This window comes from Actinoplanes sp. NPDC051537, assembly GCF_055586105.1.
In genome coordinates, this window is record NZ_JBVJIU010000003.1 from 505,129 (window position 1) to 559,616 (window position 54,488).

General features: G+C 72.9%; 54 protein-coding genes and 1 pseudogene (1 of these 55 running past the window's edge). 32 read left to right on the forward strand and 23 right to left on the reverse strand.

What is annotated here, in order from left to right:
- Positions 1-232: 232 nt before the first annotated feature.
- Together ACZ6TB_RS09210 and ACZ6TB_RS09215 are read left to right on the forward strand one after the other, a co-directional pair.
- Positions 233-1,060 (forward strand): alpha/beta fold hydrolase, encoded by an 828-nt coding sequence (locus ACZ6TB_RS09210; protein WP_465552330.1) that lies wholly within the window; start codon positions 233-235, stop codon positions 1,058-1,060.
- Positions 1,061-1,137: 77 nt separating this feature from the next.
- Positions 1,138-2,067, forward strand: coding sequence for a hypothetical protein (locus tag ACZ6TB_RS09215; RefSeq protein ID WP_465552332.1), 930 nt, complete (start codon positions 1,138-1,140; stop codon positions 2,065-2,067).
- 13 nt (positions 2,068-2,080) lie between these two features.
- On the opposite strand, the gene ACZ6TB_RS09220 is transcribed toward ACZ6TB_RS09215, so the two are convergent.
- The 3 genes from ACZ6TB_RS09220 to ACZ6TB_RS09230 all read right to left on the reverse strand — a co-directional run bounded on the left by ACZ6TB_RS09220 (position 2,081) and on the right by ACZ6TB_RS09230 (position 4,726).
- Positions 2,081-2,503 (reverse strand): hypothetical protein, encoded by a 423-nt coding sequence (locus tag ACZ6TB_RS09220; protein ID WP_465552333.1) that lies wholly within the window; start codon positions 2,501-2,503, stop codon positions 2,081-2,083.
- Between the two features lie 100 nt (positions 2,504-2,603).
- Positions 2,604-4,121, reverse strand: a complete 1,518-nt coding sequence (locus ACZ6TB_RS09225) for a glycosyltransferase family 2 protein (protein ID WP_465552335.1) — start codon at positions 4,119-4,121, stop codon at positions 2,604-2,606.
- On the reverse strand, positions 4,118-4,726 hold the full coding sequence (locus ACZ6TB_RS09230; RefSeq protein WP_465552337.1) for a hypothetical protein: 609 nt from the start codon (positions 4,724-4,726) through the stop codon (positions 4,118-4,120). Before ACZ6TB_RS09230 ends, ACZ6TB_RS09225 begins: the two co-directional genes overlap by 4 nt.
- A 279-nt stretch (positions 4,727-5,005) precedes the next feature.
- Here ACZ6TB_RS09230 and ACZ6TB_RS09235 point away from each other — a divergent pair, with 279 nt between their 5' ends.
- From ACZ6TB_RS09235 to ACZ6TB_RS09255, 5 genes and pseudogenes are all read left to right on the forward strand, one after another.
- Positions 5,006-5,869 carry an alpha/beta hydrolase gene (locus ACZ6TB_RS09235; RefSeq protein ID WP_465552339.1) on the forward strand — a complete coding sequence of 288 codons (864 nt, stop codon included), beginning with the start codon at positions 5,006-5,008 and terminating at the stop codon, positions 5,867-5,869.
- Positions 5,870-6,403: 534 nt separating this feature from the next.
- Positions 6,404-6,908: pseudogene (locus ACZ6TB_RS09240) on the forward strand (transposase); the annotation flags it as partial.
- Between the two features lie 318 nt (positions 6,909-7,226).
- Complete coding sequence (locus ACZ6TB_RS09245) at positions 7,227-8,510, forward strand: L,D-transpeptidase (protein ID WP_465552550.1); 1,284 nt, start codon at positions 7,227-7,229, stop codon at positions 8,508-8,510.
- A 10-nt stretch (positions 8,511-8,520) separates the two neighbouring features.
- Positions 8,521-11,226 carry a helix-turn-helix transcriptional regulator gene (locus ACZ6TB_RS09250; RefSeq protein ID WP_465552341.1) on the forward strand — a complete coding sequence of 902 codons (2,706 nt, stop codon included), beginning with the start codon at positions 8,521-8,523 and terminating at the stop codon, positions 11,224-11,226.
- A gap of 37 nt (positions 11,227-11,263) precedes the next feature.
- Positions 11,264-11,749, forward strand: a complete 486-nt coding sequence (locus tag ACZ6TB_RS09255; RefSeq protein ID WP_465552343.1) for a MarR family winged helix-turn-helix transcriptional regulator — start codon at positions 11,264-11,266, stop codon at positions 11,747-11,749.
- On the opposite strand, the gene ACZ6TB_RS09260 is transcribed toward ACZ6TB_RS09255, so the two are convergent.
- The 3 genes from ACZ6TB_RS09260 to ACZ6TB_RS09270 form a co-directional block, all read right to left on the reverse strand.
- On the reverse strand, positions 11,685-12,254 hold the full coding sequence (locus ACZ6TB_RS09260; protein WP_465552345.1) for a sigma-70 family RNA polymerase sigma factor: 570 nt from the start codon (positions 12,252-12,254) through the stop codon (positions 11,685-11,687). The genes ACZ6TB_RS09255 and ACZ6TB_RS09260 overlap by 65 nt on opposite strands.
- Positions 12,255-12,370: 116 nt before the next feature.
- Positions 12,371-14,116: a sensor histidine kinase gene (locus ACZ6TB_RS09265; RefSeq protein ID WP_465552347.1), complete on the reverse strand. Its 1,746-nt coding sequence runs from the start codon at positions 14,114-14,116 to the stop codon at positions 12,371-12,373.
- The gene (locus tag ACZ6TB_RS09270; protein WP_465552350.1) at positions 14,113-14,817 is read right to left on the reverse strand and encodes a response regulator transcription factor; all 705 of its coding nucleotides are present in this window, start codon (positions 14,815-14,817) and stop codon (positions 14,113-14,115) included. Before ACZ6TB_RS09270 ends, ACZ6TB_RS09265 begins: the two co-directional genes overlap by 4 nt.
- A gap of 141 nt (positions 14,818-14,958) precedes the next feature.
- Between ACZ6TB_RS09270 and asnB the strand changes: the two genes are divergently transcribed.
- The gene (gene asnB, locus ACZ6TB_RS09275) at positions 14,959-16,935 is read left to right on the forward strand and encodes an asparagine synthase (glutamine-hydrolyzing) (RefSeq protein WP_465552352.1); all 1,977 of its coding nucleotides are present in this window, start codon (positions 14,959-14,961) and stop codon (positions 16,933-16,935) included.
- Complete coding sequence (locus ACZ6TB_RS09280) at positions 16,932-17,072, forward strand: hypothetical protein (RefSeq protein ID WP_465552354.1); 141 nt, start codon at positions 16,932-16,934, stop codon at positions 17,070-17,072. The genes asnB and ACZ6TB_RS09280 overlap by 4 nt, the downstream gene beginning before the upstream one ends.
- Here ACZ6TB_RS09280 and ACZ6TB_RS09285 read toward each other — a convergent pair.
- Both ACZ6TB_RS09285 and ACZ6TB_RS09290 read right to left on the reverse strand, forming a co-directional pair.
- On the reverse strand, positions 17,053-17,223 hold the full coding sequence (locus ACZ6TB_RS09285; RefSeq protein ID WP_465552356.1) for a hypothetical protein: 171 nt from the start codon (positions 17,221-17,223) through the stop codon (positions 17,053-17,055). The two genes, ACZ6TB_RS09280 and ACZ6TB_RS09285, sit on opposite strands and share 20 nt — an antisense overlap.
- Before the next feature lie 148 nt (positions 17,224-17,371).
- A complete protein-coding gene (locus ACZ6TB_RS09290) occupies positions 17,372-17,995 on the reverse strand; it encodes a histidine phosphatase family protein (RefSeq protein WP_465552358.1) in 624 nt (207 codons plus the stop codon).
- A 231-nt stretch (positions 17,996-18,226) separates the two neighbouring features.
- On the opposite strand from ACZ6TB_RS09290, the gene ACZ6TB_RS09295 reads away from it, so the two are divergent.
- Genes ACZ6TB_RS09295 through ACZ6TB_RS09315 form a run of 5 tightly spaced genes read left to right on the forward strand, consistent with a single transcriptional unit; the run spans position 18,227 to position 20,859 of the window.
- Positions 18,227-18,706, forward strand: a complete 480-nt coding sequence (locus ACZ6TB_RS09295; RefSeq protein ID WP_465552360.1) for a hypothetical protein — start codon at positions 18,227-18,229, stop codon at positions 18,704-18,706.
- The gene (locus tag ACZ6TB_RS09300) at positions 18,703-19,029 is read left to right on the forward strand and encodes a winged helix-turn-helix domain-containing protein (protein ID WP_465552362.1); all 327 of its coding nucleotides are present in this window, start codon (positions 18,703-18,705) and stop codon (positions 19,027-19,029) included. Before ACZ6TB_RS09295 ends, ACZ6TB_RS09300 begins: the two co-directional genes overlap by 4 nt.
- Positions 19,030-19,053: 24 nt before the next feature.
- A complete protein-coding gene (locus ACZ6TB_RS09305; protein ID WP_465552364.1) occupies positions 19,054-19,521 on the forward strand; it encodes an NAD(P)-binding domain-containing protein in 468 nt (155 codons plus the stop codon).
- A 31-nt stretch (positions 19,522-19,552) separates the two neighbouring features.
- Positions 19,553-20,512: an SAM-dependent methyltransferase gene (locus ACZ6TB_RS09310; RefSeq protein ID WP_465552366.1), complete on the forward strand. Its 960-nt coding sequence runs from the start codon at positions 19,553-19,555 to the stop codon at positions 20,510-20,512.
- The gene (locus ACZ6TB_RS09315) at positions 20,512-20,859 is read left to right on the forward strand and encodes a hypothetical protein (RefSeq protein WP_465552368.1); all 348 of its coding nucleotides are present in this window, start codon (positions 20,512-20,514) and stop codon (positions 20,857-20,859) included. The genes ACZ6TB_RS09310 and ACZ6TB_RS09315 overlap by 1 nt, the downstream gene beginning before the upstream one ends.
- A 618-nt stretch (positions 20,860-21,477) precedes the next feature.
- Here the strand turns inward: ACZ6TB_RS09315 and ACZ6TB_RS09320 are convergent.
- The gene (locus tag ACZ6TB_RS09320; protein ID WP_465552370.1) at positions 21,478-23,289 is read right to left on the reverse strand and encodes a diguanylate cyclase domain-containing protein; all 1,812 of its coding nucleotides are present in this window, start codon (positions 23,287-23,289) and stop codon (positions 21,478-21,480) included.
- 75 nt (positions 23,290-23,364) lie between these two features.
- Here ACZ6TB_RS09320 and ACZ6TB_RS09325 point away from each other — a divergent pair, with 75 nt between their 5' ends.
- Together ACZ6TB_RS09325 and ACZ6TB_RS09330 are read left to right on the forward strand one after the other, a co-directional pair.
- The gene (locus ACZ6TB_RS09325) at positions 23,365-24,291 is read left to right on the forward strand and encodes an MBL fold metallo-hydrolase (RefSeq protein ID WP_465552372.1); all 927 of its coding nucleotides are present in this window, start codon (positions 23,365-23,367) and stop codon (positions 24,289-24,291) included.
- A 169-nt stretch (positions 24,292-24,460) separates the two neighbouring features.
- Positions 24,461-25,783 carry an MFS transporter gene (locus ACZ6TB_RS09330; protein WP_465552374.1) on the forward strand — a complete coding sequence of 441 codons (1,323 nt, stop codon included), beginning with the start codon at positions 24,461-24,463 and terminating at the stop codon, positions 25,781-25,783.
- 9 nt (positions 25,784-25,792) lie between these two features.
- Here ACZ6TB_RS09330 and ACZ6TB_RS09335 read toward each other — a convergent pair whose 3' ends face one another.
- Both ACZ6TB_RS09335 and ACZ6TB_RS09340 read right to left on the reverse strand, forming a co-directional pair.
- The gene (locus tag ACZ6TB_RS09335) at positions 25,793-26,560 is read right to left on the reverse strand and encodes a PIG-L deacetylase family protein (RefSeq protein WP_465552376.1); all 768 of its coding nucleotides are present in this window, start codon (positions 26,558-26,560) and stop codon (positions 25,793-25,795) included.
- Positions 26,561-26,610: 50 nt separating this feature from the next.
- Positions 26,611-27,417, reverse strand: a complete 807-nt coding sequence (locus tag ACZ6TB_RS09340) for a PaaX family transcriptional regulator (RefSeq protein WP_465552378.1) — start codon at positions 27,415-27,417, stop codon at positions 26,611-26,613.
- Positions 27,418-27,533: 116 nt separating this feature from the next.
- Here ACZ6TB_RS09340 and ACZ6TB_RS09345 point away from each other — a divergent pair, with 116 nt between their 5' ends.
- Genes ACZ6TB_RS09345 through ACZ6TB_RS09365 form a run of 5 tightly spaced genes read left to right on the forward strand, consistent with a single transcriptional unit; the run spans position 27,534 to position 32,002 of the window.
- On the forward strand, positions 27,534-28,703 hold the full coding sequence (locus ACZ6TB_RS09345; RefSeq protein WP_465552380.1) for an ABC transporter substrate-binding protein: 1,170 nt from the start codon (positions 27,534-27,536) through the stop codon (positions 28,701-28,703).
- Complete coding sequence (locus tag ACZ6TB_RS09350) at positions 28,700-29,464, forward strand: ABC transporter ATP-binding protein (protein ID WP_465552382.1); 765 nt, start codon at positions 28,700-28,702, stop codon at positions 29,462-29,464. The genes ACZ6TB_RS09345 and ACZ6TB_RS09350 overlap by 4 nt, the downstream gene beginning before the upstream one ends.
- Positions 29,461-30,117 (forward strand): ABC transporter ATP-binding protein, encoded by a 657-nt coding sequence (locus ACZ6TB_RS09355; protein WP_465552384.1) that lies wholly within the window; start codon positions 29,461-29,463, stop codon positions 30,115-30,117. Before ACZ6TB_RS09350 ends, ACZ6TB_RS09355 begins: the two co-directional genes overlap by 4 nt.
- Positions 30,117-30,971, forward strand: coding sequence for a branched-chain amino acid ABC transporter permease (locus ACZ6TB_RS09360; protein ID WP_465552386.1), 855 nt, complete (start codon positions 30,117-30,119; stop codon positions 30,969-30,971). Before ACZ6TB_RS09355 ends, ACZ6TB_RS09360 begins: the two co-directional genes overlap by 1 nt.
- Positions 30,968-32,002: a branched-chain amino acid ABC transporter permease gene (locus ACZ6TB_RS09365; protein WP_465552388.1), complete on the forward strand. Its 1,035-nt coding sequence runs from the start codon at positions 30,968-30,970 to the stop codon at positions 32,000-32,002. Before ACZ6TB_RS09360 ends, ACZ6TB_RS09365 begins: the two co-directional genes overlap by 4 nt.
- A gap of 1,143 nt (positions 32,003-33,145) precedes the next feature.
- Here the strand turns inward: ACZ6TB_RS09365 and ACZ6TB_RS09370 are convergent.
- From ACZ6TB_RS09370 to ACZ6TB_RS09390, 5 genes are all read right to left on the reverse strand, one after another.
- Complete coding sequence (locus ACZ6TB_RS09370; RefSeq protein WP_465552390.1) at positions 33,146-34,387, reverse strand: RNA polymerase sigma factor; 1,242 nt, start codon at positions 34,385-34,387, stop codon at positions 33,146-33,148.
- Positions 34,384-34,707 (reverse strand): YciI family protein, encoded by a 324-nt coding sequence (locus ACZ6TB_RS09375; RefSeq protein ID WP_465552392.1) that lies wholly within the window; start codon positions 34,705-34,707, stop codon positions 34,384-34,386. The genes ACZ6TB_RS09370 and ACZ6TB_RS09375 overlap by 4 nt, the downstream gene beginning before the upstream one ends.
- Positions 34,708-34,842: 135 nt before the next feature.
- The gene (locus tag ACZ6TB_RS09380) at positions 34,843-35,097 is read right to left on the reverse strand and encodes a hypothetical protein (RefSeq protein WP_465552394.1); all 255 of its coding nucleotides are present in this window, start codon (positions 35,095-35,097) and stop codon (positions 34,843-34,845) included.
- A gap of 123 nt (positions 35,098-35,220) precedes the next feature.
- Positions 35,221-36,219, reverse strand: a complete 999-nt coding sequence (locus ACZ6TB_RS09385) for an alpha/beta hydrolase fold domain-containing protein (protein WP_465552396.1) — start codon at positions 36,217-36,219, stop codon at positions 35,221-35,223.
- A gap of 143 nt (positions 36,220-36,362) precedes the next feature.
- A complete protein-coding gene (locus ACZ6TB_RS09390; RefSeq protein ID WP_465552398.1) occupies positions 36,363-38,171 on the reverse strand; it encodes a rhamnogalacturonan lyase in 1,809 nt (602 codons plus the stop codon).
- A gap of 260 nt (positions 38,172-38,431) precedes the next feature.
- Between ACZ6TB_RS09390 and ACZ6TB_RS09395 the strand changes: the two genes are divergently transcribed.
- The 3 genes from ACZ6TB_RS09395 to ACZ6TB_RS09405 all read left to right on the forward strand — a co-directional run bounded on the left by ACZ6TB_RS09395 (position 38,432) and on the right by ACZ6TB_RS09405 (position 41,586).
- Complete coding sequence (locus tag ACZ6TB_RS09395; protein ID WP_465552400.1) at positions 38,432-39,133, forward strand: ThuA domain-containing protein; 702 nt, start codon at positions 38,432-38,434, stop codon at positions 39,131-39,133.
- Positions 39,103-40,197: a Gfo/Idh/MocA family protein gene (locus ACZ6TB_RS09400; protein ID WP_465552402.1), complete on the forward strand. Its 1,095-nt coding sequence runs from the start codon at positions 39,103-39,105 to the stop codon at positions 40,195-40,197. Before ACZ6TB_RS09395 ends, ACZ6TB_RS09400 begins: the two co-directional genes overlap by 31 nt.
- A 468-nt stretch (positions 40,198-40,665) precedes the next feature.
- On the forward strand, positions 40,666-41,586 hold the full coding sequence (locus ACZ6TB_RS09405; protein ID WP_465552404.1) for a GIY-YIG nuclease family protein: 921 nt from the start codon (positions 40,666-40,668) through the stop codon (positions 41,584-41,586).
- 381 nt (positions 41,587-41,967) lie between these two features.
- Here ACZ6TB_RS09405 and ACZ6TB_RS09410 read toward each other — a convergent pair whose 3' ends face one another.
- Entirely contained in the window at positions 41,968-42,555 is a 588-nt protein-coding gene (locus tag ACZ6TB_RS09410) for a dienelactone hydrolase family protein (RefSeq protein ID WP_465552406.1), read from the reverse strand.
- Between the two features lie 63 nt (positions 42,556-42,618).
- On the opposite strand from ACZ6TB_RS09410, the gene ACZ6TB_RS09415 reads away from it, so the two are divergent.
- The 3 genes from ACZ6TB_RS09415 (at position 42,619) to ACZ6TB_RS09425 (ending at position 45,071) form a co-directional block, all read left to right on the forward strand.
- Positions 42,619-43,185: an ArsR/SmtB family transcription factor gene (locus ACZ6TB_RS09415; RefSeq protein WP_465552408.1), complete on the forward strand. Its 567-nt coding sequence runs from the start codon at positions 42,619-42,621 to the stop codon at positions 43,183-43,185.
- Positions 43,186-43,254: 69 nt separating this feature from the next.
- Positions 43,255-43,698 (forward strand): hypothetical protein, encoded by a 444-nt coding sequence (locus tag ACZ6TB_RS09420; RefSeq protein ID WP_465552410.1) that lies wholly within the window; start codon positions 43,255-43,257, stop codon positions 43,696-43,698.
- 44 nt (positions 43,699-43,742) lie between these two features.
- Positions 43,743-45,071: a cytochrome P450 gene (locus ACZ6TB_RS09425; protein ID WP_465552412.1), complete on the forward strand. Its 1,329-nt coding sequence runs from the start codon at positions 43,743-43,745 to the stop codon at positions 45,069-45,071.
- Here the strand turns inward: ACZ6TB_RS09425 and ACZ6TB_RS09430 are convergent.
- The gene (locus tag ACZ6TB_RS09430; RefSeq protein ID WP_465552414.1) at positions 45,068-46,093 is read right to left on the reverse strand and encodes a saccharopine dehydrogenase family protein; all 1,026 of its coding nucleotides are present in this window, start codon (positions 46,091-46,093) and stop codon (positions 45,068-45,070) included. The two genes, ACZ6TB_RS09425 and ACZ6TB_RS09430, sit on opposite strands and share 4 nt — an antisense overlap.
- A gap of 70 nt (positions 46,094-46,163) precedes the next feature.
- On the opposite strand from ACZ6TB_RS09430, the gene ACZ6TB_RS09435 reads away from it, so the two are divergent.
- The 3 genes from ACZ6TB_RS09435 (at position 46,164) to ACZ6TB_RS09445 (ending at position 48,967) form a co-directional block, all read left to right on the forward strand.
- Positions 46,164-47,027 (forward strand): LysR family transcriptional regulator, encoded by an 864-nt coding sequence (locus ACZ6TB_RS09435; RefSeq protein ID WP_465552416.1) that lies wholly within the window; start codon positions 46,164-46,166, stop codon positions 47,025-47,027.
- A gap of 222 nt (positions 47,028-47,249) precedes the next feature.
- A complete protein-coding gene (locus tag ACZ6TB_RS09440) occupies positions 47,250-48,332 on the forward strand; it encodes a ScyD/ScyE family protein (protein ID WP_465552551.1) in 1,083 nt (360 codons plus the stop codon).
- Between the two features lie 62 nt (positions 48,333-48,394).
- Positions 48,395-48,967, forward strand: a complete 573-nt coding sequence (locus ACZ6TB_RS09445; protein ID WP_465552418.1) for a GNAT family N-acetyltransferase — start codon at positions 48,395-48,397, stop codon at positions 48,965-48,967.
- Here the strand turns inward: ACZ6TB_RS09445 and ACZ6TB_RS09450 are convergent.
- Genes ACZ6TB_RS09450 through ACZ6TB_RS09460 form a run of 3 tightly spaced genes read right to left on the reverse strand, consistent with a single transcriptional unit; the run spans position 48,964 to position 52,117 of the window.
- Entirely contained in the window at positions 48,964-49,803 is an 840-nt protein-coding gene (locus tag ACZ6TB_RS09450) for an alpha/beta fold hydrolase (RefSeq protein ID WP_465552420.1), read from the reverse strand. The genes ACZ6TB_RS09445 and ACZ6TB_RS09450 overlap by 4 nt on opposite strands.
- The gene (locus ACZ6TB_RS09455; protein ID WP_465552422.1) at positions 49,800-50,660 is read right to left on the reverse strand and encodes an SDR family NAD(P)-dependent oxidoreductase; all 861 of its coding nucleotides are present in this window, start codon (positions 50,658-50,660) and stop codon (positions 49,800-49,802) included. The genes ACZ6TB_RS09450 and ACZ6TB_RS09455 overlap by 4 nt, the downstream gene beginning before the upstream one ends.
- The gene (locus ACZ6TB_RS09460) at positions 50,657-52,117 is read right to left on the reverse strand and encodes a flavin-containing monooxygenase (protein WP_465552424.1); all 1,461 of its coding nucleotides are present in this window, start codon (positions 52,115-52,117) and stop codon (positions 50,657-50,659) included. The genes ACZ6TB_RS09455 and ACZ6TB_RS09460 overlap by 4 nt, the downstream gene beginning before the upstream one ends.
- A gap of 70 nt (positions 52,118-52,187) precedes the next feature.
- Here ACZ6TB_RS09460 and ACZ6TB_RS09465 point away from each other — a divergent pair, with 70 nt between their 5' ends.
- Complete coding sequence (locus ACZ6TB_RS09465; RefSeq protein ID WP_465552426.1) at positions 52,188-53,195, forward strand: AraC family transcriptional regulator; 1,008 nt, start codon at positions 52,188-52,190, stop codon at positions 53,193-53,195.
- Here ACZ6TB_RS09465 and ACZ6TB_RS09470 read toward each other — a convergent pair.
- Positions 53,189-53,476: a DUF4873 domain-containing protein gene (locus ACZ6TB_RS09470; protein ID WP_465552427.1), complete on the reverse strand. Its 288-nt coding sequence runs from the start codon at positions 53,474-53,476 to the stop codon at positions 53,189-53,191. The genes ACZ6TB_RS09465 and ACZ6TB_RS09470 overlap by 7 nt on opposite strands.
- The gene (locus ACZ6TB_RS09475) at positions 53,466-54,137 is read right to left on the reverse strand and encodes a TetR/AcrR family transcriptional regulator (RefSeq protein WP_465552429.1); all 672 of its coding nucleotides are present in this window, start codon (positions 54,135-54,137) and stop codon (positions 53,466-53,468) included. The genes ACZ6TB_RS09470 and ACZ6TB_RS09475 overlap by 11 nt, the downstream gene beginning before the upstream one ends.
- Before the next feature lie 57 nt (positions 54,138-54,194).
- Between ACZ6TB_RS09475 and ACZ6TB_RS09480 the strand changes: the two genes are divergently transcribed.
- Positions 54,195-54,488: the start of an AurF N-oxygenase family protein gene (locus tag ACZ6TB_RS09480; protein ID WP_465552431.1), read on the forward strand. 600 nt of this gene lie beyond the right edge of the window; 294 of the gene's 894 nt are visible here — the first part of the coding sequence; it begins with the start codon at positions 54,195-54,197; its stop codon lies off the right edge, out of view.

Sequence of the window (54,488 nt, forward strand, 5' to 3'; positions counted from 1 at the left end):
GCGACGCATGCGGCGGTCCAGTGAGTTGCTGTAGTTGGCGTCGTTCGTGAGTTCGGGGCTCTTCCGAGCCCGTCCGGAGAGATGGCAGGCGGGTCCACACGGTCGCCTGGGTCGGCGCCGGTGTGTCCCCGGTCACGTTCTGCGGGTCAGGGCGGTCCCGGTGTCACGTCCGCGGGCGCTGTGTGGTCGAGCCCAGCGAACACGTCACACAGCGAAAAGGAGCTGATTCACCATGTCTCGTTCGTGGAAGCGCCGCCTTGCGGCCGCGGCCGCCGTCGCGCTGGCGGTCACCGCTCTCGGGGTCGTGCGGGCGCCGGCCACCTTTGCCGGCGATCGTCATGGGAGCAAGCCGACCGTGGTGCTCGTGCACGGCGCCTGGGCGGACGCCTCGGGGTGGAACGGGGTCGTCCGGCAACTGCAGGACGACGGCTACCCGGTCGCGGCGGTGCCCAACAACCTGCGGTCGCTGTCGGGGGACGCGGCCAACGTGCGGGCCTACCTCGCGACGCTGCCGGGGCCGGTCATTCTGGTCGGGCACTCGTACGGCGGCGCCGTCATCACCAACGCGGCCACCGGGCTCGGCAACGTGCGGGCGCTCGTCTACATCGACGCGTTCGCGCCCGCCGCGGGGGAAGCCGTGACGCCGCTGGCCGGGCCCGACTCGGCGCTGTCGGTCGCCGACCCGACGACCGTGTTCACGCTGATCCCGCCGACGCTGCCGCCGACGCCGGCCACCGACCTCTACCTGAAGACGCCGACGTTCCTGACCGACTTCGCCAACGGGATCTCGGCCCGCGACGCGCGCATTCTCGCCGCCACCCAGCGGCCGGCCACCATCGGCGCGCTGAGCGAGCCGTCCGGCGCGCCCGCCTGGAAGAGCATCCCGTCCTGGTACCTGATCGGTACCCAGGACCGGATCATCCCGCCGTCCGCGGAGCGGTCGATGGCCGAGCGCGCCGGCTCCGACATCTCCTACTTCAAGGCCGGCCACCTCGGCCTGATCAGCGACCCGAAGTCGGTGACCCGGATCGTCGAGCGAGCGGCGAAGGCGACGGACTAGCGAAACCCAGCACCGCCTCGGCAAACCGGCCCGGCGGCGGGCTCACCGATGTGATCAAGGACGCGTACGCTCGCCCGGTGGCCCCTCTCGATCGATCGGCAGCCATCGGTGCGCTGAGGCGCGGCGACGACATCGAGCAGTTCCTGGGCGGCGTCGTCGTCGGCGGCACACGCGCCGTGCGCTGGGTGGCGATCCGCCCCTGCGAGCGCCGGTTCCGCGTCTCGCTGCACACCGCGCCCGATCGCGACGACGACCGGATCCGCGACCTGACCGCGCTGCCCTCGCTCGATCCGGCGCCCCGGGCCTACGTGGGCGAGGGACGCGAGCTGGGCGTCGTGGACGGCCCGGAGGCGGCCGTCCGGCTGGCCGAGGAGACGGCCGGTGCGTCGGCCGGAAGGTGGGTCGGCGCCGGCTTGGCGGGTGCGGAATACGCAGATTTCGTACGCGTCCGGGATGTCGCCGATCGGGAGCAATTCGCCGACGTGCCCGTCCCCACCCGCCCCGCGGCCGACCCGGACATCGACTGGCTCGCCGTGATGCGGGGCCTGGACGCGCCGGTCGGACGGGGCGAGTGGGTCGGCTGGGAGGTGCCGCACGGCTTCGACCGCGCCCGCGCGCAGGAACGCTTCGATCGGCTGGCCGCCCGGCTGAGTGCCGCCTACCGCCGCTCACTCGCCGCCGGCCGCGGCCCCGAGCAGGACTCCGCCGCCTTCGGGCGGATCGAGATCCCGGCGCGGTTCACCACCACCCGCGCCAAGCGGTCCCGGGAACGGTTCGGGATCGACGTGGTGGTCAGCAACTTCGGCGATCTGGCGACGTACGGCGTGCTCGGAGGTCTTGATGTGCCCCCGGCGCACCCGGACGACGCCGCCCGGATCGAGCACGCGGTCGCCGCCGTTCCCTTCCGGACCGTCCCGCGGGAACTGCTCGATGCGCCCTACGACGGTGCGAACGCCGACCCGGACGTGGAGATGACCTGGTACGACCGCTTCTTCGGCGTGCCCTGAGCGCCGGGCCGGCTCAGCCCGGGAACATGTGGTCGACGGCGATCCGGCCGTCGGCGTCGAGGACGAGGAACTCCACGCCGCCGCCGACCACCTCGCCGCCGGCCACCGACTCCCAGCGGAACATGACGGTGTCGCGCAGGCGGTGGGCCTTGCCGCCGAGGCGGAACGTGAACTTCTGCCCGGCGACGAAATCGTCGTACGCCGTCGTCACCCGCCGCTCGATGGCGTCGTGCCCGACCGCCTCGAACGCGCCGGTGACGCCGAGCCGGTCGGCCTCGGCCCGGGCCACGTCCGGCGGTTCCAGCAGATGCGCGCCGCCGGGCGCCCACAGCTCCTCGATGGTCGTGCGGCGCCGGGCGGCGTCGGGCTCCACCCACATGCCGATGTAGTGCTCGGCCAGGGCATCCGCGTCGCGCAGGATCATGACGTCCCCCATGTGTAGAACGATTGGTCTACCCATTAGATAGAACGTTCGGTCTACGGTCAAGGGCAAAAGGGATGCCCGGCCGCGATCGGCCGGGCATCCCTGGGGTCGGTCAGACCGCGAAGCCGCGGTGCCGGCGGACCAGCTTGCGCAGCATGAAGACGGTCTGCGCGATGGTGGCGAGGTAGAGCACCGGCCAGCCCAGCGACAGGATCGCCGACTGCACCGCGACGCTCTGCTGGCTCCAGGCATAGATCGCGCCGCCGAGGATGGCGAGCAGCACGACCAGCGGCATGATGTAGGCCGAGCCCTTGCCCTTCTCGGCGTTGGCCTGCGCGGCCCAGTTGTCCTTGTCGGTCTGGGCCAGGAACTGCGTCCAGGCGGAGACGAAGTGCCCCATCCGGATCCACATGTAGAGCTCGGCCGGGACGATCATCAACGCGTACACCAGGTCGGACGCGCTCTTGTCCTTCATGGCCAGCGCCAGGCGCAGGTTGAGCAGCGCCGCGATGGCCGGCGGGATGAGCCAGATCGGGTTGAAGACGAACGCGTGGATCGACAGCGCCGCGACCAGCAGCAGGATGAAGCCGATCCGCGAGGACAGGTTGAACAGCATCGAGATGTTCTCGTACCACCGCAGCCGCAGGTTGGGGTGGAGCGGCTGGCCCTTGTTGTCGCCGCGCTGGCCCGGCCAGAACAGGTCGATGGCGCCGAAGTTCCACTTGACCTGCTGGCCGTGCAGCGCCCGCAGGTTCGTCATCGGGCCGACCCAGGCGCGCGCCGAGGCGCTGATCTTCGTGCTGAAGCCGGCGTCCTTGATCTGCAGCGAGAGCTTGCTGTCCTCGACCTCGCTGTCGCGGACCCACGGCGCCTGCTGGTGGTGGCGGATCATGACCATTTCCAGCGCCCGTACGCTGAACAGGCTGCACTGGCCACCGAGCACGGCCATGTTGCGGCCGCGCAACAGGTTGTCCATGTTGAACGCGGCGAACTGCGCCCGCTGGCCGGCCACCAGGAAGCGCGCCATGAGGCCCTTGTAGCGGCTCTTGTCGAAGCTGTAGATGGCGCTGAGGCCGCCGATGCGCGGGTCGTCGGTCATCTCCAGCTCGAGCCGCTCGACGCAGTCGCGGGCCAGGGTGGTGTCGCCGTCCACGCCGAGGATGTAGTCGAAGCCGCGCGACAGGAAGTAGCCGTAGTTGAGCGCGCCGACCTTCTTGTCGGGGTTCGAGCCCATGTCGTGGACCTGGACGACGGTGACGAACTCCTCGCCCTTCACCATCCGGCTGTGCCGGCCCTGGAAGCCGCGGGCGATCTCGGGGGTGTCGTCGTCGGTGTTGTTGATGATGACGTGGATGACGTCCGGCAGCCGGGTCTGCGCGAGGATGCTCTTCAGGACGTCGGCGATCGTGTCCTGCTCGTTGTAGCAGGGGATGATGCAGCTGATCGTGGCGTGGCGGGGGGTGGCGCCGGCCGGGCCGGCCGCGATCTCGCCGGAGACCGCCTCGACCGCCTCGAGCTCGGCCAGCATCGGGGGCGCCGGCGGCAGCGCCAGCGGTCCCGCCTTCGCGCTGCGCGGCAGCAGGATCTGGCGGTCGGTCACCCGGCGCAGGCCGGGACTGTGGTCGGTCATTCGGCGGCACCATTCGTGAGCAGCGGCAACGTCAGAGTGTCGAGGGCGGTGGAGCGGTAGTAGCTGTTCGACGCCGGCGCCGTCTCGACGAGCAGATCGATCCGGACCGTCAGCGTGAGCGTCGTTGCTCCCGTGGTCGCCGCCGGCACCGTGACGACGGTGTTGTAGGGATACGGCGGGGTGATGTCGAACTTGCCGTTGTCGGTGCTGACCACGGCGCGCTTGGTGCCGTCGTCCTGGGTCACCTGGAACGTGCTGATGGTGACCCGGTGGGTGCTGTCGGCGTCCTCGATGTGGGCGGCGACGTTGAGGGTCTTGAGCGACTCGGCCGTGTAGAGCTTGGCGTTGTCGGACGTCCAGTAGGTCAGCTGGACGGTGAAGCTGCCCTGCTTGACGCGGTGGACGACCGAGCCGGTGTCCAGCGGCCCGCTGGGGCGGACGGGCAGCTTGGCCGCGACGGCCTCGGCACTCGGGGATGCCGTCGGCGAGGGCGACGCCGTGGGGCTCGTCGTCGCGGTCTTGCCGATCAGGGGCTTGCTGCTGCTGGTTATCTCCTTGAGGCTGCCGCAGCCGCTGAGACTGCCGCAGAGCACGGCCGCGGCCATGCCGAGTGTGACGCTTGGGGGGAGGCGCACTGGTGACCTTTCGAGTCCTGCGTTTTTTGGACGGGCCAGGGGTCGGTGACCAGGATCGGCGAGGGGCGGCGCCACTTGAGGGTTCGGCCCGTGACCGCGACCACAGGTCAAGGGCTCACGTTCGGCCGCCCCCGGCGAAAGGTGAGCGTTTCCGCCCGCTCGGACCGGGAATCGCGTCCGCCCGGCCGGTTCTCGCTCGACTTCGCGCGATTGACTGAACAAATCCCGCCCGGCAACCGTCGTGATGTCGTGCGCAACTTTCTCCGTCGCCTGGCCTGGTTCGCAGGCGAGCCGGTCGCCCTGCTGCTGGTGGCGATCGCCGCGGTGTACGCGTGGCCGCTGCACAGCGCCCGCCTCGCCCACGGCACCCCCGCGACGCTGACGTTCGCCGCCGCCCGCTCCCGCGCGGTGGGCGCCGCCGACGGCGACGCCCGCAACGAGGACGTGACGCCCGGCTGCCGCACCCGGGCGTTGCTGCACCCGCGGCGCACGGCCAAGGCGGTGCTCATGCTGCACGGCTACGCCGCCTGTCCCGCCGAGCTCGCCGGCCTGGCCCAGACCTACTACGCGGCCGGCTACAACGTGTACGTGCCGCGAGCCCCCGAGCACGGCCTGACATCACCCCGGCGGCACGCCCGGGTGCGCGCCGACGAGCTGGTCTCGTACGCCGAGGAGGCCCTGAACACCACGACCGGCCTGGGCGCCGACGTAGGCGTGGTGGGCGCCGCGGACGGCGCGGTGCTGGCGACCTGGCTCGCCGAGCGCCGCCCCGACGCCGTCGCCCACCTGGTCGCCGTATCCCCGACCTACGCCCCGGCGGCGTTCGGCCGGGCGGTCAAGCCACTGACGGTCCTGTATGGGAACCGCATCCTGCCGGACCACTTCGAGGGCGGGCTGTCGTTCGCGGCGTTGTCGCAGTACGTGCGCGTGGCCCGGAACTTGCCGTCCCACCCGCGCAACCCGAAGCTCCGCTCGGTGACCTTGTCCGGCCCCGCCGACGGCGCGGCCGTCCGCTTGTTGACCAACCTGGCGGCCACGAACCATTTGCGGTTGACCCGCGAGATCACGCCCGGCCACCCCGACCCGGCGATGACGGATCGGCCCGCGCTCTAGGAATCCCTGACGTTCATCCCGCTGCAGGCGCAGACCCGCATCGCGATGATTCTGGGGGTCCTCGAACGCCCGGACGATTTCCGGAGCCCGGCCGTCGATGCCATGGAACGCCGCCCCGCCGGCAGTGGCGGTCACCACGCACCGAGCAGGCTGGCGGTTCGCGCGAACGACGCTCGCCGCCAGGCCGAGGGCGACTCGAACCGACGGCGGGATGGGGGCCTTAAGGCTTCAGGGCCCTGGCGGCCGGACGTCGGTCCCGGCCGGATGAACGTCGTCCCGCGGAAGTCGCCCTCGCGGGCCGCAGCGATGCCGTCCAGGCCACCCGGCCCCAGGGATCGCGCACGCCTGTCGCCGACGCCGGCAGGTGCCCTCTCCGGCCGTCACCACGCACCGAGCAGGATGGCGGCGCGCGCGAAGGCCCCGTCCACCGAGTTGGTGTGCGATGGCCGCCGAACCGAGTTTGAACGTTGCCGGGCTGCTGCGCGAGCGTCTGGAATCGGCGAGCCCTGTGCGGTGCCACCAGCTATCTGCGCGGCGCTGGTCATCAAGGTCCGCGAACACGGCCGCACGATCAACGTGCACGCCCAGGTCGCGGTCGGCGTCATTGCTGACGGCAGCCGGCAAGTATGGGGTCTGGGGATCTCCAGCGATGAGGACAGCGCGGGCTGCTCGCCTTCCTCAGGTCCTTGACGGCCCGGGGTCTGTCCGGGGTCCGCCTCCTGATTTCCGATGCCCACCGCGGCCTGGTCCGCGCGATCTTCGACCAGCCCGGCACCGACGCCGTCAAAGCCCCTTTCATCCGCGTGCCCGGCATCGGCGAACGATTCCCCGATGCCGCCGAACACCTCGACGACGCCCGTGACGACATCCCCGCGTTCACCGCGTTCCCGACCGAGCTCTGGAGACAGATCCGCTCGAACAACCCACAGGAACGGCTGAACAAAGAGATCCGCCGCCGCACCGACGTCGTCGGGATCTTCCCAACCGCCCCGCGATCATCCGCCTCGTCGGCGCGGTGCTGGCCGAGCAGACCAACGAATGCCTCTTGCCCCGCGCCAGCTGGCGTGACCCTGCGAACGACGCTCGCCGCCAGGCCGAGGGCGACTCGAACCGACGGCGGGACAGGACCTCACGGCTTCAGGGCCCCGGCGCGAACCGCGTGTGTGGGTGGTGGGGCAGCGGGCTCGACCGCAGGTGGGGTGAACGTCGCATCCTGGGTGGCTCTGTCGTTTCGCTGGAGCAGCCTCGGAGATTCCGAACGGGCCCGATCGTCGCGAGGTCGTCGGTGTGGTTGTTCGGCGCCAGAAAGATCGGAACCGCTGACAACCTTTGCCTCGGGGCGGGGGTCTTGCAGGGTATGGCGACCTTTCGGCCCGGGCTCCGGGCCTCCCGACGCACGCTTCTTCTCGGCACGCTGGGGGCGGCCGCCGGGCTCGCCGCCGCCGGCTGCTCGTCGGCCGGGAAAGCGGGCGGCGGCGCCGGGACCGAGATCAACACCGTGGCCGGGACCTGGCACGCGCCCTCGGACGGGCCCTCGGAGGGGCCGGCCGCGGCGGTCCAGGTGACCGTCACGCCGGCGGCGGGGGCCAAGGACGTGTCGCCGGGGGAGCCGGTCGTCGTGGCCGTCGCGGGGGGCACGCTCAAGGCCGTCTCGGTGGTCGCGGGCGGCAAGAAGCTGGGCGGCGCGGTGCAGGCCGACGGGGTGACCTGGCGCTCGACCGGGAACCTGTCCTACGGCAAGACCTACAAGGTCACCGCCGAAGTGGTCGACGGCGGCGGGGCGAGCGTCGAGAAGACCGCCACCTTCAGTACGGTCGAACCCGCCTCGGTCGCCGGCATCACGTTCCAGGCCAACGGGCTTTCGGTTCTCGACACCGGCGGCACCTACGGGGTGGGGCAGCCGGTCATCGTCGCTTTCGGTGCGGCGGTCTCGGACCGGGCCGCGGCCGAGAAGGCGATCACGGTCGTGACGACGCCGGCCGTGGACGGCAAGTTCTTCTGGGTCAGCAAGTCGATCGTGCACTGGCGGCCGAAGAAGTACTGGGCCAAGGGCACGAAGATCCGGGTCAGCGTCGACGCCCTCGGGGTGGATCTGGGCAAGGGCGTGTACGGCGGGGCGAACGCCTCGACGCATTTCACCATCGGGCGGGCGCTGGTCGCCGTCAGCGACAACGCCACGCACCGGACCAAGGTCTACGTCGACGGCACGATGGTGCGGGACATGGCGTGCAGCAACGGGCGGGGCGGCTACACGACGATCGCGAACGGCGAGAAGATCCATTTCTGGACGCAGGGCGGCGCGCACGTGGTGCTGTCCAAGGAGCGGACGCACAGCATGAGCTCGGCCAGCTACGGCATCACCGACCCGCACAACCCGTTCTACTACGAGCCGGACGACGTCGAGTTCTGCACCCGCATCTCGTACTCGGGGGAGTTCCTGCACTCGGCGCCCTGGAACCACCAGCTGGGCCAGGCGAACGCGTCGCACGGCTGCATCAACCTGAGCCCGGCCGACGCCCAGTGGGTCTACCGGAACTTCATGGTCGGCGACGTGGTCGAGGTGACGCACAGTCCCAAGAGCCTGCCGGTGTGGGACGGCCTGGGGGACTGGACCGTCGCGTACGACAAGTACGGCGCGTGATGAGGACCGGGTGAGAGCGGATCTGCTGGACCGCCACGCGGAGCGGGCCACCCTCGACCGCGTCCCGGGCGAGCTGCGGGCCGGCCGCAGCGTGGCGCTGGTCGTGCGCGGCGACGCGGGGACCGGCAAGACCACGCTGCTCGACTGGCTCGCGGAACGGTCCGAGCGGGCACACGTCGTGCGGGCGGCCGGCGCCGAGCCGGAGTCGGGGATGGCGTACGCGGGCCTGCATCAGCTCTGTGCCCCGCTGCTCGGGCACCTGCACTGCCTGCCGGGGCCGCAGCGGGACGCGCTGGCCGCCGCGTTCGGGCTGAGCGCGGGCGACCCGCCGGAGACGATGCTGGTCGGCCTGGCCGTGCTCGGGCTGTTCGCCGAGGCCGCCGCGGAACGGCCGCTCGTCTGCCTGATCGACGACGCCCAGTGGCTCGACCCGGTGTCCGGGACCGTCCTGTGCTTCGTCGCCCGCCGCCTCCAGGCCCCGTCGGTCGCCCTGATCCTGGCGGCCCGCTCGCCGGACGCCGACGGCGTGTTCGGCGACGTGCCCGAGGTGCGGCTGGGCGGCCTGCCCGACGCCGACGCGCGGGCGCTGCTCGACTCGGTGCTGCCGGGCCCGGTCGACCCGCGGGTGCGCGACCGGATCGTCGCCGAGACGCGGGGCAATCCGCTCGCGCTCGTCGAGCTGCCGCGCGCCCTGTCGCCGGCCGAGCTCGCCTTCGGCCTCGCCCACCGCGACGCGGCGCCGCCTCCCTCGCGCGCCGAGGACGACTTCCGGCGCCGCATCGCCGCGCTTCCGGCCGCCACCCGTACGTTCCTGCTCGCCGCCGCCGTCGAGCCGGTCGGCGACATCGCGCTGCTGTGGCGGGTCATGGAGCTGCTGGAGGTCGAGCCCACCGCCGCCCTGGCCGCCGAGATCCCGGGACTGGTCGAGGTGGCGCTGCGAGTGCGGTTCCGCCACCCCCTGGCCCGCTGGGCCGCCTGGCGCGCCGGCTCGGTGGCCGAGCTGCGATCCGTGCACCGGGCGTTCGCCGCCGCCCTCGACCCCCGGAGCGACCCGGACCGGCGGGCCTGGCACCTGGCGGCCGCGGCCGTCGGCGTGGACGAGGAGGTGTCGGCCGAGCTCGAACGCACCGCGGGCCGGGCCCAGGAGCGCGGCGGCCGGGCGGCGGCCGCGGCGTTCCTCGAACGGGCGGCCGAGCTGACCGGGGACACGCGTCGCCGGTCCCGGCTGCTGCCGGCGGCCGCCCGGGCGCAGCTCGACGCCGGCGCCCCCGCCCGGGCCGCCGCCCTGGCCGCGGCGGCCGAGCTGGAGACGGCGGATCCCGTGCGCCGGGCCGAGATCTCGGCGCTGCGCGGCGCGATCGCCGTGGCCGTCAACCCCGGCGGCGCCGCGATCCCGCTCTTGCTCGAGGCCGCCGCCGAGCTGGAACCCCTCGATGCGGCGGCCGCCCGGGACGCCTGCCTCCACGCGATCGGCGCGGCCCTGCGGGCGGGCCGGCTCGGCGGCGACGCGTTGCGCCGGGCGGCGTCGGCGGCCCGCCGACTGCCGCCGGCAGACGACGCCCGGGGCCTTCTGCTCACCGGGATGACCACCTACATTCTCGACGGGTACGCGGCGGCGGCCGCACCGCTGCGGCGGGCGCTGGACGCGATGACCGCCGACGAGGACCTGCTGTGGCCGGCGGCGGCGTTCGCGCTGGACCTGTTCGACGACCGCACCGCCCGGCGCCTCGCCGATCGGGCCGCCGGCGCCGCCCGCGACCTCGGGGCGCGCGCCTGGCTGCCGGCCGCGCTGAACCTGCGGGCGGCCGACCGGTTGTACGCGGGACGGCTCGCCGACGTGGCCGGGCCGCTGGACGAGGGCCGGGCCGTCGCGGCGGCCACCGGGCTCGCGTACGACCCGTCGATCGCCTTGCTGCTGGCCGCGTTCCGGGGCGACGAGGAGGCCGCGCTCGGGCCGATCGAGGACGCGGCCCGGGACGCCCGGGCGCGCGGCGACGGCCGGCTGCTCGGGATCGCCGGCTATGCCGAGGCCGTGCTCCACAACGGACTCGGCAACTATCCGGCCGCGCTCGCCGCCGCCGCGTCCGCGGCCGAGCACCCCGATCCCGGCTACCACTCGTGGACGCTGCTCGAGCTCGTCGAGGCCGCCGCGCGATCGGGCGAGCCGGCCGTCGCCGTCCAGGCGCGCGACCGGCTGGCGGCGCGGGCCGGTCCGGCCGGCACCGACTGGGCGCTCGGGGCGCTGGCGCTGGCCGACGCCTTGGTCGCGCCGCCCGACGAGGCGGAGGCGCGGTACGAGGAGGCGGTGCGGCGGCTCACGGCGAGCGGGATCGGGCAGCTGATCGCGCGCGCCCGGCTGCTCTACGGGGAGTGGCTGCGGCGGGAGAACCGGCGCTCGGAGGCCCGCGTCCAGCTGCGGGCGGCCTTCACGGCGTACGGGCAGATGGGCTGTTGTGCCTTTGCCGGCCGCGCCGAACGGGAGCTCGCGGCGGCCGGCGAGCTGGTCAACCGGCCGGTTCCGGGTCCCCGGTCCGAGCTCACCGCGCAGGAGTCGCAGATCGCCCGGCTCGGGGTGGCCGGGCAGTCGAACGCCGAGATCGCGGCGGCGATGTTCCTGAGCCCGCGAACCGTCGAGTGGCACCTCCGGAAGATCTTCACGAAGCTCGGCATCTCGTCCCGGCGCGAGCTGGCATCGGTCATCGCCGGGCCGGCCTGACGCCGAACTTTGCCGCTCCCGGTACGTCTTGGGGAGTGTGGACACGACCGAGCCGCTCTCCGCCGCCGAGCACGACGTCGCCGACGCGTTCCTGCGCGCCGCCGTGGTGGTGCAGCGCGGGATCGAGGCCGACCTGATGGGCGGGCACCGCCAGACGCTCACCGAGTACATCGTCCTGACCCGGCTGGCCGGGGCGCCCGGCACGCGGCTGCGGATGAGCGACCTGGCGAGCTCCTGCAACCTGTCGGTGAGCGGCGCGAGCCGGCTGGTGGAGAAGCTGGAGGCGCAGGGGTTCGTGCGCCGCGAGCCGGCCCTGACCGACGGCCGCGGCTGGCACGCGATGCTGACCGCCGACGGGCGGGCGGCGCTGCGGGCCCGGGCGGAGACCTACGCCGGCAGCGTCCGGCGGCACCTGCTCCAGCACCTGGCGACGCCCGACCTGCCGGGCGTGGAGGGGCTCATGCGGCGGGTCGCGGGGCTGCCTTCGACCGGCGGGCGGCCGCCGGCTCGGGACGGCCGGTGACGGCCAGGCGCAGCGAGCGCAGGGCGTAGTGGATGCGGGACTTGACCGTCCCGATCGGGAGGCCGAGCTGGGTGGCGGCCTCGTCCAGGGTGCGGCCGCGCAGGTAGATCTCGGACAGGATCAGCCGGTGCTGGGCGCTCAGCGCGCCGATGGCGGACCGCATCGCGTCGACCGCCAGCACGGTCTCCGGGGTGCTGTCGGCGTCGCGGTCGGGCACCGCGTCGGTGTCCGGCAGGTCGACCTCGGCCGGCCGCGAGCGCTTGCGGCGGATCGCGTCGATGGCCACGTTGCGGGCGACCGCGAACAGCCAGCGGCGGGTTCCGTCAGGCTCGGCCGGCATGTTCTCGAGGTGCCGCCACGCCCGGATCATCGTCTCCTGGAGCAGGTCCTCGGCGCCGTGCCGGCTGCCGCCGGTGAAGCCGGAGAGGTAGCCCAGCAGCGGCATCGCGTACGTCGCGTGCAGATCGCTCAGCCGGTCGTGGACGTCGAGGGTGGTGGCGTTCATCCGTGCCACGTTGCGGCACCACCGGGCCGGCGCGAGCCGGTGTCCGACCCTGGAGAACGGGTCCGGTGCCCCCGCCCGGATTCGCGGACAACCTTTCCGGCGGATCGGTAGTCGTGCTACGCGACGGGCGGGCGCATCAGCGGCAGGAAGACGGTGAAGACGGTGCCCATGTGGCGCAGGCTGGCGACCTCGATCCGGCCGCCGTGGTCGGCGATGATCCGGTACGCGATGGTCAGCCCCAGGCCGGTGCCGCCGGTCGCCCGCTGCCGGGCCGGATCGGCGCGCCAGAACCGGTCGAAGACGTGCGGCAGGTCGCCGGCCGCGATGCCGACCCCGGTGTCCCGTACGGTCAGCACCGCCTCGCCGTTCTCGGCCGCCACCGTGACCAGCACCCGCCCGTCCCGGTCGGTGTAGCGGATCGCGTTGGTCAGCAGGTTGCCCAGCACCTGGCGGATGCGGTCCTGGTCGGCCTCGACCCAGACCGGGGCGGGCGTCTCGACGACGAGGTCGATGCCGGCCTCGGCGGCCACCGCGCGATGAGCGGTCGCGGTGTTCGCGGCCAGGTCGGCCAGGTCGGTCGGGGTCCGGCGGTAGGTCAGGTCGCCGGCCTCGGCCATCGCCAGCACCTGCAGGTCGTCGAGGATGCGGCGCTGGAGCATGGTCTCCTCGTGCAGGGACGCGAACAGCTCCCGGCTCGGCTCGATCACCCCCTCGGACAGGCCCTCCAGATAACCGCGGAGATTCGACAACGGCGTACGCATCTCGTGCGCCACGTCCGCGACCAGCTGCCGCTGGCGTTCCTCGCTGCGCTGCACCGCCTCGGCCATCGCGTTGAACGACGCCGCCAGCCGGTTCAGCTCCCGGCCCCCGCCGGCCGGCACCCGCACGTCCAGGTGGCCCTCGGCGACCTGCTGCGACGCGTCGGTCAGCCGGCCCACCGGGCGGCTCACCTGCCGCGCGATGAAGAACGTGCCGGCCAGCGCGACGACCAGCAGCCCGACCGCGCCGGCGATGGCCGGCTGCCCGAAGTCGCTGATCTCGACGGTGTTGCGGCTGCCCAGGTAGAGCCGCAGCGGGTCGGGCGCGCCGCCGGCCCGCACCACGTCGGTGAACGCGCCGGTGAGGCAGGTGCTGCTGGTCAGCCCGAGCCCGTCGCCGCGCGCCTCGGCGCACTTGGCGTAGTACGACCAGTAGCGGTCGAACCAGGCCTGGTCGCCGAGGACGGAGTCGGTCGCCCGGCTCGTGCACTCGGGCGAGGCGGCCAGCTGGGCCGCGGTCGCGTACGGCGCCCGGTCGCTCGGCAGCACGGGCGCGTCGCCGCGGGTCTCCTCGAGGCAGCGCACCAGGATCGTGGCCGCCCGGTACTGCGCGGCCTGCCGCAGCACGAGCGCCGGCGGGCTGCCGTCGAGCACGTCGGTCGGGTCCGGTCCGAACAGGGTCTTGGGCACCAGGTGCAGCTTCGGGAAGACCGCCGGCGGCAGCAGCGCCTCGGCGTTGACCGGCCGGATCTGCGGGGTCGGGACGGGCATGATGTCGTACGCCACGGCCTGCACCGGGCCCGACGTCCGGGTGGCCTCGGTGTCCGAGTCGGCCAGCACCGTGCCCTTCTCGGTCTGCAGCTGGATGTGCAGGTGGGTGCGGTCGGACAGGCCGGCGATCAGGCGGTTCACGCCGGGCCAGGCGCCGTGCAGAATCCCGTACCGCTGAATCTCCGCAATGATCTCGGCGCGGTGCCGGCTCTGCGCGGTGAGCGCCCGCGCCACCTCGCGCGAGGTCAGGTTGAGGGTGAGCCACGCGGTCGCCCCGATCGCCGTCGCCGCGACCAGCATGACCAGCAGGAAGATCCGCAAGCGGAAACTCACTGCTCGGCCATCCGGTAACCGCGGCCGTAGACGGTCTGCACGTAGCGGGGCTCGGCCGGGTTCTCCTCGATCTTGCGGCGCAGGTTCACCACGTGGGCGTCGACCGTGCGCTCGGAGATGTCCTGCTCGAAGCCGAACGCCTTGTCGATGATCTGGGTACGGGTGAAGACCCGTCCCGGCTCGCGCGAGAGCAGCTCGAGGATCGCGAACTCCTTGGCCGTCAGCACGACCGGGACGCCGCGCACGCGTACCTCGAACCGGTCCGGATCCACCTCGACGTCGCCCACCCGTACCAGCGAATCGGGCTCGCCCACCGCCCCCACCCGGCGCAGCAGCGCCCGGATCCGGGCGGTCAGCTCGCGCGGGCTCACCGGCTTGGCCATGTAGTCGTCGGCGCCCAGGTCGAGCCCGAGCAGCATGTCGTTCTCCGACGAGCGGGCCGTGACCATGAGGATCGCGATGTCCGACTCGGCGCGCAGGATGCGGCAGACGTCGAGGCCGTCGACCAGGGGCATCATCACGTCGAGCACGACGAGGTCGGGCTTGCGGGCGCGCGCGACGTCGAGGGCCGCCCGGCCGTCACTGACGGTGATGACCTGATGGCCTTCACGTTCCAGATACAGGCGGATGAGCTGGGCGTGTTTGGCGTCGTCGTCGGCCACGAGGATGCGTGCGGTCACGCGGCGATTGTTTCCGAGCATCGCTAGCACGACCAAGGAATGTGCGATTCCGATGAAGTTCGGATCGGATTCCCGCGGCCGTACGGATCTCGGCGTCTTCCGCACAAGTTCTTCACAGGTGGCTCCTTAACTTTCCGGCGACCTACTTTTCAGGGGGATGCCATGTGTGGGCTGACCGTGTTCGTCAGCAGCCGCCCGGTCGCCGGTGCGCCGGACCCGGCGACCAGCGCCGCCTTCGCCGCCGCGCTGGAGACGCTGCACCACCGCGGGCCGGACGACACCCGGGTGGAGTTCGTCGATGGCGCGGCGTTCGGCTTCAAGCGCCTGGCGATCGTCGACCGTGAGCACGCGGCCCAACCCATGACCTATAACGACCGCTGGACGCTGGTGTTCAACGGCGAGATCTACAACTACCGGGAGCTCCGCGAGGAGCTGGTCCGCGACCACGGCGCGACGTTCGCGACCGAGGGCGACAGCGAGGTCCTGGCGGCGGCGTTCCACTACTGGGGGCCGGGCGCGCTGCCGCGGCTGCGGGGCATGTTCGCCTTCGTCGCGTACGACCGCTGGACCGGCACCGTGCACGCCGCGCGGGACCCGTTCGGGATCAAGCCGCTCTACATCCTGGAGACCGTCGACGGGCTGTTCCTGGCCAGCGAGCGCAAGGCCCTGCTGCCGTACAGCGGCTCCTCCCGCGCCACGCTCGACCACGACGCCCTCGCGCACTACCTGACGTTCCAGTACGTGCCCGACCCGATGACCCTGCACCGCGAGGTCCGGCGGCTCCCGCCCGGGCACCGGCTGACCTGGACGCCCGGCGGCGGCCTGCGCCTCGAGCGGTACTTCCGCCCGCAGCTGCGCCCGCTGAGCATGCGGCCGGAGCACGCGCACGCCGCGATCCGGGACGCCCTGCGCGACAGCGTGCGCAAGCACATGCACGCCGACGTCCCGGTGGGCGCGTTCCTGTCCAGCGGCGTCGACTCGTCGTCGATCGTCGCGCTGGCCCGCGAGGTCAAGCCCGACCTGCACGTCTTCACCGCCGGCTTCGCGCAGGACGGCTACTCCGAGGTCGAGATCGCGCAGAACACGGCCGAGCAACTGGGCGTACGCTGCACGCCCACCGTGGTCACCGAGGACGACGTGATCCGCGAGCTGCCCCGGATCGTCCAGCTGCTCGACGACCCGCTGGCCGACCCGTCGCTCATCCCGCTGTACTTCCTGGCCCAGACGGCCTCCCGGTACGTGACCGTGGCGCTGTCGGGCGAGGGCTCGGACGAGCTGTTCGGCGGCTACACGATCTACCGCGAGCCGATGTCGCTGGCCCGCATCGACCGGCTCACCCCCGGGCTCAAGCGCGGCCTGCGCGGCGTGGCGCACGCGATGCCCGAGGGGATGCGCGGGCGCAGCTTCCTCGAGCGCGGCACCACCCCGATCGAGGAGCGCTACTACGGCAACGCGCGCATCTTCTCGCCGGCCGAGAAGGCGGAGCTGATGCGCTTCACCGCCGACCCGCACACCGCGATCACCTCGCACCTGTACGCGGAGACGGCCGATGTCGATGACGTCGCCTCGATGCAGTACGTCGACCTGCACACGTGGTTGCCCGGGGACATCTTGGTCAAATCGGACCGGATGTCGATGGCGCACTCGCTGGAGCTGCGCACGCCGTTCCTCGACCCGGTGGTCTACGCGGCGGCGGCCGGCCTGCCGACCGAGCTCAAGCTGCCGTCGCACAGCCGGGCGACCAAGCACGCGCTGCGCGAGGCGATGCGGGGCATCGTGCCCGAGTCCGTGCGGTCGAACCGCAAGCTGGGCTTCCCGACGCCGACCCGGCTCTGGCTCAAGGGCGGGATCGGCGACTGGGTGGCCGGCCTGATGGCGGGCTCGGGGGCGCGGGGTCTGCTCGACCTCGACTACGCCCAGCGCCTGCTGGCCGAGCACCGCGCCGGGGGCGCCGACAACTCGCGCAAGGTGTGGACCGTGGCGATGTTCTGCCTCTGGTACGCGATCTTCGTCGACGGCACGATCCGACCGGCGACCCACCCGCTGGCGCCGTCCCCCGAGGTCGGCGCGCTGCCGGCACGCGTTCCGCTCGTGCCCCGTCAGCCGGCGTACCCGTCCGGCGTACCGTTGCTCGGGTGAACGATGTTGAGGGCGTGCTGCTCTTCGCCGGTATTCCGCTCGCCGTGGTGGCCGTGGTGTTCGTGCTGGTCTTCCTGAAGACCGACAAGCCCAGCAAGGAGCCCATCACCAAGCCGGTCATGGACGACCGGCGGTAGCCTCCGGCCCCCACTCCCGCCGGACGATGTCGTCGAAGCGGGCGCGCACGGTCTCCTCCGGGGTCGGCGGCCAGAGGTCGAAGCTGGCCGCGCCGATCGCGGTGAGGGCTCGCCAGGCGGATCGGTTCAGGTTGCGGAGGGCACGTCTCATGCCCGCTACTACGGCGCGGGTTGCGCCGTGTTCGGCGGAGGGACGCTCGTCTCAGCGGTCGTGTCGCTTCTCACCGGCCGTGTCGCCTCTCATCGGCCGTGTCGCCTCTCATCGGGCCGTGTCGCCTCTCATCGGGTCGTGTCGCCTCTCATCGGGTCGTGTCGCTGAATCGGTGCAGGGTCCAGCGGGCCGGGGGCATCGCGGTCGGGTCGTCGGCGGTAGTCCATTCGGTGACCGAGGCCGGCGCCACCACCAGATCGAAGGCGCGGTAGAGGGGCTGCCCGCCGAGCGCGTGGAACGAGGCATCGACGGTCTCGCTGTGCCCGACCAGCACGACGGTGGAGCCCCGATGCCGATGCGCGATGTCCATGATCGAGCGCCCACTGCGGGCGACGAGCTCGGCCCAGGTCTCGTTCCCGTCCTGGAACGGCCGGAAGACACCGCCGCCCTCGACCGCGTGCCGGTCCAGGAACTCGTTCTTGGGCATGCCATCGGCGTAGGCCGGCGTGTGCCACGTGCAGAGACCACAGTCCTCGACCGTCTCGACCCCGAAGGCCGCCGCGATCGGCCGGGCCGTCTCGACCGCCCGGCGCCTCGTCGAGGAGTAGACGGCCGCGGGGTTCTCGAGTTCGTCGGCGAGACGGCCGGCCAGGCGGCGTGCCTGGTCGTGGCCGCGCTCGGTCAGGCCGCGGCAGCCTTCCGCACCCCCGACGAGGTCTTCGACGCCGTGCACCGATTCGCCGTGCCGAACAAAGATCAGACGCGTCCGCATCGAGCCATGATGCGTCAGCGGCGTGTTGTGGACAGCCCCGTTCCTGGGCGGCCCGGCTGTGGATAGCCGGCCGAAAATGTCGTAGGGCGGGCCTATGTTGTCCCCCACCCAGTAACGGGGTGGGGACTGAGTAGGGACTGAGTAGGGACTGATTGGCGACGGGGCTTGCCTGGGCTTTCCTGATGGGCCTACACTTTCCAACTAGGAAAGTACATGCCTGAGGGGGAAGTCATGAGCGACCCGCTGATTCCGCTCGTCGACGCCGAACTTGCGCTGGCCGAGGTTCGTGCGCGGCGCGAGCAGGTTGTCGACACCAACCTTGTGCCGGGCTGGTTCTGGGGCTCGATCGGCGCGCTCATGCTGCTGTTCGTGGCGTCGATCGAGAGCCGGCGCGCCGTCCTGGTCGGGGCGGGCTCCGCGGCGTACGCGATCGGGCTGTCGAGCTTGATCTTGCTCCTGGTTCGTCATGTCCGGGTGCAGGTGCGCCCGCAGCTGCTCGGGTTGCACGGCGCCCTGAGCATCGTGGTGTTCACGACCGTGCTGGTGGGCATCGGGGTCGGGCTCGGTCTGGCGCTCGACGCCGCGGGCACGCCCTGGCCCGCCACCATCGCCTGTGCGCCGGTGGCGGCCGGCATGGCGTTCGGCGGGCCGGTGCTGATGTCCTACCTGCGCCGGGTCATGCTGTCGCGCCCGCTCGGCGGTGACCGATGACCGGGCCGCGCTTCGACGAGCTCATCCACGCGCCGACCCGGCTGTCGATCGTGAGCCTGCTGGCGGCCACCGAGTGGGCCGACTTCAAGTACCTGCGCGACACCGTGGGCCTCTCCGACTCGGCGCTGTCCAAACAGCTCACCACCCTCGAAGAGGCCGGCTACGTGGAGATCCGCAAGAGCTTCATCGGCAAGCGGGCGCGCACCACCGCGCGGCTCAGCGAGGGCGGGCGGCGGGCCTTCGCCGACCACATCGCCGCGCTTCAGGAGATCGTCGCGCGCTCCGGTCTAAGCGTCGTTCCCGATCCGACCAACATCATGTAGCGTGCGCAAAAACGCGAGGTGCGCATGCGGTTCCTGATCGTCGGTTGCGGGAAAGTCGGTACCGAACTGGCGCGACGCTGGTCGGCGGCCGGGCACCACGTCACCGGCACGACGACCACGCCCGATCGTGTCGCCGAGGTCAGCGCCGTCTGCACCCGGGCGCTGGTGCTGCGCGGCGGCGACCGGGAGGCGGTGGCCCGGGCCGCGGCCGGGATGGACGCGCTGGTCCTCACCGTCGCACCCCGGCCGGTCGAGGACGGCCGTGATCCTCTGCTGGCCTGCGCTCGCGTCGCCACCTCGGTCCATCCGCGCGTCGTCTTCGCCGGCCCGCTTGACGTCCCGCTCGTCGCGGCCGAACGACTGGTCCTGGCCACCGCGCGCGGTGCGGTGGTGCGCGTCCCGCGCGACCCGCAGGAGGCGGCGGCGGCCCTCGATCTGGTCGTCAGCCGGGGCCTGGCCGGAGCGTACGGCGCCGAATTGATCTCCCGTTAGGGAGCACCACATCGCATGGCACGATGCAGCGATGAATGTCTCGGAGTCGCTGGCCGACTGGGAAGGCGGCGCCGCGGCGCTGGCGCTGCTCGAGGCCGCGCTCGAGCGGGGTTATCTGACGTTCCTGGCCGAGCCGCGCACGGTGACCGAGACCGCGGCGTTCGCCGGTCATCCCGCCGACGACGTCCTGGCGGCGTTCGAGGCGCACGGCATCGTGGTGCGCGACGGCGACAAGTTCCAGCTCGAGCCGCGCCTGGCGGCGGACCTCTCGCCCGCGGCGGTGCAGGACCTGGCGGCGAAGATCTCTCGCGCTTCGTTGTTCGCACGGCAGGTGTCCGAGGTCGTACGCACGGGAGCAGCCCCGCAGCCGGCCGGCGACAGCCTGGTGGTCGGCCGTTCGGTCGCGCTGAACCCGAGCGAGGCGGCCCGCCGCGTGGTGACCGCCATCCACGAGGCCGTGCCCGAGGTGCGCGAGGCCGTCGCCGAGGGCCGCATGCTCGACGTCGGCAGCGGCGTCGGCGGCTACGTCCTCAACGCGGCCCGCCTGATGCCCCGCATGCGAGCGACCACCCTGGAGCTGATCCCCGCCGTGGCCGCGGTCGCCGCCGACCGGGCGCGAGAGCTGGGCGTGGCCGGCCGCGTCGACATCCGGGTGATGGACGCCCGCGACTTCGACGAGCCCGGCGCGTTCGACGCCTGCTTCTGGGCGCAGCCGTTCTTCCCCACCGACACCCGGCCCGCCACGCTGGCGATGATCCGGCGCAGCCTGCGACCGGGCGGCCTCCTGGTGGTGCAGCAGCTGTACGCCGAGCCGGCCCCCGGCGAGGACCGGGCGCCGTTCACGCTGGCGCGCATGGTCGCGCACGCCCAGGGCCTGACCTACGCGCTCCCGCTGACCGCCCTGGTCGCCGAGGCCGCCGGCGCCGGTTTCGAGCTGGTCCGCGCCATGGAGATCGACCTGGGCCGCCTCGCGCTGCTCCGCCGCCCGTAGTGCCGATCGCCGAGTTCCCGTTCGCCGTGGCGGCGCCCGGCCTGGTGCTGCTGGTTTGGATCGCGCTGCGGGTGATGGGCCGTCGGATCGGGTGGCGGTTTTATCTGGGCGCGCTGGCGTTTGCGGTGTTCTGCCCGGTGGCGGGTGTGGCGGTGGGCGCGATGGAGCCGCCGTGCCCGAACCCCACCCACGACACGTGGGCCTGTGGCATTGACGTGCCGATGGTCAGTGGAGTGCTCGGCGGGCTGCTCGTGGTCGCTTGCCTGATGGGGTTGCTGGTGCTGACGGGGTTCCTCAGGGTGTTCGGCCTGGGCGGGCCTGTGGATGAGCCGCGGGAAATGTCGTAGGCGGCGCTTACGATGTGCCCCACCCAGTTGAGGGTGGGCCCGAGGTGATCCGCAGCGGCCCGAGGTGATCCGCAGCGGCCCGAGGTGATCCGCAGCGGCCCGAGGCGAGTCGCCCGGCGCCGGGCGGTTGGCCCGGCGGGCGCGGCGGCCAGAAGCGGCTAAGGGCCGGGTCGGGGCGGGCGGCCAGGCTAGGGGCGGCCAAGGCCGGGTCGGGTCGGGTGGCCAGGCTCGGGGCGGCTAAGGGCCCGGGTCGGGTCGGGTGGCCAGGCTCGACCCGGCCAGGGGACGGGCCGGGGAGTGAGACGCTGCCGGTGCCGTGGATCGCCTGCGAAATTCGGGCAGCTGGCAGGCCCTGTGGATGAGCCGCGAAAGTTGTCGTAGCCGGCGCTTACGATGTCCCCACCCAGTTGAGGGTGGGCCAACGGCGGCGCGGCAACCAGGTGCGGTGGCCACACCCGGGCCGGGCGTGTAAGCGTCCGAACTCGTCAACCGGCGATCGGCCGTACCCTCACAGCTCCACCGTCGGCCGTTGCGGGACAAACCACATCACCACGACAATCCCAAAGCCGGCCCGACCGGCCACCCGCTACGGCAAACCCTTGATCCAAGAGACAGAACCTAACGCGACCCCGCCCGCCGGGACTGCTTCGCTCGGTACATCGCCTCGTCGGCGTCGCGCAGCAGGCGGTCCGCGTCGGCGGGCGTGCCGGCCGCCACCCCCACGCTCGCGCCCACCGTGACGACCGCGCCGAAGACCGGGATCGGCTCGGCGATCGAGGCCGCGATCAGCTCCGCCAGCATCGCCGCGCGGGCCGGGTCGGCGCCGGGCAGCAGCACCGCGAACTCGTCGCCGCCCAGGCGGGCGATCGTCCCGGCCCGGCCCAACAGGGCCGTGACCCGGCGGGCCACGGTGATCAGCACCTCGTCGCCGGCGTGGTGGCCGTGGCCGTCGTTGACCTGCTTGAAGCCGTCGAGGTCGATGAGCAGCATGCTGATCGGCAGCTCGGGGGCGGCCTCGCGCACCTTCTGCTGGAGCAGGACCCGGTTGGCGAGCCCGGTCAGCACGTCGTGCGTGGCCTGGTGCCGCAGCTCGTCCTGCAGCTCGCGGGCGTCGGTGATGTCGCGGGCGTTCCAGACGACGCCCCGCACGTTCGGGTTGTCGCGCAGGTCGGTGCCGACCACGTGCAGCCAGCGGTACGTGTCGTCGTCGCGGGCCACCCGCAGCTCGGTCTCGGCCGTGCGGTCCGCGGCGAGCCCCTCGTTCAGGGCGCCGAAGATCGGCCGGTCGTCGGGGTGGATGCGCGGGCCGAGGGTGTCGGCGGCGGACAGGCCGGCCGAGACGCCCAGCACGCGGGTGGCGGACGGGCTCGCGTACTGCACGACGTTGCCGGCGCCGACCACCACGATGAGGTCGGACGCCTGCTGGACCAGGGCGCTGAACCACTCGCGGCTCGCGCTCAGCTCGGTCACCAGGCGCTCGTTGTCGCGGAACGCGGCCTGCTGGCGGACCAGCACGAGCCCGGTGCTGACCAGCACGCCGACCGCGACACCCCAGATGCGCAGGTCGGGGTCGACGGCGGCGAGGGCGGTCACCAGCAGGATCTGGGTGCCGGCCACCGCCGCGTACGGCAGACGGGAGAAACCCTGACGCGCGGCCGTCACCCGCCGCTCGAGGTCGCGGCGGGTGAGCAGCTCCTGCATGCGCAGGCTGATCGGGATGAGCAGGCAGGGGGTCAGCTGGGCCAGGAACATCACGGCCGAGCCGGAGTGGCCGGTGACCATGGCGGCGGCGGGGGCGGCGACGGCGGTGCCGGTCACGCCGAGCGCGCCGACGATGCCGGCGCTGCGGTGGAAGGGCGCCTCGGCGCTGAAGATCATCTTGATCAGGCCGAACGTCACCAGCATCATCACGCCCGCGGTGGCCGCGGCGCCGGCCCGGTCGGCGACCCGGCCGTCGTGCAGCTGGCCGGCGAGCAGGAAGTACCACAGGAACACGGCGACCGCGGTCAGCACGGTCGCGGCGTCGAGCCACATCCGCAGGCGCTGCCGCCCGGCGCCGCCGAGCGGGTGGAAGAGCATGGTGATGACCACGACCACCATGCCGGCCACCACCAGGCCGGACTGCACCACGCTCGTCTGCCCGGTCGCGCGCCCGGCGATCACCACGATCGTCTGGTACGTGTCGGCCAGCGTGCTGCAGGCCATGGCGGCGGTGACCGCACCCCAGAAACGGCGGGTGTGCCGCACGTTGCCGCGCAACCGGAACAGGCGCACGCCCAGCACCACGTTGACCACGTCGATGGCGGCCTGGAGGACCCAGGTGGTGACCTCGCCGCCCGGCCCGAACAGGAACCAGGGCACGAGGAGCAGGCTGACGGCCGTCAGCACACGCAGAACGGGATCGGCGGTCAGTCCCCGGGTTTGCCGCATCGCATCAGTACACGGGCGCCCCGTTGCCGCCCGGGTGCGCCGGGAGCAGCCTTCCGTTGCCGCTAGCCTCGGGCCATGACGTCCCTCGAGGAGATCCGGCCCGGCATCCACGCCTGGGTGCGGCCCGACGGCACCTGGTGGCTCAACAACGCCGGGGTCGTGGCCGGCGACGACGACGCGCTGATCGTCGACACCTGCGCGACGGCCGGGCGCACCGAGCGTTTCCTGACCGCCGCGCGCGAGGCGATCGGTGACGTCCCGATCAGGCTTGCCCTCAACACACACCAGCACGGCGATCACACGTACGGGAACAGCCTGCTCCCGCCCCAGACGGTGATCATCGGGCATGCGCTGATGCGGGAGGGGCTGCGCGTCGATCCGGTCATCGACGGCTGCCCGCCGTTCTGGCAGCCCGTGCCGGACTGGGGCCCGGTGACCCGCCGCCTGCCCGACGTCACGACGTCCGCGGGGCTGACGGTGCACGTCGGCGACCGCCGGGTCGAGATCATGCACCCCGGCGGTCCCGCGCACACCACCGGCGACCTGATCGCCTGGTTGCCCGGCGAGCGCGTGCTGTTCTCCGGCGACCTGGTCTTCGCCGGGCTCACCCCGCTGGTGTTCATGGGCTCGGTGCCGGGCGCGCTGGCCGCGATCGACTGGCTGGCCGCCCTCGACCCGGCCGTGGTGGTGCCCGGCCACGGCCCGGTGCTGACCGGTCCGGCCATCGGGAAGGCCTTCGACGAGCACCGCCGCTACTACCGCCTGGTGCGGGCGGCCGGCGAGGACGGCCTGGCGCGGGGCCTCCCGCCGCTCGAGGCCGCCCGGCGGGCCGATCTCGGGGAGTTCGCGGGCTGGGCCGACGCCGAGCGCGTGGTGCTCAACGTGCACCGGATCTACGCCGACCACGCCGGAACCGATGTCGATCTGGTCGCCGCGTTCACCGACGCGACCGCCTGGCTGGGCGGGCCGATGCGTACGGAGGTCAATTCGCCCCGATCTTGAGGCCAAATGTCTACGCAGCGTATCGGCTTGATCACGGTGCGAAGGACTGTCGCCAAGTTGTCCAATTCCTCTGCCGCGACCTTGCCCAAAACCCGTAGACCCTATAGACGGCCAGTACCCGGCCTTTCACCACTCGGACCCTTACCGGCGGCGATAGGAGCAGCCCGGGATGCTGGTGTCGTGGCGACCGCTCAATGGGTTGCTGGTCGCACAGACCGGCGCGCTCACCGCCAACCGGATCTTGCTGGTCGCGCTGCCCTGGCTGGTGCTGACCGCGACCGGCAGCCCGGCGCTGACCGGGCTCGTGGCGTTCTGCCAGGTCCTGCCGTTCGTCGTGGTCCAGGCGCTGACCGGCCCGATCCTCGACCGGGTCCGGCCGCGGCGGGTGAGCACGGCCGGAGATCTCACCTCGGCGGCCGCGATCGCGGTCCTCGCGCTGCCCGGTGAGCGGCCGCTGTGGCTGCTCATGGGCGTGGCCGCGCTCATCGGGGCGGCCGACGGGCCGGCCACCGCGGCCAAGGCCATGCTGCTGCCGGCGGCGACGGCCCGGGCCGGTCAGCCGCTCGAGCGCGGCGCCGGGCTCGCCACGGCCGCCGAGCGGACGGCCACCGCGGCCGGGCCGGCCCTCGCCGGGCTGCTCATCGCCGCGTACGGCGTGCCGGCCGCGCTGTGGTCGGCGGTGGCGACGCTGCTGGTGGCCGCCGTGATCTTGCCGTCGGTCGCCTCCGAGGCGGCCGATCGGACGCCGACCGGCGACGCCTACCTGACCCGGCTGCGGCGCGGCGCGGAGTTCCTGCGGGGCGACATGTCGCTGCGGGCCATCGTCGCGATGATCGTCGTCACCAACTTCGCCGACCAGGCCTTCCTGACCGTGCTGCTGCCGGTCTGGGCCCGCGGCACCGGCCACGGCGCCGCCCTGGTCGGCCTCGCGATCAGCGGCTTCGCGACCGCGTCGATCGGCACCGCGCTGCTGGCCGCCTGGATCGGCCACCGCCTGCCGCGCCGCAGCACCTACCTGATCGGCTTCGTGATCAGCGGCGTCTCCCGCATCGTGGCGCTCGCCGCCGGCCTGCCGCCCGACGTCGTCCTGATCGTCTTCGCGGTCGCCGGACTCGGCTCGGGCCTGGTCAACCCGATCATCAGCACGCTCACCTACGAACGCATCCCACCCGAGCTGCTCGGCCGGGTGCAGACGCTGATCACGGCCTGGGCCTGGTCCGGCATCCCGTTCGGCGGGCTGGCCGGCGCCGCCATCCTGGCCGGCGCCGGCCTCACCGCGTCGCTGTGGTTCTGCAGCGCCGGCTACCTCGTGGCCGTGCTGCGCCCCGGCTGGCGCGTCGAGTGGAACCCGCCCGCGCCGCCGTCACCGGTCGCCGCCGGCGATCCGCAGAAGCGCGACGTGCGGCGCGTCCGGGAGGTGCGGCGCGAGGTGCGCGGGCGCTACGGACGGCACGAACGCGCCCTCTCGGAGCGCCCGGGCCCGTCCCGGTGAGCGGGCCGATCAGAACAGGCCGAGCCGGAAGACCTCGAAGCTCGCCGCGTACTTGGTGCCGAGGCGGGCGCCGGTCTGGCGGGAGAAGCCCTCGAGGAACTCCTCCGGGTCGAAGTCGCCCGAGCCCAGGCCGCGCAGGTACGCCGCGTGGGCCTCGAGCGAGCGGACGCCCAGGTCGAACGTGTCGGTCGTGTCGGCCGCGTGCTTCGAGCGCGGCGAGCCGGCCGCCCACACCTCGCGGACGCCGCCCCACTTCTCGATGCCGTCCTGCTCGATCTGCTCGCGGAATACCCAGCGGTTGGCGGCGTCGCGGACGGCGTCGAGCACGGCCTTGCCGGTGACGATGTGGTCGGACATGTTGAGGGCGTTGCCTTCGTCGTCCCAGCTGTCGTGGAAGTTGCCGGTGATGACGACGTCGGGCCGGTGCGTGCGGATCACCCGGCTCAGCTCGCGGCGCAGCGGGACGCCGTACTCGAGGACGCCGTCGGGCAGGCCCAGGAACTCGACCTCGGAGACGCCGACGACCGCCGCCGACGCGCGCTGCTCCTGCTCGCGGAGCGGGCCGGCCTCGGCCGGGTCGAGGCCGTCGATTCCGGCCTCGCCGCTGGTGAGCAGCACGTAGACGATCTCCTTGCCCTGGCCGGTCCAGCGGGCGATCGCCGCGGCGGCGCCGAACTCGAGGTCGTCGGGGTGGGCCACGATGGCGAGGCCGCGCTGCCAGCTCTCGTCGAGGGGCTGCAGCGGGTTGGGCACGGTGGGAGCGTCACCAGCAGTCATGCGGTCCATCTTGCTCGACGTGTCCAGGGCGGGGTAGCCGCTTCCGGGGCCTACTCGGTGGCCGGGACCGTTTCGAGCAGGCCGGCGGCGATCTCCGCGGCCGGTGCCGACAGCGCCGCGTTCAGGCGGTAGAACAGCTCCTGCGCGGCGCCGGCGGGCCAGTCCGCGGGCAGGTGCGCCGCCGGCAGCCGGGGATCGCGCCGGATGATCTGCAGCCAGTCGGTCACCAGGACCAGCTTGGCGGCGAGCGGATCGGCCGGCGGCAGCGCGAACGCCTGCCAGCGGGCCCGGAAATCGGTGTAGCGGGCGGCGAGCGCCGGCAGGTCGTACGCCCCGGCGATCATCTCGGTGACGTCGGTGGACGGGTCGGCGGTCGCCCGGAAGACCCGGATGTGCGCGCCCAGCCCGAGATCGGCCAGCACCGGGCCGACGTCCGGCGCGCCGGGCGCGATCCACAGGCCGCCCTGCACCGGCCCGAAACCGGCCCACGCGAGCTGGGCGCGCAGGTCGTGCCGCTCCCGCTGACGCTCGCCCGGCAGCGAGAACGCGAGCAGGGTCCAGGCGCCGTCCCAGCCGGTGTTGACGGCGCCGGTCTCCCACAGCCGCACCGCGCCGTCGCGCAGGATGCGGGTCGAGCGCTCGGTCAGCCCGAAGTACATGCGCCGCCCGTGGCGCTGACGCCGCAGCAGCCCGCGCCCGGTCATCCGGCTCAGCGTCGAGCGGGTGGCCTCCTCGGAGAGGCCGGCCCGCCCGAGCACCTCGATGACGCTGCCGGAGTAGACGCAGACGCCGCGGCCGAGCACGTGGTCGCCGAGGAACGTCAGCATGATCGCCGAGCCGGGTGGTGATGGTGCCACGACGGCACAGTACCGGCGATGTTGGCGGCATGTGCGGCGAAGTCGTGCAGTTTATTGACCAGCGTCAAATTCGCGCCTAACTTGGGGCACCCGTTCCTGAGTACACGGAGGTACTCATGCGACGTCCCCTGGCCGTACTGGCCGCCTGCCTGATGGTCCTGCCCGCCGCGTGCGGCGGATCCGGCGGCGACCGTGACGAGACCCTGAAGATCGGCCTGATCGTCTCCCTGACCGGCAACTACGCACCGCTCGGCACCGAGGACAAGAAGGCCGTCGAGCTCGCCGTCCAGCAGATCAACGCCGCCGGCGGCCTGCTCAACCGCAAGATCGAGCTGATCACGCGGGACGACAAGAGCCAGCCCGAGCAGTCCGTGCTCTCCTTCAACGACCTCAAGGGCGCCGGCGTCACCGCCGTGATCGGCTCCCCGTTCTCCAACTCGGCGCTCGCCACGATTCCCCAGGTCGACCGCGAGAAGATCCCGTACGTCTCACTCACGCCCGCCGACGAGCAGGTCAACCCCATTCATCCGTACGTCTTCGTGGTCCCCGCGACGTCGGCCACCTATGCCGACCGGATCCTCCAGTACTACCAGGACCAGGGCTTCACGAAGGTCGCCGTGGCCCACGACGGCCGCAGCTCCTACGCCAACGCCGGCACCGCCGGGATGCGGGCCAAGGCCGGCCGCTACGGCGTCACGCTGGTCGCCGACGAGGAGTTCCAGACCACCACCACCGAGTTCGGCGCCGTGCTCAACCACGTCAAGGCTTCCGGCGCCCAGGCGCTGACCGTGTGGGCGACCGGCCCACCCGGCGTCGCCCTCGCCAAGCAGTACGCGAGCGCCGGCCTCGGTGTGCCGCTGATGTTCACCGGCTCCCAGGCCAGCTCGCTGTGGCTCAAGCCGACCGGGCCGGCGGCCGAGGGCGTCTTCGTGGCCAGCTCGATCGCGGTGGTCGGCGCCGGGCTGCCGGCCGGCCCGCAGAAGACCGCCATCGACGAGCTCGCCACGCCCTTCACCCAGCAGTACGGCTACCCGCCGCCGCAGTTCGCGGCCGACGGCTACACCGGAATGAAGCTGCTGGCCGAGGCCGTGCGGAAGGCCGGCAGCGACGACCGGGCGAAGATCCGGCAGGCGTTCGAGGGGGTCACGCTCACCACCCCGAACGGCACGTACCGGTACTCGGCGACCGACCACGCGGGACTGACCGCCGACTACATCTCGATCAACGTGGTGAAGGGCGGCACGTTCGAGGCGACCGACTGGGCCAAGGGAAAGCTGCCCACGTGAGCGCCCTGCTCGACGTGCGCGGGGCGACCCGGCGGTTCGGCGGCGTGCACGCGGTGCGCGACGTCGACCTGACGGTGGCCGCGGGCGAGACGCACGCCGTCATCGGCCCGAACGGCGCCGGCAAGTCCACCCTGTTCAAGCTGATCGGCGGGCAGCTGGTCGCGGGCGCCGGGACGATCGCCTACGCGGGGGAGCGGATCGACCGGCTGCCCCCGCACCGGCGGGCGCGGCGCGGCATCGCCATCGCGTTCCAGGACGCGCCGGTCTTCCGCGGGATGACCGTCGCCGAGAACGCGATGGTCGGCGCGCACGCGGTCACCCGGGCCGGGCCGCTCACGGCCGTGCTGCGGCTGCCCCGGCACCGCCGCGAGGAGCGGGAGATCCGCGACCTCGCGCGCGAGGCGCTGGACCGGGTCGGGCTCGCGGACCTCGCCGCCCGGCCGGCCGGCGCGCTGCCGCTCGGGCAGCAGCGGGCGCTTCAGGTGGCCCGGGCGCTGTGCGGGCGGCCGCGGCTGCTGTTGCTGGACGAGCCGGCGTCGGGGCTGCGCGGGCCGGAACGGTCGGCGCTGGCCGGCCTGATCGAGCGGCTGCGCGGCGAAGGGCTGTCCATCCTGCTGGTCGAGCACGACGTCGCGTTCGTCGCCCGCCTCGCCGACCGGGTGACCGTCCTCGACCTGGGCCGGGTCATCGCCTCCGGCCCGTTCGCCGAGGTGCGTGCCGATCCGGCGGTCGTCGCGGCCTACCTGGGCGGCCCGGCATGATCGAGGTACGGGATCTGACCGTCCGCTACGGCGCCGCCACCGCCCTCGACGGCGTCGGCCTGACCGTCGGCGCCGGCGAGATGGTCGCGCTGATCGGGCCGAACGGCGCCGGCAAGTCCACTCTGGTCGACGCCATCGCGGGCCTGCGCAAGCCCGCGGCGGGCCACGTCTCGGTGCGGGGGCGGCTCGCGGTGGTCCCCGAGGGGCGGCGGTTGTTCGCGCCGCTGACCGTCGACGACAACCTGCGGCTCGGCGCGTGGCGGCGCCGGGACCGGGACACCGCCCCGATCTACGCGCTGCTGCCGTCGCTCACGCCGCTGCGCCGGCGCCCGGCCGGGCGGCTCTCCGGCGGCGAGCAGCAGATGGTCGCGCTCGGCCGGGCGCTGATGGCCCGGCCCGACGTGCTGGTCATCGACGAGATGTCGCTGGGCCTCGCGCCGAAGGTGGTGGCGACGCTGGCCGGGCATCTGCGCGAGCGCAACGCCGCCGACGGGCTCGCGGTGCTGCTGATCGAGCAGAACGCGCGGCTCGCGCTCGACCTGTGCGCCCGGGCCTACGTGCTCGAGGCGGGCCGGGTGGTGGCCGCGGGACCGTCCGCCGAGCTGGCCGGCAGCGCCGCGGTGGCCGCCGCCTACCTGGGCCTGGAGGCGTGATGGGGGAGCTGGCGCAGTACCTGGTCACCGGGGTGGGCATCGGGTGCGCGTACGCGCTGACCGGCAGTGGCCTGGTCGTGATCTATCGCGTGACCCGAGTCGTCAACTTCGCCCAGGGCAGTTTCGCCGTGCTCGCCGCGCTGACCGTCACCACGCTGCTCGCGGCCGGCCTCCCGCACGGCCTCGCCGAGGGGCTGGCCGTCCTGCTCGGCGCCGGGGCCGGGCTGCTCACCGGCGTCGTCGCGACCGGCAAGCCGGGGACGACACCGCAGTCGGCGCTGATCGTCACGCTCGGGCTCGGCGTCCTCGCGTACGCCATCGAGATCCTGATCTGGGGTGATCAGCCACGCGGCTTCGGCGGCGTGCCCGGCTCGGTGACCATCCTCGGCGGCCGGGTCCAGGCGCACTACCTGCTCATCACCGGGGTGACCGCGGTGGTGCTCGGCGGCACGGCGCTGCTGTTCGCCCGCACCGATCTGGGCCGCGCGCTCACCGCGACCGCCGCCGACCCGTACGCCGCCCGCCTGGCCGGTATCGGTGTCGTGCGGATGGGCCTGCTCGCGTTCGCGGTCGGCGGCGCCCTCGGCGGCCTGGCCGGCGTGCTGATCACGCCGGTGCAGCAGGTCTCCTTCGACGGCGACGTGGCGCTGGTGGTGAGCGGCTTCGCGGCGGCGATCCTCGGCAACCTCACCCGGCCCGGGCTCACGCTCGCCGGCGGGCTGCTGCTCGGCGTGGCGCAGGCCCTGGTCGCCGGCTACCTCAGCACGTCGTACCCGACCGAGGTGGCCCTGATCCTGATGCTGGCCGTGCTCATCGTCCGGGCCGGCCGCCGCGAGGTCGTGGAGGCGGCATGAACCTCACCGTCCTCATCCTGCTCGGCCTCGCGGCGATGGCCGTCGTCGGCCTGTCGCTGCTGATGGGCCTGGCCGGCCAGGTCTCCCTCGGGCAGGCCGCGTTCTACGCGATCGGGGCCTACACCGCGGGCCTGCTCGCCCTGCACGGGGTGCCGACGCTCGCCGGGCTGGCCCTCGCGCCGGTCGCGGCGGCGCTGGCCGCGGTGGTGGTGGGCATCCCGATCCTGCGGCTGCGCGGGCACCAGCTCGCGTTCGCGACGCTCGCGCTCCAGCTGATCCTGCTGTCCGTGCTCGGCGACGGGGACTGGGCCGGCGGCGCGATCGGCCTGCAGGGCGTGCCCTACCTGTCGATCGTCGGATTCGAGCTCGGCCGGGACGTCGACTACCTCGTCCTGGTGGCGGCCGGCGTCCTGCTGGTCTCGCTGGTCGCCCGCAACCTCGTGCGCTCCCGGGTCGGGCGGGGGCTGCGGGCGCTCGCCGGCGCGGAGACGGCGGCCGAGGCCAGCGGGGTGCCCGTCGGCGCGTACCGGCTGCTGGTCTTCGCCGTCTCGGCCGCCTTCGCCGGCCTCGCCGGCGGCATCTACGCGTTCTATCTCGGCTATCTCGCGCCGGGCTCGTTCCCGGTGCTGCTCTCCATCGAGTACGTGGTGATGGCCGTGGCCGGCGGGCTCGGCAGCATCGGCGGCGCCCTGGCCGGCGCCGCGCTCATCACCCTCGTCGTCCAGCTGCTCACCACGCTCGGCACCCGGCCCGGGATGCCCGGCTACGCGCCGGCCGTCCTCTCGTACGCCGTCTACGCGCTGCTGCTGATCGCGGTCGTGCTGTTCGTGCCGGACGGGATCGTCCCCACCCTGCGCAGGAGGTTGTCATGCACCGTCGCGCGGCGGCTCTGGCCGCTGTCCCGCTCGTCCTCACCCTCGGCATCGGAGCGCCGGCCCGCGCCGACGCCGCCGTCACCCACTACACCGGAACCCTCGCCGACGGCGCCACCTGGATCGCCGACGTCCCCGGCGACTGGCACGGCACCCTGATCCTCTACAGCCACGGCTTCGGCGCCCTCACCGCCGCCGACGCCCCGTCCGAGGCGACCCGGCAGGCCCTGCTCGACCGCGGGTACGCGCTGGCCGGCTCCTCCTACGACCCGAACGGGTCGCTGTGGGCCCTCGCGAGCGCGACCCGGGACCAGTTCGCCACGCTCGCCGCCGTCACCCGGGTCGCGGGGCGGCCGCGTACCGCGATCGCGCTCGGCACCTCGATGGGCGGCCTGGTCAGCACCCAGGAGGCCGAGCGGGCCGGGCGGCGGCTGGACGCGGCCGTCTCCACGTGCGGGCTGCTCGGCGGCGGGATCGACCTGAACAACTACCAGCTGGACGGGGAGTTCGCGCTCTCCGAGCTGCTCGGGGCGCCGGCGCGGCTGGTCGGCTACGCGAGCCCGGCCGACGGCGCGGCGGCGGCCGGCCGGCTGTCGGCGGCGGCCACGGCGGCACGCGCCTCCGCCGCCGGGCGGGCCCGGGTCGCGCTCAGCACCGCCCTGCTGAACATGCCCACCTGGTCGGCGGGGCAGGCGACGCCGCCGTCCGACGCGGCCGGGATCGCCCAGGCGCAGTACGACTGGCTGGTCGCCACGCTGCCGTTCATCATGCCGTCCCGCTACTACATCGAGCTCAGCGCCGGCGGGAACGCCTCCTGGAACGCCGGCGTGGACTACGCGGCGCTGCTGGCCCGATCGCCGTACCGCTCCACCGTGGTCTCGCTGTACCGCGACGCCGGCCTGTCGCTGGGCGCCGACCTGGCCTCGCTGACCCGGCACGCCTCGGTCCGCGCGGACCGGGCGGCGCTGGCCACGCTACGGCGCACGTCGACGCTGACCGGCCGGCTCGACGTGCCGACGCTGACCCTGCACACGCTCTACGACCAGCTGGCGCCCGTGGAGTTCGAGAACCGCTACGCCGAGCAGGCGCGCGGGCCGTTGCTGCGGCAGGCCTTCGTGGCCCGGCGCGGGCACTGCGCGTTCACGACCTCGGAGCTGGTCGCCGCCGTCCGGGCGGCCGAGCACCGGGCCGTCACCGGACGCTGGGACGCGGCCGCCACCACGCGCGGCCTCCAGGACGCCGCGCTGCGCCTCGGTCTCGGCGACGCACCGGCCTTTGTGGACTTCCGGCCGGGGCCGCTGGTCAGCCATCGGTAGCGGGCGCCAGCTGGTCGCGGCGGCGGGTCAGGTGGGCGGACTCGGCGGCGTTGCCGGCCAGCTCGATCGCCCGGTCGTACGCGTCCCGCGCCTCGCGGCTGCGGCCCAGCCGGCGCAGCAGGTCGGCGCGGGTCGCGTGGAAGGGGTGGTACCCATCCAGCCGGTCGCCCAGCCGGTCGACGGTGGCCAGCGCGACCTCCGGCCCGTCGAGCTCGGCCACGGCGATCGCCCGGTTCAGGGCGACGACCGGCGACCGGTCGAGGCGGACGAGCTGGTCGTAGAGGGCGACGACCTGTGACCAGTCGGTGTCGCGGACGTCGCGGGCGGAGGTGTGCACGGCGTTGATCGCGGCGAGGATCTGATAGCGGCCGGGCGCCGCCCCGGCGGCCAGGCGCTCGCGCACCAGCCGGTGTCCCTCGGCGATCAGCGCCGCGTCCCAGGCCCCGCGGTCCTGCTGGTCGAGGGTGACCAGCTCGCCGGTCGCCGAGACCCGGGCGGTGCGGCGGGCCTCGGTGAGCAGCATCAGCGCCAGCAGGCCGGCCACCTCGCCGTCGGCCGGCAGCAGGGTGCGGATCAGGCGGGTGAGCCGGATCGCCTCGCCGGTCAGCTCGTGCCGGATCGGCTCGGCGCCGGCGCCGGACGACAGGTAGCCCTCGTTGAAGACCAGGAACAGCACGGCCAGCACGCCCCCGACGCGCGCCGGGAGATCCTCCTCGGCGGGCACCCGGTACGGGATCCGCGCCGCCTTGATCTTGCCCTTGGCTCGCGTGATGCGCTGCTCCATCGCCGTCTCCCGGACCAGGAAGGCGCTGGCGATCTCGGCGACGGTCAGGCCGCCGACCATGCGCAGCGTCAGCGCCACCCGGGTCTCCATGGCGAGCGCCGGGTGACAGCAGGTGAAGATCAGCCGGAGCCGCTCGTCCTCGATGGCGCCGAGGGGCTCGGGCGGGTCGTCGTCGTGCACCATCCGAGCCTCCTTGTGCTTCTCGTCGCGCTTGCTCTCGCGCCGGATCCGGTCGATGGCCTTGCGGTTGGCGGTGGTGGTCAGCCAGGCGCCGGGGTTGGGCGGCACGCCGTCGGCCGGCCACCGCTCGACGGCCGTCGCGAACGCCTCGGCCGCCGCCTCCTCGGCGACGTCGAGGTCGCCGAACCGCCGGGCCAGGGCGGCGACCACCCGGGCCCACTCCTGCCGGTGGGCCCGGGTGATCGCCTGCTCGACGTCGCTCACAGGAACGGCCGCACCTCGACCTTGCGGTTGCACGCCTTGGACCCGTCGGCGGCGAGCTTGAGCGCCACGTCGAGGTCGGGCGCCTCGAAGATCCAGAAGCCGACGATGAACTCCTTGGACTCCAGATACGGCCCGTCGGTCACGATCGCCGCGTCGTCCCGGTTGTCGAGGACGGTGGCCGTGCTCGGCCCGGAGAGCCCGCCGGCGAAGACCCAGTGGCCCTCGGCCTGCATCCGGTCGTTGAACACGTCGATGGCGGCCATCTCCTCGTCGGTGGCGAGGGTCGACTCGTCGTTGATCACCGAAACCAGGTACTGCATCTGAGATCATCTCCCGCTTCTCGGGACGCCCTCCTGGGCGGCCTCTCACCCCTGCTACGAACGCCGCGACGCCGATCCGACACCGCCGGCGGAGATTCTTTCAGCCGGCCGGCGACAGAGGGCGTTCGAGGCCGCTCACCACGCGACCGGTCGAGAGGATCGGCACCACCCACGCGGCCCATTCCGGCAGCGGCCCGGGGCCGCCGCCACGGTGACCTCCTGCCGCGCGTCGGCCAGGGCGCTCCACTGCCGGGCCGGGGTCACGTCGCCGGCCGGCCGGGTGCGCGGGGCGGCGGCGAAATCGGTCCAGGTGCGGCCGGGGTGCGCGGCCGCGGTGCGGTGCAGGTGCACGAAGAGGCGGATCGCGACAGTGCGGGGCAGCGCGATCACCGATGGCGATCTACCCTCGTCGTGTCCACGGGGGAGGACTTGATGGAGTTTGTGCTGGCCGGGCTCGCCGCGGCCATGGCCGCCGCGACCGCGTTGCGGGACGGGCCCGTTCCCGGCGCCCGGTCAGAGGTGGAGCGCCGACCGGAGGAAGCGGTCGATGGTCTCGAGCGTGGGCCGGCCGGTCTCGGGGGCGGCCTCCTGGCCGGCGGCCGTGCGGCGGACGGTGGCCACGGCGTGTGACGCGGAGACGATGCTCTTGTCGTGGCCCGCGCCGGGGACCGTGTAGAGGGTGGCCCGGCCGCCGGCCGCGGACAGGGCGTCGAAGAGCAGCTCGCTCTGGTGCGCCGGAACCAGGCCGTCCCGCTCGCCGTGCGCGATCAGGAAGGGCGGGGCGTGCTTCGACACGTACGTGATGGGATTGGCCTTCTGCACGGTCGTGGGGCAGTCGAGGATCGGGCAGCCGAGCAGCGACGACTCGGGGGAGCGCGGGTCGGCGTGGCAGGTCGTGAGGCCGAAGTCGCGGTTGAACGCGTCGCAGGCGCCCGGGAGCATGTGCGAGTCCATCTGGGCGAAATCGGTCGGGCCGTAGAGGTCGACGACGGCCTGCACGTCGCTCGGGTAGCCGCCGATGCCGACCCGGCCCTCGAGCGCGGCGGGGGCGAGGCCGGCCATGGCGGCGGTCCAGCCGCCCGACGAGTCGCCGAGCACCGCCACCCGGCGCGGGTCGATGCCGAAGTCGCGGGCGTGCCGGCGCAGCCAGCGGATGGCGGCCTTGACGTCGTGGACCTGGGCGGGGAAGCGGGCCTGGTGGCTCGAGCGGGTGGAGACGCCGGCGACCACGAAGCCGGCCGCGGTGAAGAAGGGGGCGAGACTCTGCGCGTACGCCTTGCCGTCGTCGCCGAACCAGCCGGAACCGCCCATCACGATCAGAAGCGGTCGCCGCGTCTTGGCCCGGCGGCCCGGCAGGTAGAGGTCTAGGAGATGCCCGCGACCGACCTTGACCGCGTACGAAATATCCGTAAATATCCGCATTTCGCGGCCCTCGGAGGCGGGCGCGGGCGTGGCGGCGATGAGCAGGGCGACGGCGGCGATCAGACCGGGAAGAACGCGACGACGAGCCATGGCTCCTCCTTCGGCCGATCGTCCCCCGCTATGACCCTTCCTGGCCAGAGTGATCTTTCAAGTCAAGCGTGGCGACGCGGGCGCGCCCGGTCCCGCTCCCCCGGGCCCGGGCGCGCGTCTGCGGCGTGCCGTCAGTCACCCCCTCAGTTGCTCAGCGCGAATGAGGGGTGCGGCGGCTGGTTGTAGGCCGTGTTCTGCCAGGCCACGGCCTCGCGGTACATCCGGTCCTGCATCAGCGAGGTGTGCGAGATGCTGGTGCTGTCGGTGGTGCTGTAGATGCGCAGCGCCTTGTTGTCGGTGGTGGGCCAGATGACCTCCTCGCGCCAGTCGCCGAGGATGTCGGCCTGCAGCGACGGCGTCGACTTGGTGCCGTTGTTCGAGTGCACGCCGCTGGCGGTCAGCAGGCGGGTGTCGCCGCCGGTGCCGTACTTGTCGATGTGCGTGGCGTCGAGCAGCTCGCGCTGGGCGTCGCCGTCCCACCAGATCACGAAGTTCGTGCTGGACGGCTTGCGCCCGATGTTCTGGCCGGTGCTGCTGTAGAGCCCGGAGACGGCCGACGACCAGGACTCGGCGCCCGGGCTGCCGGCGTAGATGTCGTCCGAGACGCCGCGGCCGTTGTCGCAGCCGCAGGACGGGTTCGACCAGATGATCTGGCCGGTGCGCGCGTCGGCCATCCACGCGGCGAGGCTGCCGGTGTTCTCGTCGACCTTGAACTCCTCGAGCCCGGCCCGCGACGGGATCAGGTTGCCGACGTGCATGGCGTCGCCGTGGCCCTGCCCGTTGACCCAGAGGCCCGACCCGTTGTCGTCGACCGCCATCGCTCCGTAGATGATCTCGTCGCGCCCGTCACCGTCGACGTCGGCGATGGACAGCTGGTGGTTGCCCTGGCCGGTCCACTTCGAGCCGTTCGTGGAGGAGTTGCTGTCGAAACTCCACTTCCGGGTCAGGGTGCCGTTTCGGAAATCCCAGGCGGCGATGGTCGTACGCGTGTAGTAGCCCCTTGCCGTGATCAAGCTCGGATAGGACCCGTTGATGTACGCGGTGCCGGCCAGGAAGCGGTCGACCCGGTTGCCGTACGAGTCGCCCCAGCTGCTCACCGTGCCCCGCGCGACGACGTAGTCGACCGTCGACATCGCCTTGCCGGTCTGGCCGTTGAACATGGTCAGGTACTCGGGACCGGAGAGCACGTAGCCGGACGAGTTGCGGTAGTCGGCGGACGAGCTCCCGATCACCGCGCCCGTACCGTCCTTCGACCCGTCGGCCGTCTTCATGGCCACCTCGGCCTTGCCGTCGCCGTCATAGTCGTACACCTGGAATTGGGTGTAATGCGCGCCGGCCCGGATGTTCCGCCCGAGATCGATCCGCCAGAGGCGGGTGCCGTTGAGCTTGTACGCGTCGACGAAGACGTTGCCGGTGTAGCCGGACTGGGAGTTGTCCTTGCTGTTCGACGGGTCCCACTTGAGGACGATCTCGTAGGAGCCGTCGCCGTCGAGGTCGCCGACCGAGGCGTCGTTGGCGGAGTAGGTGTACGAGACGCCGTCCGGGGTGGTGCCGCCGGCCGGGACCTGGATGGGGACGTCCATCGAGCTGGCGGCCAGCGTGGCGGTCGGCGCTCCGGCGGCGAGCGTCGAGGCGCCGGCCGGCCGGACGGTGTAGGCCGCCTTCCCGGAGGCGCCGGCGTCGGTGAAGTTGGTCGTCCTGGTCGTCGCGATCTTCGCGCCGTCCCGGTAGACGTCGTACGCGCCGCCGGCCGGGTCGGACGTGAGCAACCGCCAGGAGAGGAAGTTCCCGCCGGTGGTCCGCATGCTGATCAGGCCGCGGTCGAGATTTTCGGTGGTGCTCGTGGTGTCCGCCGCCGCGGGTGCGGGCGCTTCGGCGGCCTGGGCAATGGCGGCGGTGGAGCCGACCACGGCCAGCGCCGACGCGGCGGCGAGGAGGCTGAGACGTTTCATTTCGGCGTTCCCCTACTCGGTGGGTGATAGGCAAGCGCTTTCCCAGGGAAGCTAGTACTGACATCGAGAAATGTCTATGTCCGTTTTTTCTGAGGCGGAAGATCTGATAGGCCTTGGGGGAGTGAGGGAGTGGGCGCGAGCGGGCTGGGCGTGATCGTGTGGCGGTGTGATGGGGCTGGGCGTGATCGTGTGGCGGTGATGGGGCTGGGCGTGATCGCGCGGCGGTGGGAACGGGCAGCGGTGGAAGGGAAGGAGCGAGGGTGCGGGCATTGATAGTGCGCGGAGGCTGGGAGGGCCATGAGCCGGTCAAGGCGACCGACTTGTTCATCCCTTTCCTCGAAAAATCCGGATTTGTCGTGCAGGTGGAGGACTCGCCGGCGGTTTATGCGTCGGCCGAGGTCATAGCGGGCGTCGACCTGATCGTGCAGTGCATGACGATGTCGACGATCGAGAAGGAGGAGGTCGCCGGGCTGCGGGCGGCCGTCGCGGCCGGCACCGGGTTCACCGGCTGGCACGGCGGGATCGCCGACTCGTATCGGGCCTCGTCCGACTATCTGCAGCTGGTGGGCGGCCAGTTCGCCACCCATCCGAGCAAGGAGCCCGGCCGGTGCCGCGGCGACGCCTCCGACAATTTCTTGAAATATCGGGTCGAAGTGACAAGTATCGGGCGGGAGCACCCGATCACCGCCGGCCTGGACGACTTCGAGCTGGAGACCGAGCAGTACTGGGTGCTGCACGATGACCTGATCGACGTGCTGGCGACCACCACGCACCCGGTCGCGCCCTGGCATCCGTGGCACCGGCCGATCACGTCGCCGGCGATCTGGACCCGGGAGTGGGGCAAGGGCCGCATCGTCGTCACGACCCCCGGGCACAGCCTGGACGTCCTCGAGAACGGCAATGTCCGTACCGTCATCGAAAGGGGCATGTTGTGGGCGACCCGCACCGCGTCGGGATCGTAGGGCTCGGCTTCATCTCCCAGGCCTACCTGTCCACGCTGGCCGGCCATCCCCGGGTGCGCATCGCCGCGGTCGCCGACCTCGACGCGTCCCGCTCGGCCGCGGCGGCCGAGTCGCTGCCCTCGGCGCGCGCGATGTCCGTCGACGAGCTGCTCACCGGCGGCGAGGTCGAGACGGTCCTCAACCTGACGGTGCCCGCGGCGCATGCTTCGGTCGCGCTGGGCGCGATTTCCCAGAACCTGCACGTGTACGGCGAGAAGCCGCTCGCCTCGACCCTGACCGATGCCCGCGCGCTGGTCGCCGAGGCCGCCGCCGCCCGGGTCACGCTCGGGTGCGCCCCCGACACCGTGCTCGGCACCGGCATCCAGACCGCCCGCGCCGCCCTCGACGGCGGCATGATCGGCCGCCCGGTGGCCGCCTCGGCCGTCATGGTCACCCCCGGCCACGAGCGCTGGCACCCGCACCCCGACTTCTACTACCTGCCCGGCGGCGGCCCGCTGCTCGACATGGGCCCGTACTACCTGACCGCCCTGGTCCAGCTGCTGGGCCCGATCCGCACGGTGACCGGCGCCGCGAGCCGCCTGCGCGCGGCCCGCACCATCGGCAGCGGCCCCCGAGCCGGCACGGTCATCCCGGTCGAGGTGGACACCCACGTCACCGGCGTCCTGGAGCACACGTCCGGCGCCCTCTCCACCATCACGACAAGCTTCGACGCCGTACGCACGACAGCGTCCCCCATCGAGATCCACGGCGAACAGGGCACCCTGGCCGTCCCCGACCCCAACAATTTCGACGGCGACGTCCGCCTCTTCGAACTGGGCGCCCCCGATTGGCGAACCCTCCCACCCGCCGCCGGCTACGTCGACGCCGCCCGGGGCATAGGCCTACTCGACCAGATCACCGCCCCCGAGCCCCGAGCCACGGGCGACCTGGCCCTGCACGTCCTGGACGCGATGACGGCGTTGCTGGAGTCGGCCGCCTCGGGCCGTCGCGTGGACCTGACCACCACCGCCGAGCGCCCGTCCCTGGTCCCGCTGACCCCGCCCGAGGAGTGGGCCGCCCCCTGACCGTGAACCGCCCCGGCCCCGACGCCGCCGCTACCCATAGCTCTGCTCACTGATACGCGCGCTGCATAGCTCTGCTCACCGATACGCGCGCTTCATAGCTCTGCTTACCGATACGCGCGCTTCATAGCTCTGCTTACCGATACGCGCGCCTCATCGCTCTGCTTACCGATACGCGCCTCGGCGCGGCGGTTGGGCGGCTCGGCGGTTGGGTCCGGGCGGTTGGGTGGCCCGGCGGTCGAGCGGTGGGGCGGTTGGGCGGCCTGGCGGTTGGGCGGCCTGGCGGTCGAGCGGTGGGCGGTTGGGCGGCCCGGCGGTCGAGCGGTGGGCGGTTGGGCGGCCCGGCGGTCGGGCGGTGGGGCGGTTAGGCGGCCTGGCGGTTGGGCTCCCAACCGCGTTGGGGGCGGGTGGCCCCGACGCGCCGAGGCTCGCCGACCCCGGTGGCGTCGGACATCGGGTTACGCTGCCGCCATGACAGGGGAGCGCCGCGGGACAATCGCCGCGCTTCCCGCCGCGCCCGGCGTCTATCGCTTTCGCGACGAGACGGGGCGGGTGCTCTACATAGGTCGCGCCACCCATCTGCGCAGCCGCGTCGGGTCCTACTGGGGTGACCTTCGCGATCGCCGGCATCTGCGCCGCATGGTTCCGCAGATCGCCCGCATCGAGGCCGTTGCCTGCGATTCGGTCCACGAGGCGGCGTGGCTCGAGCGCAATCTGCTCGAACGTTCCAAGCCTCGCTGGAACCGCATCCGGGGTGGCACGGAGGTCCCCGTCTGCATCCGCCTCGACGAGGCCGCCGGGAACCCTCGCCTGGTCGTCGACCATTGGCCGCTTCCCGCCGTCGAGCAGGTCGCGTTCGGCCCTTACCTCGGCGGCGCCCGGGGCCGGCTCGCCATGTCGGCGCTGGACCGGGTCTTTCCGCTGCGTTACACCGGCGACCGTCTCGACGGCGGACAGCGCGATCTGGCGAGAATCCGCGGCGTGGACCATTCCGACCGCGCCGGCTTCGTGGCCACCATTGTCGCGGTGCTGAGCGGTGATGTGGGGGAGGTTCGCGGCGTACGGGAAAGGCTTGAAGTTCTCCGTGATCGTGCCGCCGGGAATCTCGCCTTCGAGCTCGCCGCGCGCATTCAGGAGGAGATCGAGGCGATCGACTGGATCGTCGCCGAGCAGAAGGTCACCCGCCTGGCGCCGACCCCGGACCACGACGTGTGCGGCTGGTCGGACGGTTTGCTGGTTCGCTTCCGCATGCGCAACGGCCGCCTCGACGGCTGGGAACAACGCCTGGCCTCGCACGCCGCCGCCCGCCGACATCTCGAGCTCACGCCCGCGGAGTGGGTTGCCTTCGCCGAACGGAACGCCGCCCTGGCCCGCAGCCTGCTCGCGCCCTGAGGTCGGCGACATACGTTGCAGCCTAGCCTCCTAGGATGCTCAAGAAGGCGGCTCGCACCGACAAGGGCGGGGAAGGCCGGCGGCCCACGTCGAGGGTGACGCGGCGATGGGGGTTGGCGGACCGCGTTGCGAGGGGGCGACCCGTCCGCCGCGACCGGGCGAGCGAGGAGTTGCCGGCCCGCTCCACGACGCACGAGCGGTGTGGTGGCGGCCCGCCCCGCGACGGGCGGGCGAGGAGTTGCCGCCCCGCGCCGCGATTGGCGGGCGATGTGGTGGCCGGCCTGCGGCGGGCGAGCGAGCGCGGAGGTGACTGCCCGCCCCGCGACGGGCGAGCGACGGCCGGCCGCCCACGCCCCAGAAGGCGCGGGCGGCCATCGTCCTCTAGCGGAACTGCGCCAGGAAACTGCGCGAGCGGTCCAGCGCCAGCGAGGCCGCGGCGGCGTCGTAGGAGGGCAGCGAGCTGTCCGTGAACAGGTGGCGGTCGCCGGGGTAGGTGAACAGCTCGGCACCCGCGCCGACCGTGGCTACGATCTCCCTCGCGGCGTCCACGTCGCCCTCCAGGGCGAAGAACGGGTCCTTGTCCATGCCGTGGATCTGGACGGGGACGCCGGTCGGCCACGGGCCGATCGCCCACTCGCCGGTGATCGGCAGGCAGGCCTCGTAGAGCAGGGCGCCGCGGGCGGCGGGATGGGTCTGGGCCAGGCGCTGGGCCGTGACCACGCCGAACGAGATGCCGGCGAAGACCAGGTCGGGGCCCAGGCCCTCGAGGGCCTGGGCCGTGCGGGCCGCCAGCTCGTCGTCGCCGATCTGCTGGGAACGGGCGAAACCCTCGTCGATCGTGGCGAACTGGGCGCCGTCGAAGAGGTCGGGGGTGTGGACCGGCAGGCCGGACTCGTGCAGGGCGGCGGCGAACGCTCGTACGCCATCGGTCAGGCCCTGCACGTGGTGGAAGAGGACTACCTCGGTCATGTCTTAGACTCCGTGATTAGACTACGCGAATCGAACGATCCAATATTTTAGAACGGTCGGGAAATGTCGGTCAATGAGCAGATCCCCGATTACGAGCTCGACGACCTGCTTGTGGTCACCGCGCCGGAGCAGTTGCGGGCGCTGGCCGATCCGCTTCGCGGGACGTTGCTGGAGCTGGTGCTCGAGCGGGCGGCGACGGTGACGGAGATGGCCCGGGCGGTGGACCGGCCCAAGAGCAGCATCGCCTACCACGTGAACCTCCTGACCGAGGCGGGCCTGCTGCGGGTGGTGCGCACCCGCCGGGTGCGGGCGATCGACGAGCGGTACTACGGCCGGGTGGCGCGCACCTACTACGTCGGGGTGCTGAACAACGCCGAGGACAAGCGGGTCGTGTCGACGATGAACGGGCTGGCGGCGGCGGTCGCGGAGTCGTCGGCGGCGCACGCGGCCGACGACCTGCGGTGCACGCTGGTGCATGCGCGCATTCCCCGCGAGGAGGTACGCCAATTCTGGGCCGAGGTGCAGGAGCTGGCGCGCAAGTTCGCGCAGATCCCCCGCGCGGGCGACCAGGTCTACGGCTTCGTGGCCGGCCTCTACCCGACCGACGTGCCCACGCTGCCGGAGGCGTGAGCGGTCGTGGATGTGAGCGGTCGTGGATGTGAGCGGTCGTGGATGTGAGCGGTCGTGGATAGTGGCCTGATGTTCAGGCGCAAGGTGCACGATCTCGGTCCCGAGGAGCTCATCACCGAGCTTCACCCGTACAACGAGTGGAGCGGGGCGCACACCTCGGCCGCGGTGGGGGAGATCGCCGAGCTGGTGCGCTATCTCAACCACGCGACGCAGCACCCGGAGGCACTGCCCGGGCCGGACGCGGCGGGCGAGCTGTTGCAGCTGCTCGGGCAGGCGGTGCGGCGGCTGCCGCAGGTGATCGATCAGGCCGCGGGGCGGGTGGCGGCGCTCGGTGGCGACCCGGGCCTGACGGTCGTCGGCGACGCCGACCGGCCGCCGGCCGAGCTCGCGCGGGCCGTCGGGGAGCAGGTGGCCGGCGCCGGGCTGGGCGAGCGGCTCGACGAGCTGGGCCGGGAGATCGAGGCGGCCGGGTTCGCGGCGCGGCGGCTGACGCTGCGCCGATCGGATTGGTGATTTTGCAGGGGTTTGTGCCGGTACCGTCGCGGTAAGTAACCGGCATGAACACGCCGGTGGTACGGGGGCTGCCCGTCGTGGGCAACGCCCTGCGGATGGGCCGGGACCCCGCCCAGTTCTTCGTCGACTGCTACCGGGCCCACGGTCCCGTCTTCCGGGTCCGGGTGATGGGCCGCGAGCACGCCGTCATCGCCGGCCCGGAGGCGGCCGAGTTCCTCGGCACCGAGGAGGGCCGGCAGAGCCTGCGCTCGCGCGAGTTCTGGCGCGGCCTCGCCGACGAGTACGGCGCCACCCGCACGCTGCCCGGCGAGGACGGCCCGGCCCACAAGGAGCTGCGCGACATCATGCGCCGCGGCTACTCGCGGGAGGCGATCGCCGGCCGGCTCGACGAGGTCGTGGCGATCACCGACCGCAACCTCGATGCCTCGTGGCGGCCGGGCACGACGGTCCCGGTGCTGCGGTCGACGCAGGCCCTGGTCACCGACCAGCTCGGCGAGCTGCTGACCGGCGCGTCCCGGCCCGAGTACGTGCGGGACATCCGGCTGGCCACCGCCTCCATCCTGAACGCGCTGGTCACCCGGGCCCGGCCGCGCCTGGTGCTGCACGACCCGCGGTACCGGCGGGCCAAGCGGCGGGTGGCCGAGCTGGGCCGCCGGATGATCGCCGACCGGTCGCGGGCCGGCGCGGGCGCGCGGCCGGCGATCCTGATCGACGACCTGCTGCGGGCCAACCGGGAGAACCCGGCGGCGATGCCCGACTCCGATCTGATGATCAGCGTGACCGGGCCGTACGTGGCCGGCCTCGACACGGTGGCGAACACGATCTCGTGCTTCCTCTACGCGGTTCTCAAGCACCCGGACGTGCTGAAGAGGGTGCGGGCCGAGGCCGACGAGCTGTTCGGCCGGGACCGCGTCACGGAGAAGGACCTGCGCGGCATCCCGGCGATCCGCGGCGCGCTGATGGAGACGATGCGGCTCTACCCCATCGCGGTCGTGCAGATGCGCACCGCGACCCGCGATTTCGCGTTCCAGGGGCATCGGATCGCGGCCGGCGAGACGATCTACATCGGCACCAGCGTGCCGCATTTCCTGGACGAGTATTTCCCCGATCCGACGAGATTCGACATCGACCGGTACGCGAAACCGCGCGCCGAGCACATGCGGGCGGGCGCCTATTCGCCGTACGGCCGAGGTCCGCATGTCTGTCTGGGTAAGACGCTCGCCGAGGTGCAGATGCTGGTCACGGTGGCCCGCATCGTCCACCGGCGGGACCTGCGCCTGGAGTCGCCGGACTACGTGCTGGCCCGCAAGTCGGTTCCGACGCCGGGCCCGGCGCTGTCCTTCCGGGTGAAGGTGGCCGCGTCCCGGAGCTAGCGGAACGTCGCGCCGCACTCCTCGGCCAGCGCCGCGCCGAACAGGGCGCCCGGCGTGAACGCGCCCGGCCGCCCCTCGCCCCGGGACAGGCGGGCGGCCACCTCGGCGGCCACGGCGCAGGTGAAGGCCATCCCCTCCGGGCCGCGCAGCCACACCGTGCGGACGGTGCCGTCGGCCCATTCCCCGGTGGCCCGCGCCCACGAGTGCGACCGCTTCGGCGCCGCTCCCGAGCCGGCCGCGACCCGGGCCAGGCGCCGCTTCGCGAAGCGGCCCACGGCCGGGATCGACAGCAGCGCGGCGACGGCCGGCAGCACGGCCCGCACCGGCGCCGCCGCCGGCACCTCGCTCGACGCCGCGATCACGGCCGGCGCGCCGCTGGCCCGGTGGGCCGCCTCGAGGTCGCCGAGCGGCACCGCGATGGTCTCGGCCGGCTCGCCGGTGGGCAGCGTGAATCGGGTGTGCCCGCCGCCCAGCCGCAGCGCGGAGAGCCGGCCCCGGGTGTACTGCCGCCCGCCGGCCACCAGCCCCTCGACGAGGCTGCCGGCGAGCGCCTCGCCGACCGGGCCGGGCTCGCTGATCACCAGGGGGAGCGAGTCCACCCGTACGCGCACGGGCGCCGGACGGTCCGCGCAGAGCGCGAGCACCGCCGCCTCCGTGCCCAGCACGCCCCACCCGGCCCCGGTGACCAGCGTCCGGCCCTCGTCGCCGCGGGCGAGCAGCGCCCGCACCGCGTCGAGCTCGTTGGACAGGTCCACGTAGTGCACGCCCGGCGGCAGAAGGCCGGGAATCGGCGAGTTGGTGTACGGCCCGATGGTGTTGACGACGACCGAGGGCGAGCCCCCGGCCAGCGCCGCCCGGATCTCCCCGGTCGTGCGGGCGACCCGCGTCTCCGCCCCCGGGAAGGCGACGGACGACAGGCGATCGGCGTCGCGGCCGACCAGCACGAGCTTGTGGTCCCGCAACCGCGCGGCGATCGCCCGGCCGGTCCGGCCGGTGGCGCCCAGAATCCAGATCTCACTCACGCCACCATCGTCGGCGGACCGGACGGCCCGCGGCCAACGCCCGTTCCGCATCACCCCATACGGTTGAGGCATGGACCTCGACCTGCGGCTGGTCCGCTACTTCACGGCGGTGGCCGAGCACCGGCATTTCGGCCGGGCCGCCGACGCGCTGCACACCACGCAGCCGTCGCTCAGCCGGCAGATCCGCGCGCTCGAGCGGCGGCTGGGGGTGCGCCTGTTCGACCGCACCCCGCAGGGCGCCCGGCTGACCGCGGCCGGCGAGGTCTTCCGGCCGCACGCCACCGCGCTGCTGGCGGCCGCGGCCCGGGCCGCGGCCGAGACCCGGGCGGCGACCGGCCCGGCCCGGCTCACCGTCGGCTACGTCTTCGGCATCATCGTGACGCCGGCCGTCCGGGAGCTGCGCCGGGCGCACCCCGGCGCCGAGATCCGCGCCCGGCACCTGGCCTGGAACGAGCCGCGCGACGCCCTGCTCGACCGCCGGGCCGACGCCGTGGTCTGCCGGCTGCCGATGGACACCGACGGGCTGGAGGTGGCCGAGCTCTACACCGAGCCGCGCGTGCTGGTGGTCGCCGCCGGCCACCGCCTGGCCGGCAAGGAGTCGGTGACCGTCGACGACCTGGCCGGCGAGCCGATGCCGCTGCTGCCGGGCGATCCGGCGTGGAACGAGTTCTGGCGGGCCGGCGCCGAGGGTCTCGACGGGCCGGCGCTGTGGTCGATCGAGGACAAGGCCGAGCTGATCGCCTCGGGCGAGCTCGTCGCGGTCGTCCCGGCCGGCATCGCGAGCGTGCGCCCCGACGTGGCCGAGGTGCCGCTGTACGGCGTCGAGCCGGCGCAGGTGGTCCTGGTGACCCGGGCCGGCGACCGCGGCACGCTGCTCGCCGATCTCCGCAAAGCGATTCGCGCGCACCTGATTGCGCCGCCCGCGCGCACCTGATCGCGTCGCGGCGCCGATAGCGATAGCGCGAAAAATGCACATCCGGGCGAGCCGGATCGGGCCATCACCCGAGGGATGATCGTCTCTTCCGGCGACCGAACGGCTGGTTACCGCCTCGGCGGCCGCTTCCTAGGTTGATATTTGCTGCCGCTCAAATAGCGCGGAACGGAAAGGAGAAATGGCCGCGGCGGCATCAACTCTGGGGGGAGAAAATACGTGAGAATGTTACGCGCTTTCGCGATTCTGGGCGTGAGTGCCCTGACCGTGGTCGCCGCTCAGCCGGCGTACGCGTCGGGTGGGCACGGCCGGCCGCCGGTCCGCACGATCACCAGCGGGCTGGACGGGCCGTACGGGCTGCAGATCACCGGGCACGGGCACGCGCTGGTGGCCGAGGGGGACTCCGGCGAGATCACCGACGTCAACCTGCGGACCGGCGCCCAACGCACGCTGATCTCCGGTCTGTCCGGCCCGGCCGGCGTCGCCACCCACGGCGTCAAGATCTACGTGGCGCTCGGCGGGGGCGGGCCGGAGGGTGCGCCACCGCCGTCGAAGTTCCCGCCCGCGTCGCTGCTGGTGGCGAACAAGAACGGCACCGGCGTACGCGTCCTCGCCGACCTGATGAAATACGAGCTGAAGCACAACCCCGACGGCCAGGTCCAGTTCGGCCCGAACCACGAGCCCTACGACGCGCTGTCGAACCCGTTCAGCCTCACCGACACGCCATGGGGGCTGCTGGTCGCCGACGGCGGCGCCAACGACGTGCTGCGCGTCGACCCGCACTCGGGCCGCGTCTCCACGTACTTCGTGCCGCCGACCGCCAAGACGCCGGCCTGCCTGAAGCCGGAAGCCCAGGCCAACCCCGGCACCCGGGGCTGCGACCCGGTCCCGACCGGCGTCGCCGTCCAGGGCCGCTACGTCTACGTCTCCACCCTCGGCGCCGAGTCGCCGGGCGCGTCCGCCGTCTGGAAGCTGGACGGGCGCACCGGCCGGGTGCTGCGCGTCTGGACGGGATTCACCGCGCTGACCGGCATCGCGGTGTCGCCGCGCGGCACGATCTACGCCTCCGAGGTGCTCTTCGGCGCACCCGCCGGTGAGGGCCCGCCGCCGGCCGGGTTCGACCCGTCCAAGGTCGGCCGCCTGACCCGGATCGACCACGGCCGCGTCACGCACGCCGCGGTCACGATGCCGACCGGACTGCGCTACGTGGACGGTCACCTCTACGGCACGTCCTGGAGCATCGCCGGTCAGCTCCAGATCCCGCATGCCGGCAAGCTGGTCGAGGTCGGCGACCGGGCGTTCCACTGATGAGTCGGAGCGGCGGCCGGGCAAGGGCCGCCGCTCCGGCGGAAAAGAAATAACGTAGTGCGATGAGCGAGTACGTGGTGAAGGCGCTCGACGCGTCGACCTGGGACGACTTCGCGGCGCTGGTCGAGCGCAACAACGGCGTCTTCGGCGGTTGCTGGTGCATCGGGTTCCACGGCGAGCTGTCCCGCACCGACCCCGGGCAGAACCGGGCCGGAAAGGAGAAGCGGGTCCGGGAGGGCCGGTCCCACGCCGCGCTGGTCTTCGACGGCGCCGACTGCGTGGGCTGGTGCCAGTTCGGCGGGCCGGCCGAACTTCCCGCGATCAAGAGCAAGGCGGCGTACGAGAAGAGCCGCACCGGCGGCCTGCCCGATTGGCGGATCGCCTGCTGCTTCGTCGGCAAGGGCCGCCGGCGCCGGGGCGTGGCCACCGCCGCGCTGGCCGGCGCCCTCGACCTCATCGCCGAGCAGGGCGGCGGCACGGTCGAGGGCTACCCGGAAAGCGCCGGCGACGTCCCGGCCGGCTTCCTCTACAACGGGGCGCTTTCGACGTACGAGAAGCTGGGTTTCGTTCGTGATCGTCCGATCGGGAAGCATCGCTGGGTCGTGACCAAGGTCGTCGAACCCCGCGGCGCCTAGGCCGGCACCCGGGCCAGCAGCGGGCGCACGAGCTCGGCGAAGGCGTCGGGGCGCTCGATCTGCGGCATGTGCCCGGTGCCCGGGAAGAGGTGCCACTCGGCCGACGGGAACGCCAGCCGCGCGGCCTCGAGGTGCGTGGCCGGCAGGATCCGGTCGCGGTCACCCCAGATCAGCAGCGTCGGCTTGCCGTGCCGGGCCACCCGGGGCAGCAGCTCGGACCGCCAGCGCGGCGCGATGCCCCGGAAGCCGCCCAGCGCGCGGGCGATCTCGAGGTAGACGGGCGCGAAGTCGGGCTGCCGGGCCACCTTGATCGCCATCGCGACCCGATCGGGGGTGACCATCGCCCGCTCGGCGAACAGGTTCCGCTCGATCCGCGGCGCCGTGTAGTTGTCGATCCGGCTGAGCAGGCGCCGGCCGACGCCGGGGACGGCCAGCATGCGCAGCGCGAAAGTCACCTCCTTGCCGAAGCCGGCGCTGTTCACCAGCGTCAGCGTCGACACCCGGGCCGGGTCGTCGACCAGCATCTGCATCGAGACGGCGCCGCCCAGGCTGTTGCCCATCAGATGCACCGGCCGGGTCTCGCCCAGCGCGTCCAGCGTCGCCCACACCCCGTCGGAGAGCGACGTCAGCGTGGTGCTCTCCGGCTGGCGCTGGCTGAGCCCGAAGCCGGGCATGTCGATCGCGATCACCCGGTGGTCCGCGGACAGCCGGTCGTGCTGGGCCGACCAGTCCTCGAGGCTGCGCCCGATGCCGTGCAGCAGGATCACCGGCGGCGCGGACGGGTCACCGGTCTCGTGGTAGCGGATCCGGGCGTCCCGGACGGAAACGTAGGTCATCGCGCGGCGCCCTGGGGCGCGCGGCGCGCGGTGCGGGCCGAGGTCGCGGCCCGGATGATCCGCTCGTGTCCCACCGGCAGCAGCCGGGCCAGCAGGTCGGGGACCTTCGCGCTGGACGCGATCAGCACCCGGGCCCGGCGCTTGGCCACCGCGTCCAGGATCTGCCGGGCCGCCTTCTCCGGCGGGAACGTCAGCAGCTTGGCGAACACCTTGCGGTGGGGCTCGACCTCGTCGGTGGGCACGCCGCTGCCGACGATCGCGCTTTCCGCAATTCGCGTCCGTACGCCGCCCGGGTGCACGGTGGTGACCCCGATCCCGTCGTCGGCGAGCTCGCTGTGCAGCACCTGGCTCAGCCCGCGCAGCGCGAACTTGCTGGCGCTGTAGGCGGACTGCCCGGCCGGGGCGATCAGGCCGAACAGGCTCGACACGTTCACCAGGTGGCTGCCCGGGTGCGCCTTGAGCGCCGGCAGCAGCGCGTGGGTGAGCAGCATCGGCGCCCGGAAGTTCACGTTCATCACCCGCTCGAACTCCTCGACCGTCACCTGGTCGAAGCGGCCGCCCAGCGCCATCCCGGCGTTGTTGACCAGCAGGCCGATCGCCGGGTGCTCGGCGAGGACCTGGGTGGTGACGCCCTCGACGGCGGAACGGTCGGACAGGTCGGCGACGATCGTCTGCACGTTGCGGCCGGGGTGGACGCGGCCGAGCCGGTCGGCCACGCCCTTGAGCCGCGCCGCGTCGACGTCCACGAGCACCAGGTCGCTGCCGCGGGCGGCCAGGCCGTACGCGAGCTGCTCGCCGATGCCGCTGGCCGCGCCGGTGAGCACGGCGGTGCGGCCGGGGAAGTGGTACGGGGTCATGAGGGGATCTCCTCCAGGTGGGCCGAAGAGCGAGCAATGAAGCTCATGTCGCGGGTGACGTCGGCGCGGGGGGTCGTGATCAGGTCGCGCAGGTAGTTCTGCCGCACCAGCCACGGGTCGCGGGCCCCCTGGCGCGGGAACAGGTCGAGGGCGCGCTGCACGTAGCCGGAGGACAGGTCGAGCAGGGGCCGGCCCTGCCCGCCGGGGGTGCGCGGGACGGCGACCGCGTAGCCGTTCCGGTCCATGTGCTTGAGCAGCTTCATCACGTACCGGTGGGAGAGGTCGGCCCGCAGCGTCCAGGACGCGTTCACGTAGCCGATGCAGTAGGCCAGGTTCGGGACGTCGCTCAGCATGATGCCGCGGTACGCCGTGCTGGCGCCGATCTCGACCGGTTCGCCGTCCACGGTGGCCCGGACGCCGCCGACCGGGATGAGCGACAGCCCGGTGGCCGAGACGACGATGTCGGCCGCCAGCACCCGGCCCGACTTCAGGCGGATCCCCTCGGGCACGAACGTGTCGATGTGGTCGGTGACGATCGACGCGCTCCCGTCGTTCAGCACCCGGTAGAGGTCGCCGGACGGGATCACGCACAGCCGCTGGTCCCACGGCTCGTACGGCGGGTTGAAGTGCTCGTCCACATAGGCCGGGTCGGGCAACGACTTGAGAGCGAACGAGCGCAGAATTTGCCGTACGCGGGCCGGCCGCCGCCGGGCCAGCTGGTAGAAGCCCTGCGTGATCGCGATGTTCTTGGCCCGCACGATCCGGTTCGCGGTCTTCGCCGGCAGCACCTGGCGCAACCCGTTGGCGATCACGTCCCGTTCCGGGAGCACGGTCATGTAGGTCGGCGAGCGCTGCAGCATGGTCACGTGCTCGGCCTCGCCCGCCATCGCCGGCACCAGCGTCACCGCGGTCGCGCCGCTGCCGATCACGACTATCTTCTTGCCCGCGTAGACGAGATCGTCGGGCCAGAACTGCGGATGCACCAGCGTCCCGCCGAAGTCCGAAATCCCCCGAAAATCGGGCTGGTAGCCGTGCTCGTAGTCGTAGTAGCCGGCGCAGGCGTACACGAAGTTGCTGGTCAGGCTCGACCCGTCGGCGAGGCGGAGGGTCCAGCGCGCCTCGGCGGACGACCAGTCGGCCTCGACGACGCGGGCGCCGAAGCGGATGTGCGGCATGATCCCGCCCTCGACCGCCGTCTCCTCGATGTACCGGCGGATCTTGTCGCCGGGCGCGATCGACTCCGGCTCCCGCCACGGCCGGAACGGGTAGCTGAGCGTGAACATGTCGGAGTCCGAGCGCACGCCGGGATAGCGGAACAGGTCCCACGTCCCGCCGATCGCGTCGCGGGCCTCGAGGATCGCGTACGTCTTGCCCGGCAGGTGCTCCCGCAGCCGCCAGGCCGCGCCGATCCCGGAGAGGCCGGCGCCGATGATGAGGACGTCGAAGTGTTCGGCCATGTCGCCAGTCTCGATGCCGGTTCCGCCGGAAGACTTGCCTTCTCGCGACACTGATTTATCCTTCCGCGACATGGGATCGATGGTGCGGGCCGCCGGGCTGCGCGGACTGACCGGTTTGATCGACGACCTCGGCGGCGACGGGCGGGAGTTGCTGGCGCGCTACGGCGTGGACGCGGCGCTGCTCGACACCGACGACGCGGTGATTCCGTCGCTCGCCGCCGGCCGCATCCTGGAGGCGGCCGCCGCCGACCGGGACTGCCCCGATCTGGGGCTGCGGCTCGCCGCCCGGCAGGACATCGCGGTGCTCGGGCCGCTCGCCATCGCGATCGAGAACTCGGCCACGCTCGGTGAGGCCCTGGACTGCGCGACCCGGTTCCTGTTCGTGCACTCGCCCGCGCTCACCGTCGCCCAGGTGCCCGACCCGTCCGGCCGGCCCGGCGTGCTCGGCCTGCGCTACGGCTCGACCGAGATGGACCCGATGCCGCCGCAGGTCTGCGACAACGGCCTCGGCCTGCTGCACCGGATCACGCTGCTGCTGGCCGGCGGACGCTACGGACTGCGCTCGGTGCACCTCACGCACCGCCCGCTCGCCCCGGTCGCCCGCTACACCGAGTTCTTCGGCGCCGACGTCCGCTTCGGCCAGGAGGCGGCGGTCCTGCGGGTGCCGGCCACGCTCAACGACGCCACCGTCGCGGGCGGCAACCGGGTGCTGCGCGAGGTCGCCCTCGACTACATGCGCAGCCACTTCCCGGCCCCCGAGCAGGGCCTCGACGAGCACGTCCGGCGGCTGCTGACCCAGTCGCTCGGCTCGTCGCCGGCCGGCGTCGCGGCCATCGCCCGGCGCCTGCAGACCCACCCGCGGACGCTGCAACGGCGCCTGGCCGAGCTCGGGACCACCTTCGATCAACTTCTCGACGCCGTACGCCGGGAGACGGCCCACCGCCTGATCACCACCACCGACCTGCCGTTCAGCCAGGTCACCGCCATGGTCGGGCTGACCGAGCAGTCGGCGCTGACCCGGGCGGTCCGGCGCTGGTTCGGTCGCAGCCCCCGCGACCTGCGCCGCGGTGATCACTGAAACCACGGGGGCGTGCCCGAGCCGGACAGGCGCACGCCGCCCCACGGATCGGGCTCGCTCAGGCGTACCTCGGTCGGCGGCGAGCCCGGGACGGCGATCAGCGCCTCCCGCAGGCCGCCGCTCACCCGCTCGCGCAAGGTCTCGTCGGGGGTGGTCCGCCCGGCCCAGCGGAAGCGGCCCTCGATCGGCTCGAACCGCGCCGACATGCGGATCTCCACCGGCACCTCGGCGTCGTCGATGCGCAGCGTGGCCGGGCCGCGGTACTCCTCGTCATTGCCCATGGCGGGTCTCCTCCCGATAAGCGGCCAGGCCGCCGGGGACGTCGGCGGCGTGCGCGATGCCGGACACGCCGCCCCAGAGGAACGTGGTCAGGTAGTCGCCGAGCGCCTCGCGGCTGATCGGCTGCTGCTGCCGCAGCCACCAGTCGCCGACCGTCTGCACGTAGCCGACCACCCCGTAGGCCCAGGGCAGGGCGGCGCCCGAGTCGAGCCCGCGCGCCCGCAGCCGGTCGCCGAAGATGCGGGCCAGGCCGCTGGCGACGGTGTCGACGACGTCGGCCACCACGTCGCGGTGGCGGGTGACGTCGGGCTGGTGCACGACGAACTGGTAAAGGTTCGTGTCGGCCTCGATGTGCCCGAGGTAGGCGTCGATCGCGGCCGCGATGACGTCGCGTTCCTCGCGGACCGCCGCCACCGCCGGGACGATCGCGTCCAGCACCATCGCCGCCGCCCGCCGGCCGACCGCGAGCCACAGCGCGGACTTGTCGGCGAAATAGCGGTAGAGCACCGGCTTGCTGACGCCGGCGTGGGCGGCGATCGCGTCCATGCCGACCTCGGGGCCGAGCGCGCGGATCGCCTCGATGGCGGCGTCGGTCAGCTCCTCGCGCCGTTGCTCGCGATGGCCGGCCCAGCGGCCCTTGCGCCCGTCCTCTGCCGCGTTCATAGTACTAGGAGTAACTGTTACTTCGGGTAACGTCAAGCCGTTGGGGAGGGCCGTTTCATGACGACCACGGACCGTGACCGCACCGCGACTCGGCTGCTGCGTTCCTCCGCCGAGCACTCGTACGACCCCGAGGTGGAGATCGACTGGGAAGCGCCGTTCGCCGACGGCCTCTACTTCGTGCCGCCGGAGCGCTCCTCGCTGTTCGGCACGCCGCTGTGGGAGTCGCTCGGCGAGGAGCAGCGGATCACGCTGACCCGGCACGAGGTGTCGAGCATCGCCGGGCTCGGCGTCTGGTTCGAGACGATCCTCATGCAGCTGCTCATCCGCGGGTACTACAAGCAGGACCCGACG

Bases quoted from the DNA above. Each gene is read 5' to 3' on its own strand.
- ACZ6TB_RS09425 (WP_465552412.1), top strand. From the start codon at position 43,743: ATGAACACGCCGGTGGTACGGGGGCTGCCCGTCGTGGGCAACGCCCTG.
- asnB (WP_465552352.1), top strand. From the start codon at position 14,959: ATGTGTGGGCTGACCGTGTTCGTCAGCAGCCGCCCGGTCGCCGGTGCG.
- ACZ6TB_RS09320 (WP_465552370.1), bottom strand. From the start codon at position 23,289: ATGCGGCAAACCCGGGGACTGACCGCCGATCCCGTTCTGCGTGTGCTG.
- ACZ6TB_RS09225 (WP_465552335.1), bottom strand. From the start codon at position 4,121: ATGACCGACCACAGTCCCGGCCTGCGCCGGGTGACCGACCGCCAGATC.
- ACZ6TB_RS09310 (WP_465552366.1), top strand. From the start codon at position 19,553: ATGAATGTCTCGGAGTCGCTGGCCGACTGGGAAGGCGGCGCCGCGGCG.
- ACZ6TB_RS09475 (WP_465552429.1), bottom strand. From the start codon at position 54,137: ATGAACGCGGCAGAGGACGGGCGCAAGGGCCGCTGGGCCGGCCATCGC.
- ACZ6TB_RS09410 (WP_465552406.1), bottom strand. From the start codon at position 42,555: ATGACCGAGGTAGTCCTCTTCCACCACGTGCAGGGCCTGACCGATGGC.
- ACZ6TB_RS09290 (WP_465552358.1), bottom strand. From the start codon at position 17,995: ATGCGGACGCGTCTGATCTTTGTTCGGCACGGCGAATCGGTGCACGGC.
- ACZ6TB_RS09460 (WP_465552424.1), bottom strand. From the start codon at position 52,117: ATGGCCGAACACTTCGACGTCCTCATCATCGGCGCCGGCCTCTCCGGG.
- ACZ6TB_RS09355 (WP_465552384.1), top strand. From the start codon at position 29,461: ATGATCGAGGTACGGGATCTGACCGTCCGCTACGGCGCCGCCACCGCC.
- ACZ6TB_RS09455 (WP_465552422.1), bottom strand. From the start codon at position 50,660: ATGACCCCGTACCACTTCCCCGGCCGCACCGCCGTGCTCACCGGCGCG.
- ACZ6TB_RS09385 (WP_465552396.1), bottom strand. From the start codon at position 36,219: ATGGCTCGTCGTCGCGTTCTTCCCGGTCTGATCGCCGCCGTCGCCCTG.
- ACZ6TB_RS09270 (WP_465552350.1), bottom strand. From the start codon at position 14,817: ATGCTCGGAAACAATCGCCGCGTGACCGCACGCATCCTCGTGGCCGAC.
- ACZ6TB_RS09360 (WP_465552386.1), top strand. From the start codon at position 30,117: ATGGGGGAGCTGGCGCAGTACCTGGTCACCGGGGTGGGCATCGGGTGC.
- ACZ6TB_RS09295 (WP_465552360.1), top strand. From the start codon at position 18,227: ATGAGCGACCCGCTGATTCCGCTCGTCGACGCCGAACTTGCGCTGGCC.
- ACZ6TB_RS09345 (WP_465552380.1), top strand. From the start codon at position 27,534: ATGCGACGTCCCCTGGCCGTACTGGCCGCCTGCCTGATGGTCCTGCCC.
- ACZ6TB_RS09390 (WP_465552398.1), bottom strand. From the start codon at position 38,171: ATGAAACGTCTCAGCCTCCTCGCCGCCGCGTCGGCGCTGGCCGTGGTC.
- ACZ6TB_RS09375 (WP_465552392.1), bottom strand. From the start codon at position 34,707: ATGCAGTACCTGGTTTCGGTGATCAACGACGAGTCGACCCTCGCCACC.
- ACZ6TB_RS09470 (WP_465552427.1), bottom strand. From the start codon at position 53,476: ATGGGCAATGACGAGGAGTACCGCGGCCCGGCCACGCTGCGCATCGAC.
- ACZ6TB_RS09300 (WP_465552362.1), top strand. From the start codon at position 18,703: ATGACCGGGCCGCGCTTCGACGAGCTCATCCACGCGCCGACCCGGCTG.
- ACZ6TB_RS09260 (WP_465552345.1), bottom strand. From the start codon at position 12,254: ATGAACGCCACCACCCTCGACGTCCACGACCGGCTGAGCGATCTGCAC.
- ACZ6TB_RS09445 (WP_465552418.1), top strand. From the start codon at position 48,395: ATGAGCGAGTACGTGGTGAAGGCGCTCGACGCGTCGACCTGGGACGAC.
- ACZ6TB_RS09415 (WP_465552408.1), top strand. From the start codon at position 42,619: ATGTCGGTCAATGAGCAGATCCCCGATTACGAGCTCGACGACCTGCTT.
- ACZ6TB_RS09450 (WP_465552420.1), bottom strand. From the start codon at position 49,803: ATGACCTACGTTTCCGTCCGGGACGCCCGGATCCGCTACCACGAGACC.
- ACZ6TB_RS09335 (WP_465552376.1), bottom strand. From the start codon at position 26,560: ATGACTGCTGGTGACGCTCCCACCGTGCCCAACCCGCTGCAGCCCCTC.
- ACZ6TB_RS09230 (WP_465552337.1), bottom strand. From the start codon at position 4,726: ATGGCCGCGGCCGTGCTCTGCGGCAGTCTCAGCGGCTGCGGCAGCCTC.
- ACZ6TB_RS09420 (WP_465552410.1), top strand. From the start codon at position 43,255: ATGTTCAGGCGCAAGGTGCACGATCTCGGTCCCGAGGAGCTCATCACC.
- ACZ6TB_RS09220 (WP_465552333.1), bottom strand. From the start codon at position 2,503: ATGGGGGACGTCATGATCCTGCGCGACGCGGATGCCCTGGCCGAGCAC.
- ACZ6TB_RS09405 (WP_465552404.1), top strand. From the start codon at position 40,666: ATGACAGGGGAGCGCCGCGGGACAATCGCCGCGCTTCCCGCCGCGCCC.
- ACZ6TB_RS09365 (WP_465552388.1), top strand. From the start codon at position 30,968: ATGAACCTCACCGTCCTCATCCTGCTCGGCCTCGCGGCGATGGCCGTC.
- ACZ6TB_RS09465 (WP_465552426.1), top strand. From the start codon at position 52,188: ATGGGATCGATGGTGCGGGCCGCCGGGCTGCGCGGACTGACCGGTTTG.
- ACZ6TB_RS09210 (WP_465552330.1), top strand. From the start codon at position 233: ATGTCTCGTTCGTGGAAGCGCCGCCTTGCGGCCGCGGCCGCCGTCGCG.
- ACZ6TB_RS09325 (WP_465552372.1), top strand. From the start codon at position 23,365: ATGACGTCCCTCGAGGAGATCCGGCCCGGCATCCACGCCTGGGTGCGG.
- ACZ6TB_RS09330 (WP_465552374.1), top strand. From the start codon at position 24,461: ATGCTGGTGTCGTGGCGACCGCTCAATGGGTTGCTGGTCGCACAGACC.
- ACZ6TB_RS09440 (WP_465552551.1), top strand. From the start codon at position 47,250: ATGTTACGCGCTTTCGCGATTCTGGGCGTGAGTGCCCTGACCGTGGTC.
- ACZ6TB_RS09245 (WP_465552550.1), top strand. From the start codon at position 7,227: ATGGCGACCTTTCGGCCCGGGCTCCGGGCCTCCCGACGCACGCTTCTT.
- ACZ6TB_RS09435 (WP_465552416.1), top strand. From the start codon at position 46,164: ATGGACCTCGACCTGCGGCTGGTCCGCTACTTCACGGCGGTGGCCGAG.
- ACZ6TB_RS09285 (WP_465552356.1), bottom strand. From the start codon at position 17,223: ATGAGACGTGCCCTCCGCAACCTGAACCGATCCGCCTGGCGAGCCCTC.
- ACZ6TB_RS09305 (WP_465552364.1), top strand. From the start codon at position 19,054: ATGCGGTTCCTGATCGTCGGTTGCGGGAAAGTCGGTACCGAACTGGCG.